The following is a 55,778-nucleotide window of genomic DNA, read 5'->3' as shown; positions in this document are numbered from 1 at the left end:
CAGCTGGTAGCCGTCCTCACCTCCGACTTCCGTGAATGTTGCGTAGACCGGAGCAGGGAGGCTCTGCTCGTCCAACTTGACCGAGAGATAGTCGCGTTCGGTCTACTCGGAGCGCTTCTGCCGGGCGACACCCGGTTCGACGGTGCCGGCCGAAATGCGTAACTGCGGGCCTTGGGCATCCATTGTTCCATCCATTTTCATCCGATTGCGGATATAGGGAGGGCTAAACGACAAGGACGGAGAAGGCCCCGCCCGGTGGGCGGAGCCTCGAGGTCTTAGTCGCGGTTCTGGCGGGACCAGATCAGCTGGTAGCCATCCTCACCTTCGACTTCGCTTAGAGTTGCGTAGATCGGAGCAGGGAAGCTCGGGTCGTCCAGCTTGACCGAGAGATAGTCGCGGTCGGTATGCTCGGAGCGTTTCTGCCAGGCGGCGCCCAGCTCGACGGACCCGGCGTAGATGCGGAACTGCGGGCCCTTGTCGGAGGGATTTTCGATGCGGGCGATGCGTGCCTTGACGTTGAGGGCGAGGGTGCGGATGGAGCCTGTGAAGCCGGTTTCGGTGGAGGTGAAAGTGCCGATGGTTGCCATTGTCGTTTTCCTTTTCTCAAGTTCGGGCCGCGCCCATCGCGGCCTCGATGGCTGTCAAAAGACCGGTGACGATCGGACCGCACCTGATAAGGCCGCAATGAAATGGAGGGCGGCAAGTCGCAGATTTGTTAGTGGGAGAGGAGGAGCCCGTGAGGGGTCCGGGGTAAGAAATCTGAGCCTTGTCGTTGCGGGAAAACGATCGAGGCGCAGCCGGTCTCCGGTCAGACATGCCTCATCGAGCTCGCAGATGGGTTGCCGGAAACTCCGACGTAAAGGGATATGGCAATGGTGTTCCACCGCACTTTCGTTAGGCAAGAATGGCATATTGCACCATGTCGAACTTGCACCGTCGTCTCTCCAGGCCTCAATTGGGGGGTAAGGAGACCCTCGCGAACGTTAGCCGACTTGCCCACAACGCCCTATGCGATATCGTTGCGCTCGCGAATCGCAGCCTGGAGGATCAATGCGTCAACAGACCAAGCCGTTCATCATCGAACGCAAACCGTCGCGCAAACCCAAACCCGACGCACAAAAACCGTCGATCTGGGGAGGGCTCGATGCTGACATCGCACAAGGTCTCAAGGACCAGCGTGATATGGATCACGCGGCCGCCACTGGACGTGACGACCGCGCCTGAAGGTCAGGCCGCAACTTTCGCATTCGCTTCCGGCTGCAGCGAATGCAGGAAGCTTACCGCGCGCTGCGCATGGGCCGCCGCCTGGAAGATCGCGCGCTTGTCATTGGCCAGCACCGATAGCCACGACTGCAGATAGGATGCATGATCCGGCCGCGGCTCGAGCTCCGGCGCGATGCCGAGATCGGCGCACAAAAAGCAACTGCCAAGCTCGGCAATGAGTTCTTCGCGCGCGCGCTCCGTCCGATCCTTGGCATAGCGTGAGAGATCGCGTCCGACGCGGTGTTCCGCTGCCGTCCAGTGTGTCGCCTCATGACTGAGGACGGCCGCGTACCCGCCAGCATCGCGAAACGCCTCGAAGGGCGGCATCTGGATATGGTCCATGACGGGCGAATAGTAGGCCTGGTTGCCGCCGTGCCGGATCACGGCGCCGGTATTACGGAAGAAGCGGTCGGCGTTTTCAATTCGCTCGACGGGATCCTGCAGCTTGGCCGGCGGGACACAATAGCTGTCGGGCAAGCCGTCGATCTGCTCGATGTTGAACACCGAATATGCCTTCAGGAATGGAATTTCTCGGTCGACATCATCCCCGTTTCCGTCGACCATCGACTTGGTGAAACGGCTGGCGAAGACGACCGTCGAGCCCGTTTCGCCCTTCCGCACGGCGCCGCCAAGTTCGAGAGCCTGCCTGAATGTCATCCACATCGAGGAGGAGAAGCCCCGCGATATCTGCTCCGGCCACAGGAGCAGCACATTCATGCCGGAATAGGGGAGGCCGTTGTGGCGTACTGGCCGGGTAATCCGGCCATCGGTGTTGGCGGCGCTCCATGGCTTCATCCAGGGACGCACGCCCTGTTCGAGATCCTCGATGATCCGACCGGTGATCTTTGTATAGATGTCGGCTCTGTCCGTTCCCATTTTCCTGGTCATGACTTGTCTCTCCTTATTCCGGGACCGCGCCTGTCGCGGCCCGTTACGGAGGTCCAAAGTCAGGAGCCGATGGTGTGGCCGTGCACCGAAGGCCGCAACAGCGTGGAGGACGGCAAAGCCGTTGCGTGGGCGCCCGGCTCCTGCAGGACCGCCGAGCGGGACGGGCCGCGTCAGATGCGTCGCCAGCCTTCATTTCGGCACGAAGAAAGCCGGCACGTCGGGGTCAGTCCAAGAAAAGGGAAGATGGCGGGGTGCGACCCCGCCGAGTATATCATCCGAAAGCGGCCATTTGAACTTCAGCGGCTTTACGGTCGAGGGATCCGCCCGGATTTTCGACCGGTCGGCCGAATGGCTTCCAGATCTCGCCGACAACCTGACCGTAGGCTGCCACCGCGCCCTCGGCTGCCATTCGCAGCGCATGGGACTGGATACCCATGTCGGCCGCGAATTCACGCTTGCGCTGGGCGGCACTGTCATAACCGACCGGACCGTCGAGATCCTCATCGCGCGCGTTGTTCGATGCCTTGGCGGTTGCGTCGCGCGCTTCGGTAACGGCGCGGGAGTAGAACTGCCCGGCACCATGCGCGGATCCGACAAAGGCTCCGACGATGCGCTGGAGGTGGATCTGCATGGCCTTCTCGCCCAGCCCTTCCGACAGGCTGTCGGCGGTTTCAACGATCAGCCGCTCGTGGAGGCTGCGGATGCCATCGCTGTCGACAACTATGGTGCCGAAGCTCTCGGCAATCTTGAGCGCCTGGGCGGCGTCGGGGCAGGAGAGGCGGACCATTTCGAGGGTTGTCCCTCGGCGAGGTTGCGACGATCTGGCATTAGAGCGGTCGGGGGTAGGGGACTTGGCCATGTCTGTGCCTTCCTTGGCTGCCGAAGCGGTTCCGGCCCGTGCCGGTCTGCCCTTCGATGCGGACGACCAGAACCGGCAAAGAACGGGCGGCTTCAGAGGTCCGATCCGGCTGAACCAGCAGGGCAGGTTTACGGGACAAGCAGGTCTTGATCTGCTTGGAACCGCGGGCCTGCCCTCGCGCAGAGAGGCTGGGTCGGCCGCCCCGCGGCGCGCAAGCGGCCTTGAAACGAACGGCCGCCGGTTCAGACCGCAGCGAACAAGAAGGGCAGTCCAGCACGGGTCCGATACCAATCCCAAGCAACGAGAAGGATCCATGGCCGAGCCCGCCATGCCGGTTACATCGAAGCCAGGCAAGTCCCGCAACAGCGCCTTCGTTTCCGTCCGCCTGTGTCGCCGAATGATGCACAGGCTCATGATCGCGACATTGGATATCATCGGCGACCCGCTCTTGCACCGCCAGCCTGCAGGCGATCATGTCGAGTTCGACCCAACGTTCGAAGGTGAGGCGGTAGATAAACTCCTCATATAAAGTACGCGGACCCGATCGGCGACGAGCCCGGCTTCTGACCATACTGTCGTTGCCTGCCTTGCCGCGCGCGCCGAAATCTGCCGGGTCAGACAATCGGATGCCGCTAGGTCTCCAGCCGGCCGTCGATTTAGCCAGTGGTTTCAAAACGAGCAGTTGGATCATGACCCATCCCTCCGCCAGCCGATGAATGAAGACGGCCCGTCATATTCAGCATGGCGCGCGAGATCGATGACAAAGCCGAGCCGGTCGCGACCGGCATATTCGTCGCTTTGCACCAGGAACCGACGTTCTTCGCCATCACGGCCCCTGCCGACCTTCGCCAGGACCTCGGTCATGCCGGGGTATTGATCCGACCGGGTCGCAGACGTAACGATGAAGTCGTTCCCATGGCGTTGATCGAACACCCTGCGGTCCTTGGCCCAGCTCTCACCCGCTGTAAGCACGCAGCAGTGGATCGTCTCCCAGGCGTCGGGCCAGGTATTGCGAAGGGTCTTCTCTGCCATGGACCGCTGATAGGCGGTGAACAGATCCGGGAAGGTGACCGCTACGATCGCCCATTCACAATCCTCTTCGTACCAAGGCGTGTCCTTCCGCAGCAGGGGGTGGACCTTGGCATTGCGGTTGGCCGAGAGATGGAAGCCGCCATGCCCTGCCGTCGCGTGGCAGACGACACCCTCGCCATAAGTAACCGCCATCTGCGATCCGCCCCACGGGGTACTCGCTGACGCGCGGGTCTGCACACGGTTGAGGCTGGCTAGCTCACACTTATGCTCAGCAGTCTCGGCGACGCGCGCGCGGAATTCGGCCTCATTGGCCACCCGACCATCATGCCCAATAAAGTCGGCGCGCGTCAGATCAACCAGCGGTCGACGGACAGCGATGGCGCTACCGAGATACGCAAAGCCGCCAGGTGATACGATCATGGCAAGGACAAGGTCACCGATGCGGGCGACGGTTAGGCCGTCCGCGCTGGTGGCAAACTCCACCCCCGAAAAATCGGGGGCGGGTGCTGCCATGTTCGACTGTGGGACGGCGGTCATGCTGCGACCCTCTGATCGACGTCGTCGTGCTCTTTGTTGTCAGACAAATCTGTATCCTGTAGATCGTCCGGATCCGAATCTTCGTCGATCTGCCCTTCCTGGTCCCCGGCGGGGTCGCCAGCATGACCGCCGTCGTCATCTTGCGAGGTCGCGCCGATGACATCCGTGGCAGAGTTCCCCCGGATCCAATCGAGCAACTCGTCGGCAGGCAGCGCGAAGCGGGCGGATTCATGGACGAAGTGATCGCTCGCAAAATGCTCGACGAGCGATGCGCGGGTCTCACGAACCTTCGGCCGCGGCTGCACGGATGCCTCGGCGCACGATGTTTCCAGCGCCTGGCGGGACAAGCACAAGAGGAACTCCTCCGAACCCATATTCGGCAGGTATTCGTCGGCACCGATAGCCTCGCCGGCGATGCGCGAGACCATGCCGCTGTTCGACATGCCGCGGCGGCATGAGAGAACATCGATCAGCACAGAACGAGCGGTTGGGCATGCTCATTCCGTTTCTCTCTGGCACCAGTACCGAGGGCAAGCGGGAATAGGAGCATGCCGTTAACAAAGCATGTAAGATGGGTACGGCTCGCAGGCTCTGGCATTACCATTCAGAAAACAACGCGAATGATATATAAACAGATCAATTGCTAGATAATGATCTGTAATTACGTCTTTTATATTGACCGCGCTCAAAATGTTTGAGATAGCTCGTCCTACTCACGGAGAATGGTTGGGTAGGTAGGATGGCACGATCTGAATCAGAACCCTTGCTGGAAATCGGGCAATTGCTGAAGGTTACTCGTAAAAGTCGGCAATTGACCCAGGAGCAGGTTGCCGACATAGCGGGCATATCGCGTCCTCGCTATCGTGAGATTGAAGCCGGAAGCAGTGCCGCCCGCACGACGACGCTGATCAACATCGCCCGCGCTCTCGGGCTTGAGCTAATGCTCGTACCGCAGGAGATCGTTCCGGCCGTCGACGCGCTACTGCGGCCGCATGAGGATCTCGACGATATCCCGGCATTCATTGCTCATCCAGACGGGGACGAGAATGTATGAGGCTTCTTCCGATCCGAGATCCATTTCGTCGCTTGAAGTCCTGCTGAACGATGTGAAGGTCGGTACGATCGTCCGGACGCCCGGCGATTTCAACGCCTTCAGTTTCGAGGACAGCTATCGCGCAACCGGCGGTTTTCCCGTGCTCAGCCTGTCTTTCCGCGCAGCCGCTGGCGGATTGCGCAAGGACCCGAAACCCGTTGCCAGAGCGTTGCCGGCTTTTTTTGCCAACTTGCTCCCCGAAGACAAGCTGCGCGAGGCGATGGAAAAGCACCACGCGGGGAATGTTCGCGCGGGAAACGATTTCGACCTACTCGTCGCGCTCGGGTCGGATCTGCCGGGCGCAGTCCGCGTCGAACCGAGTGACAGAACGGTTGCGTGTTTCGACAAGCTTGCTCCCAAGCCGAAAGCCCGATTTTCGCTCGCCGGCGTTCAGATGAAGCTCTCGGTCATCAAGAATACGGGAAAGGGCGGTGGACTGACGTTGCCGCTTGGCGACGACCAGGGATCCTACATTGCCAAGTTTCCGTCGACCTCGTTTCCTGGCGTGTCGGAAAACGAATATGCCAATCTCGCATTGGCTGAAGCGATCGGCATGGAGGTTCCGGAACGTGAACTTGTCGAGCAATCGGAGTTCGAAGGTATTCCAAAGGAGTTCGAGACGCTATCGGATGGAAAAGTCCTGCTCGTCAAACGCTTCGATCGTGGCGCAAACGGTGAGCGGATCCATATCGAAGATTTCGCACAGGTGTTCGGAATCTACCCTTCGAGGAAGTACGAAGGAGCCGCCTATCATGATATCGCTGCAGCCTTGAACGTTGCCGTTTCGTCCACCGCTGCGCTCGAGTTCGTCCGCCGACTGGCTCTGGCTGCTATAACCGGCAATGGCGACATGCACCTGAAGAACTGGTCATTGATCTATCGCGAGGCAGGCGACAAACCGCAGCTTGCGCCTGTCTACGACGTGCTCTCGACAATCCCTTACATCCCTGCGGATGCCATGGCGCTGTCGCTTGCCAGCGAGCGCCCCTTCAAGGCGTTGAATGCGCAGCGATGGAAAGCCTTCGCCAATCGTGCGCGTTTGCCGGAAGCGGCCGTGCTCAAATCGGTGATCGACACTGTCGAGCGCGTCAACAAAGTTTGGTGGTCGCTTCCGGATCGCAAAATCGTTCCGGAGAAAGTTCTCGAGCGGATCGATGCCCATGTGCGGATGATGACGCCGATCCTTGGCACATGTGCAGATTGAGGCCATCCGTCCGAGTGGTGACGAAGCTCTGTCCTAGCCCGCGCGCCAATTCTCCTGGCGCATCTTCACCCGTTGCCAAAGGACATCTTCAACAATTCTCAGCGACGGCACCTCCTGCACGACGTGGTGCTCGGCAGCATTCTCCCGTGAGACCCGACGTTCTGTTGTGGGATTTTTGCGATAAGCGAGGCGGTTGAAGACGATCCGTCCGATATAGGCCTGATTGTTCAGAATGCCGCTGCCGCGATTTCGATGCCCGCGAATTGCGGTCCCCTGCCAAGGTCGGCCGCGAGGACCGAATACACCGCGTGCATTGAGTTCCTCAGCGATCCTGACAGGGCTCATGCCGTCGGCGTACTGCTCAAAGATCCAGACGATGGTTGCCGCCTCATCTGTATCGATCGAACGCAGGCCGCGCACCGGCTCCCCGCTATCGTCGAACTCACGTCGCACTCTGTAGCCGCAACAGATACCGCCTGGCACCCGGCCATGCTTGGCGACAGTCTTCATGCCTTCGCGCGTTCGGTAGCGAACCTGTTCGAGCACCTCCTGATTTAGAACCGCCCTCAGTCCCAGTTCCATTGACGACACCGGCGCGGCGCCGTGAACCGTCCACAACTCGACGTCATGAAACTGCAGTATCTTGAGAATGCGAGCGCTGTGCTCAAGGTCGCGAGAAAGGCGATCGAGGGTGAGGCAGAGAAAGACGTCATATGCGCCGATGTTTGACTTCGCCAAAGCGGCCTGGAGGCCGGGCCGCGTCTCGAATGACGAGCCACTGATACCGGCATCGACGAAAGTGTCGGCCAAGTGCCAAGCTTGTCGCAGGACGAACTCCTTTCCGAGATCGAGCTGAGTTTCGATCGAGGCGGGGTTTTGTTGATCTGTTGAATAACGCGCGTAGAGCACGACGCACTTGGTGGCATGCATAATGACCGATCTCCCTGGTTTGAATCGCGGTCACCGTGGTAGAGATCGAGTATGGGATTCGGGATTTTCATTCACCGCACAGATTCGATCTATGACGACAGCCCGGCTTAGCGGTATCAGTTTCCGAGCCAGTATCTTGGCCGTGTCCAGGCCTGCATGGGAGACTGAAGCATCTATTACGAGCCGCGAAAGGTGGCGGCGACGCGCGGATATTTCGCGTTGGCCAAAGTCGCACAGGTGATTCCGGATCCCAAAGCGCCCGGAATGTATTTGGCTCTGATCGAGCCTGGCAGCTATCTTGATTTCGTCAACGCTGTTCCTTTCAGCGGGCCAGATGGCGTGATCGCGCGCGGAGTGCTCAACGAAGCGGACGGATTTCGGGAAGGGCGCAAGCAGCCGTGCGGCCGATCTCAACGGTGGACTTCAATCGTATTTTGTCGATTAGCCTAGCGGAGGATCAACCGGAACTGCCGCGGTCGGGCGAGGCGATAGATACGCCAACGGGCGCCGGATTCTCGGACGGCATTCAAGCTCCTTGCATGTTCGAACGAGGAAAGGGGGCGGATCACACGGCTTTCATCGCGTATCGTTAGCGATCGGCTGTTTCGCTGATTGATCTTGCAGGCCTACGACAAACGATGCGCGATAACAGGCTTGAAGCTGATCAATGGTGGCGGCCGCGCCGAGGTAGATGCCGCCCATATTCGCCCCGTTGAAGTGGTTGACCGGGCGAGCGGTAAAACTCCAGCCAGCTGATCCACTTTGGAGGGTCCAGATCAAACTCTCTAAGCTGGAGCCAGCCTCCTTTTGATTCCCCGGCATGTTTCGGCTTGCCTAGCGTTGGTTCACCTTCACGCTCGTTGCTTCGGCTTATCGAGAATCTCACGCGTCGCATGCTTCACTTTAATGCGGTCCGCTTTTTTGAGTGACGACATATCCAGCAATGCATCGAGGTTCTTAGACGGAACGTCGATGTGTCAATCGGCTCGGAATGTTGACCTGAATAGATGGAGTGGTTGCCGTCCTTCCCATCGAGTAGATTGAACGCAACAATCTTCAAACAAAATTGTCGCTTGGGCAGGGCGGCAACCACTCCATCTATTCACTTCGATTTTGCTCGACTGCAAAAATATGGGCCTCAAGTGGGCAATCCGATAGCCTTGGTTCATGACCAGTCCAACAAGCGCCATCCCGTCGACCGGTAAAACGGTATCTGACGCTAGCCCCGGTCTGCTCGGGGCATACTTTAACTTGTCTTAGGCCTGATCGCCGCCCTCGATGCCTGTGTGAGTAGGCCTGTATCGCTTGCAGTTGTCACGAGGCTGTAGCCTCGATCAAACATGTCGCCGAGATCAGAAGGGTCGATCGCGGCGCCGCCGAGCAACCGGCCGGATGCGAGAACGCGTTCCTCGATATGGGCAATCGCTTTTTTGAGTTCGCTCGAACCGAGATCGCCATAAGGCCCGAAGCCGGAGGTGAGATCGAGCGGGCCGATGAACAGCATATCGATGCCTTCGACCGCCGTAATGGCATCGATCGCTTCGGCTCCTTCGCGCGATTCGATCATGGCGACAACCAGTGTCCGGGATCGGGCCTGTTCCACATAGGTGATCCGGTCCAGGCCGTAACGTGCAGCGCGGGAAACCGTGAACTGGGCGCCACGTCGTCCGATAGGCGGATAATGGGCGGCTTCGACGAGTGCGCGCGCCTGTTCCGCGCAACGGACATCCGCCGCGACGATGCCGTCGAACCCGGCATCCAGCAGCGGTTTGATGTCCGCCGCCGAGGCGCCATGCACGCGCGCAAGCACTGGCACGGTGCTCACGGACCTTATTGCGCGCAACTCGTGCAGTGCGCCGGAAAGGCCAGCTGCCGCATGTTCCCTGTCTATGACGAGCGCGCCGTAACCCGCCAGGGCCATGATTTCCCCCACGTCGGGAGAGGCCAAAAACAGGAATGCGCCCTGCACCTTTGCGCCGGAGTGCAATTGCGCGCGGAGATCGGGGCGACCGGTTTCAGGCATGCTTGCGTCTCCAGAAGATTTCTGTCGAAAAGAGCGCGCGTTGGCGCGGGACGCAATCCTGTAATTCTTTGCAGGTAGGCAGCCCGTTTCAGCACTGGCATGCTGTGGGTATATTGAACTCACACGGATGACATATCGATGCAGCAGAGGCCTGAAGTCCTTGAGGGATATGCCCCTTTCCGGGAATACAAGACCTGGTTTCAGGTAACGGGAAACCTGAATTCCGATAAGGTGCCGCTGATCGTGGCCCATGGTGGTCCCGGCTGCACCCATGATTACGTGCTGTCTTTCGCAGATATTGCGCAGAGTGGCCGTTGCGTCATTCACTATGACCAGATCGGAAATGGCCGCTCGACTCACCTGCGCGATGCGCCGGAGGGTTTCTGGTCCGTCGATCTGTTTCTCGACGAGCTGGACAATCTGCTGCGCCATCTGGGGATAGGGCAGCGCTATGATCTGCTTGGGCAGTCATGGGGTGGAATGCTGGCAGCGGAACATGCGGTCCGGCGCCCGGAGGGGCTCAATGCCCTCGTCATTGCTTCCTCACCATCCTCCATGCCGGTCTGGGTGGCCGAGGCGCTGAGATTGCGCAAGGCCCTTCCGCTCGACGTGCAGGAGACGCTTGCACGCCACGAGGCGGACGGCACCTATGATCATCCGGACTATCAGGCGGCAAGCGATGTCTTCTATCGGCGTCATGTGTGCCGCCTCGATCCCTGGCCTGATGACGTGGTGCGAACCTTCCGGGCGCTCGCGGAAGACCCCACCGTCTATCATGCGATGAACGGACCGACGGAGTTCCACGTCATCGGAACACTGAAGAACTGGATCGTGGATAACCGGCTTCACCGTGTTGTCGTACCGACGCTCGTCATGTCCGGTTATCATGACGAAGCGACGCAGGCCTGCGTTGAGCCCTTCGTGCAACTCATCCCGAATGCGCAGCAGATCGTGATGCCGAACTCCGCGCATATGTGTCATCTGGAGGAGCGCGCCGATACCATGACTGCCGTTGAAGGATTTCTGAGCCAACACGACCTGAGGGTTTCCGCATGACAACCGCCACCCGTTTTGCCGCCGTTCAGATGTGCAGCACCGCCGATGTCGCATCGAATAATCGCGCCATTGAAGGGTTCGTCCGCGAGGCGGCCGGACTTGGGGCGACCGTTGTCAGTCTGCCGGAAGCCGCCAATATCCTGTTGAAGGATAATATGCAGTATGCCGGCATCTGCGTTGCCGAAGATGACGATACGACCCTGGCGCTTTGCCGCCGACTGGCCGCCGAACTGCGAATATGGCTGCACGATGGATCGCTTCTGATCAGAACCGAAGACGGTACGCGCATCTGGAACCGCACCCACGTCATTTCTCCCACGGGAGACATCGTTGCGCGTTACGACAAGCTGCACACTTTCGACGTGAAGCTCGGCGAGGGGCATGATTTCCGGGAATCGCGGGCCGTACAGCCGGGCGAGGGCCCGCCTGTCGTCGTTGATCTCGGCGCCTCAAATGTCAGGCTCGGATTGTCGATCTGCTATGATGTGCGGTTTGCCGCGCTCTTCCGCGTGTTGGCCAGCGCTGGTGCAAATGTGCTGATGATCCCGGCATCCTTCTCGCCTGTTACCGGGCCGGCGCATTGGGAAACCCTGCTGCGGGCGCGTGCGATCGAAACCGGAAGCTATGTCGTTGCTGCGGCCCAGTGCGGCACGCGGGATGGTGTGCAGACGCATGGTCATGCCATGATTGTCTCTCCGTTCGGAGAGGTCATTTCTTCACTGGGCGAAGAGCCCGGCGTCATTGTCGCGGATATCGATCCGGCCGAGGTGGAGGAAACCCGCCGCCGTTTGCCCGGCCTCACCCAGGGCCGGGATCTGCGGCCGACAATGACAGTGTTTGCCGGAAGTCGCTCATGACGGCGTCGCTTTATCAGGTCAACCCGCCCGCAGCGCCGCTTTCATCTGATCTTGTCGACCTGATGTCGCGGACTGAAACGGCAACCATCGGCCATATCCTGCATGATGGTTTCTGTGATCCGGCTCTGGCCCCGGTGGTTACCGGCAAGCGTGTGGCCGGCACGGCGTTCACGGTTCGCATTCCGGGCATGGACTCGGCGACATTGCATTATGCGCTGTCCATGGTTCGCCCCGGGGATATCCTCGTCATCGATCGCGCCGGCGATGATACGCATGCCTGCTGGGGCGGAGTGGTCGCCCTCGCGGCTACGCTGGCCGGCGTTGCCGCCGCCGTCATCGATGGGCGGGCGACCGATTTTGCCGAGATACGCAGTCACGATATGCCGGTCTGGTGTCGTGGAACCTCGTCGAAAACGACGAAATTCGTCGGCCTCGGTGGTGCCATCAACATCCCGGTCAGCGTCGGCGGAATATCGGTGATGCCAGGTGATGGCGTTCTCTGTGACGAAAATGGCGTCGTGGTGCTGAAACCGGAACAGATCATGCCGATCTGTTCGCGCGCAATTGCCATGCAGGAAAATGAGGCATCCGTTATTGCACGCCTGCGGCGCGGCGAGCGCCTCTGCGATATTTCCGGCGCAACCGTCATGGTCGAAGGTCACTAGAATATGAGCAACGGCACCTGGCTAATTTTTCGCGCGCACAATTGGCGCCAATTTTGTTTGCCTTATTGGTTTGAGAAGTTCAGATTGCTGGGGCCAACAGGAGCAAGAACGACGTGACGTTTCATTCGACGAGCCCGATCCATGCGTTTACTGACGGTGAGCCGCGTTTCGGCTTCCTGTTTTCTCCGGCAGGCGTGCCTGTTGAGGAGGGGGCCGATCCGAGCGCGGCCAAGGCACCTCTGATCATTGTCGCTCATGGTTCCGATCGCGATGCAGCCGGTATGCTCGAGGCCATGCGCCAAGGGCTTGGGGGAAGGGCAGTCTCCATTCTTGCACCTCTCTTTGCCTCCGAGATCGGCGGAGAGGATCATTCCGACGGTTATAAATTCCTGGTGTCGGCCGGTATCGATTATATTTCGGTGACGAAATCCATGATTGCCGCAGCCTCCAGGCTGAGCGGAGGTTTCGGCAGCGTCTATCTCTTCGGATTTTCGGGCGGTGCGCAGTTTGCCCATCGATATGCGCTGTTTTGTGCATCGGAACTGTCAGGGCTTGTTGTCGCCTCACCCGGAAATGTGACGTTGCTTGATGAAACGCTCGAATGGTGGCCGGGGCTTGGCGGCGCTGCCGCGGCGATTGGCCGTGCAACGGATATTACTTCGCTGCGCAAGCTTCCGGTCGGGATCATCATCGGATCGGAAGACAGGACAGGCGGCCTCGTTGCGCGGCCCGCCGGTGCCCCGCATGGATCCCTTTACGAGGGCGTGGCCGGGGCCAGTCGTCTGGAGCGTGCGCATAGCCTCAGCCTGAGCTTCCGGAGCCACGATATTCAGACCGTTTTCCATGAAATCGAGGGTGTGGGTCATGAACTCAGGCCCGTCACCTTGAAAGCCGTGGAGTTGATCGCGCGATGGATCGATGCCGGGGAATGCCAGACATCGCTGATAAAAAAAGGGGAATGAAGCCGTGAAATACAGATATCTTCTGACTGCCGCCGTCATACTCACCGCCGGTGCCGTCAAGGCGCAGGATGTGCCGGCGGGTTATCCTGCCAGCTATTCCAAACTCCTTGCGGAGGCGAAAGCCGAGGGCAGCCTGCGCATCTACACGAACCTCAGCGAAGACAATATCGCGCCGGTTATCAAGGCTTTCAACAAGGCCTATCCGGACATCAAGGTCGGGAGCCTGGAAATGGGACCTTCCGAAGCCTTTTCCCGCTATCGTGCCGAGGTGGGGAGCGGTGTTGAATCTGCCGATCTCCTGATCTCAAGCACGATCGTCGACTGGATGAGCGCGATCAAGGATGGCCTTTTAACCGACTACAACTCGCCGGAGCGGGAGAAGCTGCCGGAATGGAGCTATCCGCACGCCGGCCTTTATACATTCTCCGCTGACCCCATGGTGACCATCTACAACAAGCTGACGGTTCCGGCGGAACTTCAGGTCGACAGCATGGAGGCTTATTTCGCCAATATCTCCGCGCATCCGGACGTGTTTTCCGGCAAGGTCGGGACCTATGACGGCCGTTATGCCTTTGGCGGCGCGCTCAATTATGCTCTGGTGGAGCGATATGGCGACAAGGCCTGGGGCTGGTTCGAAAAGGCCGGTCCGTCCATCAAGCCCGGCGGCGGTGCGGGTAGCATGATCGAGCGCACGTTGAGCGGAGAACTTTCTTCGGCCTATTTCGTCTCTGGGCCGGTGGTGTTCAGCAAGATCACCGACGGGCTTGGTGACATCATTGGCTGGAATTTCCCGAAGGATGGCACCGTCATTTTTCCGCGCGGAATGGGCATAACGTCTAAGGCTGCGCACCCGGCCGCGGCCAAGGTTTTCCTTGATTTCCTTCTCTCCGAGGCAGGCCAAGCGGCGGTTGCCGCCGGAAAACTCACGCCATATCGCCCCGGCTTTGTCGCGGCGGGAGACCTGTCCTATTCGCTGGACGAGGTGGCCAAGGCCGTGGGCGGAAAACAGAACCTGCTGATGATTAGCTACGACCGAAAAATGATCGATGGCAATGCGGCCTTTTCGGCCCGCTGGGGCGCTGCTTTCAAAATGTGATTGACGGTCCGGCGTGATGTCGCGCCGGACCCTGACAAAAGGGTGGACAATCATGGGCCGCAGCCCTCGTATTTCTTCGGCGATCCCTCAAGGGGAGGCGCCGTCAACCTTGCCGGACTACTCACGGCTCATTCAACTGCTGATCTTCGTCGTGACGGCGATCCTCATGCTGGCGCCGGCAATTCCCATCGCCGTTCAGGTTTTTATCGATCGGCCGCTTTATTCCGAAGGTTGGGTCTTCACCTTCGCCAATTTCGGCAAGCTCGTTGGGTCTGAGCAGCTCGTTTCGGTTCTTGGCACAACGGCTGTCTTCGCCGTGATCACCGTCGTCATCGCGCAGGTCGGTGGCGTGGCGGCCGCCCTGCTGCTCGGGCGCACCGATCTTCCCGGCAGACAATGGATAGGCGGCGTCCTGATGTGGCCGCTTTACCTTTCCCACCTGATCTTTGGCATGGGATGGGTCATCATGTATGGACCGTCCGGATTTGTGACCCAGTGGCTCGCGCGTATGCTGGGTGGTGCCCCCTGGAATCTCTATTCCCTGACGGGTATGGGGATTGTCGCCGGCGTGTCGCAGATTCCGCTCGCCTATCTCTATTGTCTTTATGGCGCCGTTCGATCTGTCGACCCCGCGCTTGAACATGCGGCGCGAACGGTCGGTGCCCGTCCCCTGAGTGTCCTGGCGCGCGTAACTCTGCCGTTGATGATCCCTTCGATCATAACCTCCGCCGCACTCAACCTCATCATCGCGGTCGAAACGCTGTCCATCCCGCTTTTTCTTGGCGGACCTGCGCGGATCGAGACGCTGTCGACCTTCCTCTATCATCAGGGCATTGCGGCAAGCGATCCGGACCATGGTCTGATTGCGGCCTCCTCCCTGCTTCTCGTTGTGCTCGTGGCGGCGACACTGTTTGTCCAGCGGTTATTACTGCAGAACAGCCATCGCTACGAGACGGTGAAAGGCAAGGGCAGCCGTCCTGCCCTCCTGAAGCTCGGCAGCTTGAAATGGCCGCTTGTCGTTATCGTGGCACTATTGGCTTTCTTCCTCGTCATCGTGCCGGTCTTCGGCGTTGTCCTGCGTGCATTCACCACCTTCCTTTCGCCGCTCGTGGCGCCCTGGACCACTTTGACCTTGAAGAATTTCAATACGCTGCTGGCTTCGGAGGCTTTCGTCCGGGCGATCCGCAACACCTTCTTCGTGTCTTTCTTTTCCGCATCGGCGGGAACGATACTGGCAGTGATGGTGGCGTTGCTCATTCAGCGGTCGGACTTTCCGTTCAAGCTCACGCTGGAGACGCTCGCCTATTCGCCACGCGTCATCCCCGGCCTCATTACCGGACTGGGTATCTTCTACGCGACCGTCATCTTCGCACCGTTGGGCTGGCTGCGTGGCAGCCTGTGGATACTCGTCCTCGCTTACGTCATGGCGACGCTGCCGCTCGCGCTCGGCGCCATACAGCCGGCCGTCATCCAGATCAGCGCGGATCTCGACAAGGCGGCGCGCACGGTGGGGGCGAACTGGTTCAGTTCGATGCGCATCGTCATGGTGCCCCTTCTGCGATCGGCCATGCTGGGCAGCTTCGTGCTGTTATTCATCTTCCACCTCAAATCCTACATCATCGCCATTTTCCTCATCGTTCCCGGGCTGGAAGTGATGGGTGTGACGATGCTCAGCCTCTGGACAAATGGTGATGTCGGCGTAACCGCCGCCTTTGCAACGCTTCAGATGGTTCTCATTGCTCTCTTCCTCGTCGCGACGCGGCTCGTTTTCCGGGTAAAACTCTATGACTGATCTCGTCCTTTCCGATCTTACCCGCAGCTATGGTGCCATCAACGCCATAGACAACATTAACATCACGGTCGGCGCCGGAGAGTTTCTCACCCTGCTTGGTCCGTCAGGCTGCGGCAAATCCACGACGCTTGCGGCGATCGCCGGCCTCGATCAGCCGACTCATGGCCGCATCAGCTTTGCGGGCCGCACATTATTCGATGCCGCTACGGGAATTGCGCTTCCGCCCGAGGCACGGGGGTTTGGCGTCGTTTTCCAATCCTACGCGCTCTGGCCCCACATGACGGTGGAAGATAATGTCTGCCTCTCCCTCAAGCTGCGGAAGGTCGCGGCGCCCGAGCGAAACCGGCGGGTAGGGGAGGCACTCGAACTCGTCGGACTGACCGCCTATGCAAAACGTTATCCCGGCGAACTGTCTGGTGGGCAGCAGCAGCGTGTGGCCCTGGCACGCGCGGTGGTGTTCCGCCCGACACTGCTTCTGCTGGACGAGCCACTGTCCAATCTGGATGCCCAGCTTCGTCAGGAAGCACGCGTCTGGCTGAAGAACATTCAACGCGAGCTTGGCCTGACCGCGATCTATGTCACCCATGACCAGGAAGAGGCTCTATCGATGAGCGACCGGATTGTGGTGATGCGCGGAGGCCATATCATTCAGATGGGCACCCCGCAGGATATTTATGAACGGCCTGTACATCCCTTCTCGGCGAGTTTCATCGGCAGCGCCAATCTGATTGCGGGCGGGTCTTTTTCTGAAGTTTCCGAGAAAGAGGCGGTCATCACGTTCGGGGACGGGCAGGCCATTCGCGGAGTTGCGCCATTGCCGCTCCAGTCGGGCAGCCCGGCTGTCGTTGCGGTGCGGCCCCAGAATATCCGGCTGGCCGAGGTGCCAGATGCAAATCGCCTTCTCGTTCACTTCGGCCCCGCGAATTATCTCGGCGACCGGTTTGAGCAGGAAGCCTTTCTCGGAGAATGCCGCCTTCGTCTTCAGGCAATCCGGCCGGCGCCTGAAGGACAAGGTAATATCTGGATCGATCGGGCGAATGCGCTTATTTTCCCACCGGATGAACGCGCGAAAGACAAGACCTGATGAACAGCGGCAAGGACAGAGATTTGGATAGGCCGGAAACGGCGAGACCGGCCGAAGTGGTACGCCCGCTTACCGAACGTATCCGTTCGGACGTTTTGGTGGGCACCTATCGCCCCGGTGAGTGGTTGCGGCAGGTCGATCTGCAGGAGACTTACGGTGTAACCCGGGCGCAGATCCGCCGGTCGCTGGACGATCTGGTGCTGATGGGCATGGCGGAGCATGTGCCCAATCGCGGTATCCGCCTGATGATGCCAAGTACCGAGGCACGGTCGCAGATTTCTGAGATCCGCACCATTCTGGAACGGGAGGCGGCGCTCCTCATGGTCAAGGATATACGATCGAGTGATATCGAGAAGATAGCCGCGGCGGCGGCGGCTTTCGAACAGGCCATCGAAGTCGGATCGTATGTGGAATTACGACGCCTCAACCACGAATTTCACAGGACCATGAATGCCTCGCTTGCCAATACAATGATGGCGAACCTGCTCAATGATCTAAGGGAACGCGATCTGCCGGGTTCCTGGTCGGGTTGGCTCAGCACGAGCACTCTAAAAGCCTCGTCGGATGATCATTTCGACATGGTGGAGGCGTTGCGCAGGCGCGAAGGTCCGCAGCTCGCGGAAATCGTTTGCCGGCACATTAACCGCTGGCGTGCACATGCGGCCGAGACGTAGGAGAATGCGCTTCGGCCCGTCTGGCAATATCTACTGCAATATTCCGTAGTGGGCGGCGCGGGCAATCGCCTGCGCCCTGTTGCGTGCTCCGAGCTTTCGCATGGCTGACTGAAGATGCATCACGACGGTCGAGATGGAGCGGTCCAGCGCATATGCCACCTGCTTGTCCGACATGCCTTCCGCGCAAAGGCGGACACATTCCGCTTCGCGCGGGGTCAGCCGCACGGCAACCGTTGCCAAGTCTTCCTGACTGGCTTCTGCCAACAGCTTTCCATGCAGTTTGTGGGCAAACAACATGAACTCCGCCACGAACAGGCTTTCCAGAATCTGCCTGTCTGGCGGTCGCCGCCAGAACCCCGTTACCGTGGCGCAGCCTTTTGATGGGGTCTGAACCGGTACGGTCAATCCACGCGCCATTTGGGAGTCGCGGAGATAGTTCGCGACCGCCCCCTGGGCCGTGGGTGTCAGAACCGACGGTTCGTCGAAATGATAGGACCAATAGAGCGGCTGGATTGATCTGAGCGCCAGAATCTGGACCGGATCTGAAAGATAGAGCCCCCCATCAAACCACATGGATTCCATATCTTTGGGCATGTTGCGCATACCGACGATGGTCGGAGGCACTACTTGTCCATCGGGCGTGAACGGTACGGGCGTATAGTCGTAAATCAGGCCTTCAAGCCCGAATGCAGCAGCCTCCACCATCGCACTGTCGAAAAACCCATCCAGAGCCCGTGGCTGATTGCTTCGTCTTCTGCCTTGATCCTGAAACGCGTTTTTCATCCCGATTCCGCCGTTTGCTTAAATTCCACCCTCGGTGATTTTATGCTGAAACTTTGAACCGCCGCAATGAACTTTGGCAATTCTTGCAGATCGAGTTCGCGGGAATACTCGGACTTCCAGCAAGCGCCCTCGCGTAGGCATATCTTGTGTCCGACACCAAATGGTTAGGACATCCAGATTTCATTGGAATTGGTATGCCTGTTTCTTAGGGGGCGAGGTCAACATTGCCCCTTTTGGGCAGTCGGAGAAAATAAAGACTATGATCAATTGCGCCTTCGGTGACGAACGATATCGCCCGCAACATCCGTGAAATTTGCGAATTTACCGTGCATATCTGCGACAACGCGCTCGTGGACCAGATGGAGATCTGCGCGATCAAATTCGGTCCAGGCATCAACGAGATGGAGGAGGCGGGTCTCGAAACAGTACCGGGTGAGATGCTGTGTAGCCCACGCATTCTCGCGGCACCCGCGCTTGAGTGCCGTCGTCATACCTCACTGCAGGTGGGGCCTGCCCGTGAGATCATCCTCGGCGAAGTCGTCGGCGTCTTCGTTCGCAGCGATGCGGTCAATGCGTCCAATTTACATATCGACCAGCAGATGATGGACGCCGTCGGCCGCATGGGCGGACATACCTATGCCCGTACCCGCGATCATTTCGACGTCAAGACGTTGACGCCACAGGAATGGGAGAGTCGAAAGTTCTTTGGAACTGACGCGGCTGAGTAAAACCTTCGATCACCAGCGCCTTGTTCGGTTGGTAGCTCACATAGCTCAGAATCTGATCGTCGTCGGTTCGATTCCAATCAAGAGCAGGCGGCCGTCATTTGCACTGACGCCAACGCAACCTTGCGCTTTATATTATTCGTTAATGCTCCGATATTTTCAGCCCCTCAAAGCGGTCACTCTCCTCGAAGTCGAGGATGCTCCGACTGCCCACTATGCCAAGGTTGAGTGGTCAATCTCAGGTCAACTCGCTCAGTATACGCTTTTACGCGCTCGACTTGACGTGCGAAGTGTTGTCAATTGAGGATAAGTAAGAGCGAATGTGACGGAGGGCCGCATGAGACTCAGGAACCAGATCCTTGCATTGGCCATCGGCCCCCTTGTTCTTGCCATTATCATCATCACGGCGCTCATTACCTGGCAGTCAATGACGCTGGCGCGCACCAGCATCGACGCATTCGAGCGAAACATGCTTGCCGCAAAGGAGGCGGAACTCCTCAACCTCACCAATCTCGCCCTTTCCGCCATCCGTTCGGTTTATGACAAGGCCGGGCCGGACGACGAAGCCGCGAAGGAAGAGGTCAAGCGCATTCTGATGGACCTCGACTACGGCACGGACGGTTATTTCTTCGTCTATGACTATGATGGGTTGAACGTCGTTCATCCGCGGCAAAATTTCCGTCCGGGCAATAACTGGCTTGATCTCTATGACCCCGATGGCAACCGGGTTATCTACGACCTGATCCTCAAGGCAAAAGAAGGGGGAGGACTTGTCCAGTACAAGTGGGAGAAACCTTCAACCCGGAAGATGGCCGATAAGCTTTCGTTTGCGGCCGGCCTCGACAAGTGGCGCTGGATGATCGGGACAGGCGTCTATCTGGATGACGTTTTTGCGGCGACCGCGGCGGCCAAGGAAGAATTGCGCCACTCCATCACCTGGAATTTCCTGATCGTGGCGCTGTTTGCAGTCCCCGCCGTTCTCCTGGTGTTTGCCACCTGCATGCTGCTCAATCTGCGCCAGCAGAGGCTGGCGGACGGGCGGCTGAAGGAACTGATGCAGAGGGTCATCGATACCCAGGAAGAGGAACGCTTGCGCATTGCCCGGGAACTACATGACGGCATTTCTCAAAATCTCGTCGGCGTGCGTTTTGCAATTGATCTCGCGCGGCGCAAGGTGACGCCGGATAATGTCGGCGCGGTGGAGGCGATCGGCAAAGGCGCGTCGGCATTGACCGAGGCGATCAAGGAGGTCCGGCGTATCTCGCACGACCTGCGTCCCCGCGTTCTTGACGACCTGGGACTGACTGCAGCTTTGGAAGCGCTGATTTCCAGCTTTTCCGAACGCACCGGTATTGCGGCGACGCTGGAATCGGTGGCCTTCAAGCACATGCTTGTTCCGGAGGCCCGCGTCGCCCTTTATCGCGTTGCACAAGAGGCGCTCACCAATATCGAGCGTCATTCGGATGCAACGCGGGTCACCATCAGGTTCTCCAGCCGCGATGAGCGGGTGCAGATGGTTGTCAGCGACAATGGCCGTGGATTTCCGGCCACCCGTACAGAGAACGAAATGCCAGCCGACAAGGGTCTTGGTCTCAGAAACATGCAGGAACGCATGACCCATTTCGGCGGCAGGCTCGATGTGGAAAGCTCCGCCAGGGGAACCGTCCTGCGGGCGGTCCTGCCCATGACCGCCATGAAGGATCACGGCCCTCGGTTGCAGGAGGCTGCGGAGTGACCGTTCATCCGATCCGGGTTCTTCTTGTCGACAATCACCCTCTCGTCCTCGACGGGTTGAAGGCGGTGCTCGAGACTTACGACCATATTGCTGTGGTTGGAACCGCGGTGTCCGCAATGGCGGGCATTGACGCGGCTGTCGCCACAAAACCCCATGTGGTGCTGATGGATATCAACATGCCCCAGATCAATGGCATCGATGCCCTGGAGCTGTTCAAGGAAAGACAGCTTTCCGCCCGGGTACTGATGCTGTCGATGCATGACAGCCGGGAATATATCTCGACATCGGTGATGTATGGGGCGGCCGGTTACATTCTGAAGGATGTGGCCACGGAGGAAATAGTGGCGGCAATCGATACCGTTGCGAGCTTTCCGCCCGGGTACTGATGCTGTCGATGCATGACAGCCGGGAATATATCTCGACATCGGTGATGTATGGGGCGGCCGGTTACATTCTGAAGGATGTGGCCACGGAGGAAATAGTGGCGGCAATCGATACCGTTGCGGCCGGCGGCACCTATTTCTCCTCAGGCGTTCGGGAYGTGCTGATGGAGAGTTCCACCGGCAGGCTGAAGGAACTKACCACCCGCGAGCAGGACGTTCTGCTTTTGATTGCMAGGGGAAAAAGCAACCGCGATGCTGCTYTGGCSCTCGATATYGCCGAGCGTACSATGGAAACCCACCGCAAGAACATCAAGCGGAAACTGGATATTGCGACGACCGCCGGTCTCATTCGCTATGCGATAGACAACGGGCTCATCAAGGAATAGCGGGACCGGATCGAGGCCCCGCGAATGTCGCCATCCGGGGCCTCGGTAAAAGTCATGTCAGCTTATTTACCGGCTGTCTGCATCGCATAGCCGTAGCTATCATAGGTATATTCGGCGACGCGGAACCACTCATAACTCTCGTCGCGGAACTTCTTCCAGCCGGGATAGATCTTGGCCCATGCGGGGTGCTTTTGGGCGTACTCGTCATAGAGCTCGAAGGTTGCCTTGTAGGCGGCGTCGAGCACATCCCGGGGCAGCGGACGAAGCTGCGTGCCCTTGGAAACCAGCGAGCGGATCGCATCCTTGTTCTTGACGTCGTAGAGCGCCTGCATGTTGATGTTGGCGGCCTTGCAGGCGGTATCGAGTGCTGCCTTGTATTCGTCGGGCAGGGCCGCATATTGGTCCTTGTTGACGAAGAAGTGGATCGTCAGGCCACCCTCCCAGAAGGCCGGATAATAATAATAGGGCGCGATCTGGTAGAAGCCGAGCTTTTCGTCGTCATAGGGACCGACCCATTCCGCGGCGTCAATGGTGCCGCGTTCCAGTGCCGGATAAATGTCGCCGCCGGGAAGCTGCTGCGGCACGGCGCCAAGCTTGGCGAGCACCTGTCCCGCAACGCCGGCAATACGCATCTTGAGGCCCTTGATATCCTCGATGCTCTTGATTTCCTTGCGATACCAGCCGCCCATCTGGGCGCCCGTCGCACCGCCGGGAATGCCGATGACGCCGTAGTCGGACAGGAATTCATTATAGGCCTCGTTGCCGCCGCCATGGTAAAGCCATGCATTCTGCTGGCGGGCGTTCAGGCCGAAGGGGATGGTTGAGCCGATCGCGAATGTCGGGTCCTTGCCCGTGAAATAATATCCGCAGGTATGGGAAATTTCGACGGTATTGGCCTTTACGGCGTCGATGGCCTGGGTTCCGGGAACGATTTCTCCGGCCTGAAAGACCTGGATGTCGAACTTGCCACCCGTAATGGCCCTCAGGGCGTTGGCCATGACAACGGCGCCGCCGTAAATCGTATCCAGATTGTTCGGGAAACCTGATGTCAGACGCCAGCGAACGGTTGGCGATGACTGGGCTATGGCCGGTGTCGCAAGCGTCGAAGCAGCAGCTGCCGCCCCCGCAAGCACACCGCCCGACAAGAATTGTCTGCGGCCTGGATTGTCCTTCATGGGTTACCTCCTCCTGTTGAATATGAGCGACGTCCGATGCGTCGATGGTTTGCGGCGGGCGCTTGCGCGCCCGGCCGGTTGTCACGGTGTGCTTGGCTTGCCGAAGCTCGGCGCGGTGTTGCCGGGCGCAAGGAACGGATTGGCGAAAGGATCGGCGTCCGTCCCTGCACCGGGCATGGGTACGTTGATATGAACGGCGGAGGGATCGGCCTGTTTGGCGCCTGACTTGTAGTGCATCACGATGCCCGGGAAGGCGATGATGATGATGACCATGGCGAGCTGGATGAAGAGATAGGGAATGGCGCCGAGATAGATCTGGCTCGAGGTGACCGGCTGGATCGTCTGTCCGGTGATGCGATCCCTGTAGGCGCGTGTCGGCGCAACGGACCGCAGAAAGAACAGCGAAAAACCGAAGGGCGGATGCATGAAAGAGGTCTGCATGTTGACCGCCAGCATGACGCCGAACCAGATGAGATCAATGCCAAGGGCATCGGCGACCGGAGCCAGAAGCGGGATGATGATGAAGGCCAGCTCGAAATAATCGAGGAAGAAGGCCAGGAAGAACACCAGCAGGTTGGCGACGATCAGGAAGCCGATCTCGCCGCCCGGAACCGATGTCATCAGATGCTCGACCCAGACATGGCCATTCACGCCATAGAAGGTCAATGAGAAGACGCGCGCGCCGAGCAGGATGAGCAGTACGAAGGACGACAACTTCGCCGTGGCGTAAAGCGACTGCTGGACGAGGCCGAAATTGAGCTTGCGGTTGGCAAGCGCCAGGGCGAGAGCGCCCACCGCACCCATGGCGCCGCCTTCCGTGGGCGTGGCGATGCCGAGGAAGATCGTGCCGAGTACGAGGAATATCAATACCAGCGGCGGCACGAGCGAGGTGATGACCTTCAGCAGCAATTTGCTGCCGCGCAGGGTCCGGGCCTCCAATGGCAGGGCAGGCACCTTTGCCGGGCTGATGATCGAGGTCACGATGATGTAGAGCGTATAGGCTCCGACAAGCATGAGACCCGGAACGAGGGCGCCCTTGTACATGTCACCCACAGAGCGGCCGAGCTGGTCTGCCAGCACGATCAAGACGAGGCTTGGCGGTATGATCTGCGCCAGTGTGCCGGAGGCCGCAATCGTGCCGGCGGCGATTTTGCGGTCGTAACCATACCGCAGCATGATCGGCAGCGAGATGAGACCCATCGAAATGACCGAGGCGGCAACAACGCCTGTCGTGGCCGCCAGAATAGCGCCGACAAAAATCACCGCAAAGGCGATGCCGCCGCGCACCGGTCCAAACAGCTGGCCGATCGTATCGAGGAGGTCTTCCGCCATGCCGCTCTTTTCAAGGATCAGTCCCATGAAGGTGAAGAACGGTATGGCCAGGAGTGTTTCGTTCGACATCTGGCCGAATATGCGATCGGGGATGGCCTGGAACAGGGTTGCCGGCAAGAGGCCGAGTTCGATCCCGATGAAACCGAAGAAAAAGCCGACGAAGGCGAGAGCAAAGGCCACCGGATAGCCCAGCAGCAGCACGATGATGAGCGCCGCGAACATGATCGGGGCGAGATTTTCCGCAATGAATGCCATTGTTGTTTTCCTTCGATCAGAGCATTGCCGCTTCGGCATCCGCCGCTGCAACCGGATCAGGAATATCGCCGCGCAGGATGGCGACGCGCTTGATGAGTTCCGAAAGGCCCTGCAGGGCGAGCAGGCTGAAGCCGATCGGTATCAGCGCCCAGACCGGCCACTGGATGAGGCCGCCCGTATTGTTCGATACTTCACCGGAGGCAAATTTCTGCAGGAACACTGGCCAGGAGAGATAAACCGTGATGAGGCAGAAAGGCATGAGAAAGAAAATCGTCCCGAGAATGTCGACCCATAGCTGCCCTTTGCGCGGAAGATTGCCATAGACCAGATCGACCTTCACATGCTCGTTGTTCAGAAGCGTGTAGGCGGCAGCGATCAGAAAGACCGCAGAAAACAGATACCATTGCGACTCGAGCCAGGCGTTCGAGCTCATGGAAAACGCCTTGCGCATGATGGCATTGATGGCGCTGATGAAAATGGCTGCAAGAAGCAGCCAGGAAATGGCTTTGCCAATGGCTGAATTGGCAGCATCAATGGCGCGCGAAACGGCCAATAAAAACGTCATGATGTCCTCCCCGGAAGCGGCCGCGTACTCCTCAATACATATGCTGCCGCTATAGTTCGGGCACGATATCAATGGTGGCTTCGCGCTCAAGGGCCGCGGGAGACGGATTTCTCCAGGCATACCGGGAACTGGGTATGCGGGGTAACTTCAGGGGGGATGGCGCGGAATAACGAAATGAAAGAGCGGGTTTTGGGAGAAGAGAGTGCGGCAGCGAGCACGATCCGCGACATCGCAGGAGGGCACCCTGAGCGGCATCCAGTTCGAGCGTACCGAGGGCGGGGCTTGGCCGACGTCGCAGGGAGATGGGGGCGCGCATCATTGAACAGGCGCCCGCTCTGATGAAACCGGCAACTGATATCATCGAGAAGGCGAAAGCCGCGATACGAGACGCATTTACAGGCGTTACCTTGGGCGGCGGCGTGGGTCTTAACGAGACGCAGGCGCTCGACGACTACGCGAGCAACGAGGTTCATGCTGCATGCCGGGCCGCTGATGAAGAGAATGATTGGGTCGCAATCACGTTAGAGGCCCTGAACAATCACTCCGGTAGCCCGTCGTTTTTTGATGTCGAAGGAATGCGATTTCATCTGCCCGCATATCTGATTGCCTATCTCGATGATGACTATAAACATGAGTTTGCACAGCACTTGCTCGCGTCTCCAGAGAAGTTTCGCTTGCTGACGCCAGCTCAACGGAATGCTGTTGAACTCTATCTTCGTGCCGTTCGCGAGACGGAGAATATGGCGGCCTACCGCTACGATATAGAAAGAGCGCTGCAAGAGTGGGCGGGTTATAGGGCTTGAAGCAGGGCGTGGCTTCTACCGCACTGTAGGCGACAGGGAAGTACGGCGCGGCACTGAGGAGACTGAGTTTTTTGATCATCTATTCACCAACCATCCGGGGTAGCGGGGTAATTTCTCGGGCGTTCGCGAGCCCTGACGGCAGCATGCTTGCAATCGCAAGCACGCTGCCATTGCTTACAAACCCTCCTGGCCGGGCCACCTACGCGGGGCAGCGGATCCGTCAACGTCTGGCCCTTCACCACCGCGGCGAAGCAAGGCCCTTCGCCTTCTTTGACCTTTTGCGACTGCCCATCAATGACGTGAGCTTTCATCCTTTCGATCCGGTCCTTGCCGTGGCAGCTGGCAGCTATGACGGCGGCTACATGTTCGAGGGCGAATTATATTTCTGGGATTGGCAGACGGATCGATCCTGGCCGGCGGCTAGGAACTTGCCGGAAGTCGAGCGCTGCAGCTTCAATGGGGATGGAAACAGGCTCGATGTCCTGGTTAGGCCTTGGGATGAAGACTGGGGAGAGGGGGATGATCCGTTCGATCAGGTTTATCCACTCAGCCTGCCTTATGAACAGACCGGCGCAGCGCAGACACCGGACGTGGCGATCGACCCCGCCCATGGGATCGTCAGGCATAGTCTCGCGTTTGCTGAACCTCAGCACGAGATGTTGGAAAAAGAGCTGAAGGCATGGTTCGGGTGCGATGAACTTTCAAGCCGAGGCGCGATCTGGGATGTGGCCTGGCTTGATGACGCGAGGATAGCGGCGGTTCACAATGATTGCTTGCTCGAAATTTATGATGTAGCCAGTGGCAGCGTCACCAGCTTCAAGGAAGACGGACGATATGGGGCAGATATCCTCCGGACATCCCCTCCCGTCATCGCGGTATATGACGTTTCAGGCTGGCAGATACAGCATTCACGCCTATTGACCCTGTCCGACGACAGGCTCTTCGAAATTGCCGCTTTTGAAGGTTGCTATAATTTCGTTTCCTCAAAGGGCGGATTAGTGCTCGGTCGACTGGACAGACATCGGGCAGGAAGAGCAAAAGCCGATATCATCTTGGATATTAAGACAACCGACGTGCGCTTCGCCGATCTTGGCCATTATGACTGTTTCAACCACTTCTCGGGAATCGATGGAGCGCCAGATCTCTTCATCCTTCAAGGAAGACCTGAGACCTCGCATCAAAACAAGCGTCTCTGTCGTGTCGGTGCAAACGGCGCTGTCGAGCCGCTCTGGCCGCTCTTGAAAGCAGACGGAAGTCACGCCAGTCATGCAATGGAATGTCTGGGCTGTTACGTCGAAGATGAATTGGGGCCCGGCATAATCATGACGGGACGGCATTACAATCCGGATCCGAACAAGGGAAATAGAGGTTTTATATTCCGCAGACCGATCACGAACGACGATGCCATAGGCGGCGGCCTCCGTTCCAGATCGTTCAGACATGCCGGTGCGGATCGGGAGATTTGGCGCTTTGCCATCAATGCCAGCGCGAGTGCCATCGTACATGCTCGAAAAGAAGGATTGATCCTTGTGGCGTTTCTGGACGGTACACTCTCCACGCTGAGCGCAGCGGATGGTGCAGTGTTGATTACCGGGCAGGTGACGATCGAAGGTCTTCCAACGGTTATTTACTGCATGGATGCGACTGACGATTCTTTGGCCGTTGGCACTTTCGACGGTCGTATCGCCGTTGTTCCATTCGACCAGCTTCGCAATTGTGGGAATACAGGGCGTATAGAATTGGCATAGGCTGATGCGGGTCCCGCGATGGATGCCGCCACATTAACCGGTCAGGGGGCAATCGCGCGATTGTAACTACAATCGCGTAACAGTTTTCGCCGGGCGGACAACATTTCAAGCGCGACCCTCACCGAGCCTGAATAATGATCCTCTGGCTGCAAAAACACATCCGGTAATTGAGATTGAACGCCATGCATGGTTCCATGCCGGGCACGTAGCTGATTCCTCCCCTTCGATGCCAAACCGCGATCCGAGAGGCCCATGTCGATTTCAGATACGATTTTTCGCCCTTTCGAGAGGCTGATACGGCCGCTCGATATTCCCTTTCGGCCACTGCCGTCGAAAGGACCCGTGTCGGTTCTGCTGCATTTCGTTGCGATGTTTCGCGGCGTCCTCATCGCGCTCGCTTTGTCGTCCATGACGGTTGAAGCCATCAACCTGTCTATCATCTGGGGACTGTCCGTTATCGTCGATGGCGTGACGGCGCAGGGGGCGGAAGCTTTTCTGCGGAATGAATGGCGGCTGCTGACCGTCCTCGGACTGTTGATCTTTCCGGCCATGCCGATAGCGTCGTTTCTTCTCAACACGCTCAATTCGCACACCCTTGGTATCGCGATGCCGGCGGCGATCCAGTGGCAGGGCCATAAGGCCGTGGAGAGACAGGATCTGGCATTTTTTCATGAGCTTTATGCCGGGCAGGTCGCCTCGCGTCTTTCGCAGGTGTCGTCGGCGGTTCAGCAGCAGATCATCAACGCGTTTCAGATCGGACCACGTTTCCTACTGCAAATGATCGGCTCTCTCGCGCTCCTTGCCGCCTTGTCCTGGCAGCTGGCGCTGCCGGTGTTCATCTGGATCGTGCTGAATGTGGTTCTCGCCGTCAAACTGGCTCCTGTCTTCACGGAACGGTCACGGCGCTCGGCGAAACAAAAGAGCCTTGTTTCGGGGGCGATTACCGATCTCTATAGCAACATGCAGATGATCAAGCAATTTGCCGCCGAAGACAGTGAGGCGGGCGCTATTCGTCGCATCTTGACCAAGGCGGTGCAGACGCAGCACAGGGAGCAGCGTGTCTACCGCGCGTCGGAGCTGGTCGTGGTTGCGCTTAACATGGCGTTGTGGCTGGCAATTCTGTCGGTGGGGTTTTCCGGTCTGGTGAAGGGCTTCATCACGGTCGGGGAATTTGTCGGCGCCGTCTATATTCTGCAACGCCTGTCGGGGCATACATTCACCTTCCTGCAAATGGGCCAGCAGATATTCCAAGCGATTGGCACCATCAAGGATGCAATGCCTGTCATGACGACGCCGCCGACGATTACCGACAGAGCCGGTGCTACTGAACTGCGTGTTCCGCATGGGAACATCGATTTCGACCATATCCGCTTTGCTTACAAGTCAGGCAGGCCAGTAATCGATGATTTGTCACTGACGGTGCGTGCCGGGGAGAAGGTCGGACTTGTAGGTCTGTCAGGCGCGGGAAAAACGACGCTGGTCAATCTACTCCTGCGGTTCTACGACATTCAGGAGGGCGCCATTCGCATCGACGGTCAGGATATTCGCGAGGTCACACAGATGAGCCTGCGCCGCAATATCGGGGTGATTGCCCAGGACGTGGCCCTACTGCACCGGTCGGTCGGCGACAATATCCGCTACGGGAGACCAGAGGCGACGCAGGAGGAGGTGGCACAGGCGGCGAAAGTGGCGAAGGCCGATGCCTTCATTGCCGATCTTGCCGACAGCGAAGGGCGAAAAGGATATCAGGCTTTTGTCGGAGACCGCGGCATCAAGCTTTCCGGCGGGCAGCGCCAGCGGGTCGCCATTGCACGGGTACTCCTGAAAGACGCGCCCATCCTGATCCTCGACGAGGCGACGTCGGCACTCGACAGCGAATCCGAAGCTGCCATTCAGGAAAAGCTCAATCTGGTGATGGAGGGCAAAACGGTGATCGCGATCGCGCATCGCCTGGCCACTATCGCCAGAATGGACCGCATCATCGTGCTGGATCATGGCCGGATTATCGAAGAGGGGCGCCCGGGAGAGTTGGTCGAGCAGGATGGTTTGTTTGCGCGCCTGTGGAAACGCCAGATTGGTGGCTTCATTCCCGAAGACGAGTGGGTGGCGCCGTAAGCTACAAGAGCGTGGTGAGATCAACAGGAGTGAGGAGATATGAGAAAAGGAGCGTGCAAGATCCAGCTTCGGTACCTCAAGGTTGCGACAATCAGCAGCGGTTTAGCCGCATTTTTGAGTTTCGGGGAAGCCGCGGCCACGCCGGCGGATATGACGGTGGAGCGCCTTCTCACCATCTGTGAAGCGCCCACTGTGCAAGAAGCGATGGTAAACGGCGACGAACTCGATTGGAAGCGTTTAACCGATGCGGACATTGATGAGTGGCGTCGTAGCTTCGTCGGTTATAATAGCGGCTCTGTTGATGTCGTGGGGTGGCGACATGAGAGGGAAGGCGGCGTGGAGTTACTGTCGTTTTGGATTGCCGCTGGTCCTGATGGACACAGGGCGTGCGCCTTTACCACGCCAAGACCCTCCGGCTTGCTGGATGCGTTATCGGATCAGCTTGGGGCGCCAGACAATCTCGACAAGAATGACGTTATCGAAATTGTAACTGCGGCGTGGAAGCGGGGTGCGGTCGATTATTCCTTTGTTCAGGTAGGCTCGTCCGCCGTCATCAACATAAGCTCAAGTCGATGAGATGCACTATTCCCGAGGCACAATAACAAGCAGGTTGAAACCCTCATCAATATTGAATGTCTGCGGATTGAGCAGTTTGTCCCCATAGGTGGAACTGAACCAGCATGCGGTCTTCTCATCGTGAATTGCCGTTACGGTTTCCCGGACGCATCTGTTGATCGCGTCTATGATTTCGACACCTGTCTTGCCCCTTCTGTTTATATGCATGAGCTTTTTCCGCGCGGGGCTTTCTGCATCGGAAACTGCGATGGATACCCTGTCTGTTGAATAGCTTTTTACCCGAACCCGCAGTCGCTTCGGGCGAGACGCATCAAACTGGTCGTTAATTTCTTTGATACGCGCCTCAATGTCAGTATCGGCCAGACGCACCTCCGGCAAAACATCATCCGCCGGCGTAAGCTCGTCGCCAAATTGCGTTCGCGCAACCTCGGCAGCGTGATGGGCATAGGCAAGATGTGTCACAGGCAGTGCCCTCAGCCATTTACGCCGTTGTGTAATCGCCATCGACTTTGCCGCCTCTTCGCCCAGTTTGGCGACGGAGAAGTTTTCTCTTTTCTGTCCCTCACTGGTCATCAGGGTAGCCTGCCACACATCGCCGTCGGTCGTCTCAACACGCCTGACGCCGGAAATGCCGCTTCGGTTGTTCTTGCGCACAAGTACGGCCTGCTCGAGGTTGGTGGCGGGCGGGATGGCAAGGATAATGGCGTCGCGGTAGGCGCGTGCCTGACGGTAGGCTTCCTCGCCGGAACCATAGATACTGTCCTTGAACAGCCTGACAATCCTGTGGCCACGTCGCCTGATACTGACCCACCAGCCGGCGCCGTGGCGAACCCCGGCGGCTTCTTCGCGGCGCAAACCGTAACGGTCGGCGTCGTGTTTTGTTTGCCTCGAAATTTTCTCGATCGTCACTCCGTGCCCCGGCCTGTCAGATTTCATCGATGGATATTTGGCGTATCCAGGTTGTAGAATTCATGGTGAATCCTTGGTTTCGCCACAATGTTTGATTGCATTCTGTCGAGATTTTGACGGCTAATTGATTTTTTTGAGCTCTGCTATCGAGGTTCGCCATGAATGACCAGCCTTCGGTTTCTGATTTCGTTCAGGCGAGCCGTGTTCTGAAAGTGTCTTCGCCCTTGGGCGAGGACCAGCTTTTGCCGGAGCGCCTGACGGTCGAGGAGGGCGTGTCGCAGCTCTTCGACATCCGCCTGACGGTGCGGGCCAAGAAGGAAGCGGTGAAGCCCGAGGAACTGATCGGGCGGCTGGTCGATGTCTCGATCGAGATAAGCCAGGGCGATGGTGATGGCGGCGGTGTTCGCCGTCCCTTCAACGGCCTGGTGACGGAATTGCATGAAGGGCCGCCGATTACCCGCGGCCTGCGCTCCTATGCGCTGACCCTCCGGCCACAGATGTGGCTGCTGTCGCGCCGGTCCGATTGCCGCATCTGGATGGACAAGACGGCGGTCGAGATCGTCGAGACGCTGTTTTCCGAACATGGCATTCCCGCCCCCGATACGTCGGGCATCATCTCGCCGCCGCCTGCGCAGCACTACAGCGTCCAATGGAACGAAGATGACCTCTCCTATCTCCTGCGCCGTTTTGAGGAGGACGGTCTTTTTTACTGGTTCAGCCATGAGGATGGTTCCCACAAGCTGCATGTGGCCGATAGCGCCAGCGGCTGGCTCGGACCATCACCGGCCGCGCAGGGCGAGGGAACGGTGCGGCTGGCACAGGGCTCGTCGGACCGTAACCACATCAATGACTGGGCGCGGCGGTTCTCCTATGTCTCCGGCCAGCGGGCGGGTGCGGACTGGAATTTCGAGACACCGGGCATGGTGCCGGGCACGATGACGCCATCGCTGGTGCAGATGCCGGATGCGACCAAACGCGAGCTTTACGAATATCCGGCCCGCATCAAGACCGTGGAAGAGGCGGAGCGGGCGCAGAAACTCAGAACCCAGTCCATCGAGGCCGATCATGACCGGGTGTTCGGCTCATCGACCACGCGCATTCTGGAGGCGGGCCGTCGTTTCACGCCTTTCGAGGTTGCCCATCCCGACCATGCCTATGAGGAGCATGTGATCGTGAGGGCGAGCCACAGCATCGTCGATCTCTCCTATGAAACGAATAGCAACGAACCGGAATATCGCAATCACTTCGAGGCGATCCCGGCCCGTGTGCCGCTAACGCCCCATCGGTCAACAAAACGCCCGCGCATCGAAGGCACGCAGGTGGCGATCGTCGCCGGCCCCGAAGGCGAGGAAATCCATCCGGATCAATATGGCCGCATCAAGCTGTGGTTCCCGTGGGACCGCAAGGCGAAGAAGGATGGCACGGATACATGCTGGGTTCGTGTTGCGCAAAACTGGGCCGGTTCCACCTGGGGCGGCCAGATCATCCCGCGCATCGGCATGGAGGTGATGGTCGCCTTCGTCGATGGCGATCCGGACCGGCCGCTGGTGACTGGGGTGGTGCCGAATGCCCGCCAGACCGTGCCTTATGAGCTGCCCGCTAACAAGACGAAGAGTACGTTCCGCACGAATACCCACAAGGGTGAAGGTTTCAATGAACTTTCGTTCGAAGATGAAAATGGGCTCGAAGAGATATTCCTGCATGCCCAAAAAGACCTGACATTGAAGGTTCTCAATCATGCGACTGAAAGAGTTGATGCAAACAAGATTACGTCGGTCGGTGGTGCGCTGCTGACCGAAGTTCAGTCCAGTCAGATGACGCATATCGGCCAGAATGCCACGTTGAACATTGGTACGGGAATTGGCGGCGGCGTCGTTCGGGGACCTCTCGCTGAGAGTTCTTTTGGTGTTCGGGATGCGGGCTATTTTCTCGCCAAAACCATGTCTGCTATGAGTGGCAGCGGTAATTACACGGTGAATGCTTCCGGCGCTGTTTCCATAAACGCGATAGGTGTATCGACCTTGACGGTCGGGGGAGCGAATATAGTCACCGTTGGTGGTATCCATACCGTGAATGTCGGCGGAGCCATCTATGAAAGCGCCGTGGCAGCCTCAAGCGAAGTTGTAGGTGGGACGAAAACCATCGATGCCCATGAGGAAATTGTCTTCCGTTGCGGAAAGTCCGAGCTTCGCATGCTTCCTGATGGAACTGTCAAACTCAAGGGGACGAATTTCATCGTTGAGGAAGAAAACTCGGTAAAAATGACGGCAGCGCGTATAGATTTGAATTAAGTAGCTGTTGGTAAGGAGGGGCATTTTGAGGAAGATCGTCGGTTTAACCATCTTGTTTGCTTTGACTTTACCATCGGCATTTAGCCAAGCGAAGGAGCCAGAGTTGTCGACCCGTTTAATTATATCTGTTGATGAGCCGCTCTATAAAGAAGGCGGGGCGGTAATCATATCTGGGCGCCAGGTTTCCGATGATGAATGGCGCGCCATAGCAGCAGATGCGGGACCAAAGGACGCTCATGAAAAGGAGTTCCATATCCGCGTGTCGTCGCCTGCATCCATCGTGGATTTTGTTTATCCTGAGAGCGGAACCTATAGCTTCAAGCTTCAATCCCCTTCCGGCAGTGACGCCAAACCCCTTAAAACCCGGCAGATTTTGATTGGCAGTGCTGAAGTAACCGACCCGGAAACCAAAAAGCAGGTGAGCTGGCCCTCGATGAGCGTCATTCATGTCGAAGGAACGACCTATAATGATGGATGGGCGCGGATACTCTCTTCGACTTTCGATCTGGCTTTTACAAGCGAGGATAAGGCGGCCGTTTCCATTCAGCGTTTCCCTGCGGGCCGTGTTTTGTCGTTATCCCAGAGCGCGATTGAAACCTTTGTGAGGGATTCCGAATGAGCCAGCTGCTTCTGGTAACGCGGTCATTTCACCCCGATAGGAATTTTGGTCTGGGTGGTCTTGGCTTCCACGGCGATTCAAGAGGATTCTCGTCAAGTTTGAGCGTAACCTCGCGAATCACCCATGAAGTTACAATCGACCTGAAAGCAGCTCAGTTCACACGTGAGCGCTGCTTTTCCGACCCGTCGTCCAACGAAGTCATACCGCGTGTACTTGAAGGACGCGGCAGTCGTGCCGCGGAGGTGATGGCGAGAGATGAGTTGGGCGACAGGGGTATCGACCTTCCTCAGTCCGAATGGACCAAGCGGGGCGATATCCTGCCCAAGATGGAAAACGATTATTCTCAACCGAGGAAACATCCGCGTAAAAACACCTCCGGCAATATTTCGCCGTATCGAGAAGACGGTGATCAGAGCGTCAATGGTCGTTTGTCTTACGCCGGCAAGAATTTTGCCTTCTATGGCGCCGACACGGATCCGGGCCATTGGATTCTAGGCGGTGATATTTCGGATGGAGGGTCCGATACGCGTGGAGGAAGCCTGAAGGTGTGGGAGCGTTGGGGCGGAATGGTGCCGGATCTCGATGTCACCCATGAATTCAGTCTCAGGTTTAACAGGGCCGACAAAAAGATACATGTGTCTTCGGCGATTTCGGGTGATGGTTTCCCGAACTGCGAGAGTTTTCTCCTCGATGCGTCAAGAAATGTGCTGTTTTTGGGGTCTCACATCCGCATGGGTACGGCCGCGACGCAACTACCCGGAGGACGTGCCTTGCCCATGACCAGAACGCTCCTCACCGTCGACTGGTTGCCGGGAGACCTGTTCGGCGCGAATGTCAGCCTCGATCTCGCGAATGACTATACTGGAAATGGCTCGCCGCAGCAGGTTGTTGGCGCTGGAAATATGGGACGGAGTGCGTGGAATGCGGCGCATACAAAACGCGACGCAAGTGGCGACTGGATCAGAAGTATTGAGGACCACGTTCCGTTGCCGCGTCAATCCTTGCGAAAGCTGGGTGAACAGATCCGCCGAGCATTCTAGCCGGGCGGTTGTCGCCGAGGTGCCTGTGCGTCGCCTTGTCAGCCGCTCATGTTTTTCTAGCACAGGGTAATCGGTCCTATGTCCAAAGCTCATCGCCGCGCCGATATCGGCTCCGCCCATTCCTGCCATTTTCCGCCCACACCGGCCACGGGCGGTAGTGACAATGTCTATGTGAACGGTCGGCCGCTGATGCGTGTCGGGGATGCCTACGTGCCGCACGGCTGCCCCTCCTGCCCGAAGCCGTCGCATTCGCGGGCTCTGGCGGTGGGAGCATACACAGTCTTCATCAATGGCAAGCCGGCCGGCCGTGTCGGAGATGCGATCGACTGCGGCGGCAATGCGCAAACCGGTTCGCCCGACGTCTATATCGGTGACAACGAACCCAATGGCGGTAGCGACGGCACCCCGTGCCAGGCCAACATGGCCGGCGGGTCCGTTCCGACGGTTCGGGGATAGGCATGCAGGATCAGCTTGATGGCAGGGCGGAGCTGTCTGCGGTCAGTCAGGCTTATCTGACCCGCCTTTCGCAGATTGCAGACAGCGGCGAAAGGCGCATTTATGCCGTGCTGGACGGAGCCCTTTTCGGTAACCTGACAGGGGATCTTTCGGCGGCGGGCCTGTGCCACAGGCCGCTCTATCGGCAGGCGGGGCCGGATGCCGCAATCATGCTCGGCGGACCGTGGCTGGTTTCCCTCAGCCTTTCACCGGCGGTCCCACCTGCGCCGGATGGTTTGATCGAGACGGCGGAGCCGAGCGATGAAGAACTTCAGGCGCTGGCGGCGAAACTGTCGGACGCCATGGCGGATGCCGTCGCCAGGGGTGATGAAAGTGGCGGCGGCGTGCTGCCGGCTGACGAGATCGATCTGCCGAGGCAGGTAAAGAGCAGAATAGAGGCCCTGCTCAAGCTTGTCGCAGACAAGCCTGCTGTAGTGTTCTGGGTCGGCGATCGCTCCCTGTCCGAGGAAACAATCCACAGGCACCTTCGTGGTATTAACCGTATCATTCTGCCGCTCGAGCGAGACGCGCTCGCGGGATTGAGCGGTTCGGTTTCCGGAGAAGCCGGAGATATCTCCTTGGCAGCCGACGATGCGCAAGAAGAGGCGTCGTTTGCCCTTGATCTTGAAGAGGGGCGGGGTCGTAGCGAAATTGTTATTTTCCGCCATGCCGACCCGAATGTCATGATGCAGGTGTTGCCGGCGCTTTCGCCGGAACAGGTGGTGCGCCTTATAGGCCCGGCCGAAGAAATCTACTTCGCTCCGGCCGAGGTATGGGGTGGGAGCATCAAGCGCGCTCATCGACCAGTTGATGTCGTAGCGCAAGGCGGCATGTTGCGCCTGACTCCTGAAAATATCGAGGTCATCAGTGCATCTCGAATGCTCGCTGCGCGTCGTCGCCGAGTGGGGGCGTTTCAAAGGTCCGCGCCGCATTTGCTACAAGGCATGGAGGAGCGCGAAGCGCTCATATTCATGGAACGATATGAAACACAGGCACGAATTTACGGATTGAAAACCGAGCGCGGATTCTTTCAGTGGACCTACCTTATGAGCGCAAGCAACGGGCGCTTCATCGAAGCACCTGATATTCGCCAGAACCTCAAAGGCAGCAATCCTGACGCTCGGTTGGATGAAATGATGCGGCTGATGGCGAATGCGGCGAAAGAACGGGGGCGCGCATGACTGCCGTGGCTGCTGCTGGCGGGGAGGTTCTGCTTGGCCGTGCGGCTGCAGGCGTAGCGACGAGGCTCGGTGCCCGCGCCGCGCTCGGTTTTCTTGGGCCAGTTGGCGCAGCAATCGGCCTCGCCATGCTGGCCTATGAAGGCTACGAACTCTACAAGATGTACAATGAGAGCCATTCTGAACCCGCCGATGGCGAGGCGGGAAGCTGCACGGGGAACTGCGGTTCGGCAAAGGCGGAAGAACAGAAGAAGCGCCAAGAGGAACTGGAGAATGAAGCGGGCGTCAGTCAACAGACAAAGGGCAAGACAAAACACGGCGAAAAGGACGGCGGTATGGCGGAAGCAGAACGCGACTTCGAGTCCTTGAAACCGGGCAAGGAGAAAGGTATCGAAACACAATACGGGCCGGGCCGCACGGGGGAACTGGAAGACGGCAGCAAGGTTACCGTCCGTCCGGGAAGCTCTGACGGTCGTCCGACGTTGCAGATACGCAGGCCGAACGGTCGTCAGACCGAGATACGCTATAATGACGGACCTGGGGTTTGATTATGGACTTTATTGGAAAAAATTGCACTCTGGATCATCGGGCCATCCGAAACAGGAATTTCGCGGCGAGGATTTATCCTGAGTTCCCAAGCGAGGAGGAAGTCGCTCTTGTTGCTGCGCGTATCGGTAGTGACGAGATTGATTTTGCTGCTTACGAGTTCGGTCAGCCTCCGCGCCATTTTGCACGGCAACCGGTCGGGTTGGTGCTTGATGCACTGTTTGAAAATTCGCCTTATGGCCTTCTGATCCATTTTTCAGGTCATGATCTCTGGATCTGGGCGCCGGAGGATCACGAATACCTCGTTGTCTTTGGCGATACCAATCTGGTCCAGGCGATAGAACGAAGTGACATATTCTCATACAGCTTTGCTGAGTATCTGGGCAGTGGTGTTTTGTCGCAAGCGACGGTCACACATCTTCGCGGCGTAGCATCGAACTATACGATCGGGTAATAGCGGGCGAGCCCAACTTTGGGCTGATCACCGATGTGCTAGAGCGGTTCGGGAATATATTCGCTGGCCGGCACCAAGGTTATCTACACCAAGAGCGGAACGACCGCGATCGCGAAGGTCAACGATTTGGACCTCGAGTTCAGCGTTTGGGCGCATCTTGCAGATTTGCGGAGCCAGAAGAAGCATTTGTTTCCGCTTAACGGCGAGTTGGCTTTGAATAGCCCGCATGACTACGCGCAATCGCAGCGCTATATGCAGGAACGTCGAATTTCAACTTCAGCCTAAACCGAATGACTAAGATCACTATTCCCCTCCCAGCGCTCGCCGAACAAAATCGCATGTCTTGGCACTGGTGAGGCGCTGCAGGTCCCTTGCCGAAACCAGTCTGGTCGGCGAGCGATACCAAGGGTAACATAAGCACAACATTTTCAGGATGGCACCGAACTATACGATCGGATAATGTCTGGAACCAGATTTTGATATGTTGGACCGGCGTGGTCTGTTCTGAATGAAGCAACTCCTTCGGAGAAGAAAACTTTTTCGCCATTCAGCTGACATAAAAGCCCGGCGCTTCAGTTAAAGCAGAGAGACTGTCATCATAGCCCAAACAAAGACGAGCATCGCGATGCAGGCCGGGCGGAAGAGATAAAATCGCTGCCAGTTCGTGAGGCGGAGGTCGTTGTAGTGCATGGATCTGTCGAGCCTGACGTGATCCATTTCGCTGTCGACAGAAAAATCGCCACCGTTTTTCTTGTAGAAGTTATACTCCCGAACCTGCGCGACAATCTGTTGTACAGCCAGAAGGCTCACCGCGATCAGAGCCGCAGAAAAAATGACGATCTCAAGTATCAGCAAGCGTTTCTCCTGTGCGGTCGGTTTGAACGGCGACTTATCCGGGTTTGAATTGAATCGTGGGAGACGAAGTGCCAAATCGCTTCAATGGATGCAGTTGTTGTTTAAAACTACGCAATGTCGATTTTTTCGTCCAGTATCTGACAATGATGTGGCGTGGCATTTCATCAGCTTTTGAAGCATGTTCCATGGGCTGTCTTCGATAGACTTGTGGAGGAGCACCGGTCAGACCACCGGATGCGCCGCCTGTCCACGAAGGATCAGTTCATCGCCTTGCTTTATGCGCAATTCTCAGGCGCCACCAGCCTGCGTGAGATTGTCGGTAACTTTTCCAGCCACAGCGCTCGTCTCTATCATCTCGGCAGCCGCCCGGTGTCCCGCTCCACTTTGGCCGACGCCAATACAGGCAGATCCAGCGCAGTGTTTTCCGGTCTGTTCGCCCACCTCGCCGCCAACGCCTGTCGCGGCCTGCGCCAGAAGGCGGCTGAAGCCGTGCATCTCATCGATTCCACCGGGATCAGGCTGTCGGGCATGGGGGCCGACTGGGCTCATTTCTCCCATAATGCCTGTGGCGCCAAGGCCCATATCATTTATGACGCACAGGCCAATTATCGTGCTGGATCATGGCCGGATTGTCGAAGAGGGGCGACCGGACGAACTGGTCGAGCAGGACGGATGTTTGCACGGCTCTGGAGACGCCAGATTGGTGGGTTCATTGCCGAAGATGAGTGGATGACGTCGTAACCGGCAGTCGACCATCTCGCGGAAACCTGTGCTTCGTCGCTGCTACGAGATGGCGATCGAATAGTCCGGCGTGCCTTGCCAGCTCAGATCCCAGGACGCGCCGGGCCGGACGTTCTGGACAGCCCCCGGATCGAAACAAACCAGGCAGTTTCCGACGGGCGCACGGACGGAGGGATAGATGAGGCCGCGGCTTCCATCTCTTCGCAACCGGGCGGCCAGTTCCTGTCCCTCGAGATAGCCAACCTCCGGGTCCGGGTTGAGCGCGGCGTGTTCGGGTTCATCGGTCAGGTCGTCGAATTCTCCGATGAAGTCGGAGATCAGTTCGACATAACGGGCGCTGTCATGGAACGATCCGGTGAAACGGAGCTCGCGGGTTCTGTGCCATGCGACCTCCGCAACCGATACCATCACGTCCCAGGCGCAATACCAGGCACCGCGATCTTCGGAGTTGAAGCGGTTGCCACCTGTCCGCGTATAGGTGAAGGCGGCATTGACGTGCGTGTCGCCGTAGATCCTGAGATCACGGTTGCGCCGCCGCCAGGCGAGCTCTCGCGGATCGAGATGCGGATTGCGGCCGCGTTCGGCGAGCAACCGGGCGCTGGTCAACCCCTCGATCTCGGCCAGAACCTCCAGTTCCTCGTCGCTGTCGACTAGACCGCGAAGCGCCGGCGGCTTGTGGTAGGTCGCGGGCAGCAGGCGGACCAGTCCCCGAACCGACAGTTCGGTTTTCCTCATGCGCCGCCCCGCAGAGCGTCGAGATAGGTTCGGATCGCCAGAATTTGCGGGAGGCCGCCATCGATGGCGGTGTCGACCGGCCGCGCACCGCTGAAGAGCGGGCCCGTGTTCGGGCGCGTGAACCAGCTTCTGGAGAGTTGCTCAGAGAAGTAAAGTTCGAGCGACTTGTAGATCCCGATCACGGCACTGAGGCGCAGCAACTGGTCCTTCGTCAATTCGCCGGTAAACCCCGGTTTGCGCGCGCGCTTCCATGTGCTCTCCGACATGTCGGCGAGGCCCGCTGCTTCCCTGAGGCTCAGCGACCATGCATCGGCGACCTTGGCATAGGCCTTGAGTGCGACGGCATTGAGTTCCGCGGGTTTGTGGGGCTTGACGGCGATTTGCATAGTGGCCTCCTGATAGGCTCAATATAGGCCATATGATCCGAAAGTAAAGATCATATGGCCTGATATGGCGCATGGCGAGGACAGGATGTGCTTCTCTCGTTGGCCCCTGCTTTTACGCGTGCGGGCGTGACGGTTCTCACAACCGCAACCCGCGCCGCTGCGTCAGGCCGAGGCTAAGATTCTGCTTTTCGACGAGTTCGGCGTGGTGTGTCCGCTCGACCAGTCCGGCCACCTGCCTGATCCGTTCGACAGAGACATCTGCGTCTGCCGTGACCCGAAGCTTGTTCAGACCCTCGTTGCGCAGGTCTGTCGTACCGAACCGCCTCGTCAGTGCTTGCGTTATTGTTTTGACCTCCTGCAATGCCTGGAGGCCGTCGCTTGTGTTTTCCATCTGTCGGAGGAATTCTGGCTTTTCGTCATGGGGCAGGCCGTCGAGGTGTTTGAGGATTTCCTCGCTGCGCCGCGTGAGGGTGGGGACTTCGACGATATCCCGCTTCTCACGCTGCCATGTTTCCGAGCGGTGTTCGCTTTCCAGATGCCGTTGCCAGCTTGTGGCGGTATTCTCGACAAGCGATGCGACTGATCGGGCGTAGTGCCGGACCTCTTTTCTTTCCCTGTTGTCACCAAGGATGCCCGATTTGCCGCGCAAGGCACCGAACTGGTCTGGCCGCTCCCTGATGGCTCTTGCCAGAATGGCAGGATCGGTGTCGGGATCGAGGACATGTTGTTTGATGGCTTCACAGGCAGCGAAGGTATCGTGATAGACACGAATGGCGACACTGCGCACCTCTTCCATGCTTCTTTCCAGTTCTGGTCTCGCCTTCTCAAGGGCGATCTGGTCGACGGATTTTTCGTAGCGGGTAATGGCGGGAACGAGCGGTGCAGCGACCTCAAGTGTTTGATGGTGAAGATGCAGACCAAGGTCTACGACGCGGTCAGCGTCTGTGCCCTGTCGTTGCCTCTGTCTTTCTGCCGTTTGCTGCAAGGACGATTGCCTTGGCACCCGCTGCTGCTGGATCGCGTCCCCCTTTTGCTCCTTCAGCCCGCGCCGTTCGGCAAAGGTGTCGGTATAGTCGAGCGTGGTTTCTTTCAGCCCCGAGCGGCTGAGACTGGCGGTGAGCGCCTTCATATCCCTGAGCTCATCCCGTCCGGCATAAAGCATTGCCTGATGGCGATGACGGGTCATGGCGACATAGGTCAGATGCCGGTCCATGGTGGCGGATGCCATGACAAAGGCCCGGTCGACGGTTGCCCCTTGCGCCTTGTGAATGGTGGTGGCGTAACCATGATCAAAGGATTGGTAATCTTTGGGGTGGATAGTCAGCCTGCGGCCGGTTTTCTGTCCGCCCGAACTTCCGTCGAGCCGCAAATGTAGTGCGTCCGGCTCGACGGCTTCCACCGTTCCCAGCATGCCGTTTTTGACGCCGAGCCCGCGATCGTTCCGCAGCAGAACGATGCGGTCGCCGGCGGCAAAAGCACGGCTGCCGTTGACGGTCCGATAGACGATCTCGCCATCTGTTTGCCCGGCCCTGTCCCTGACGCCATATGCTGCGTTCGCGGTGACGGACTGAACGTTGCCTTTTGCCAAAACACCCTCGGACTGAAGACCTTTCCGGATGGCGTCATTGATGGCGCGGATATCGATGCGACGATGGGCAAGGGCAATGCGGGAGTGATCGGGATTTTGCGCTCTGTCGGCGAGATAGTCACGCACGAGGTCTGCACATGCCTGTGCGCGGTCGTTAGCAAAGCGGATGGCATTCTGCCTGGCGTAATCGGCCAGAGCTTCATGTGTGCGACGGGTGGCAAAGGCGATCGAGGCCTGTTGTTGCCAGCCCTGTTTCTGGCGACGGATTTCTGTCAGTTCGATGGCGCCGATCTGTTCGGTGATCGCCCGGAAAGGCGAGCCCGCACCGATCGCCTGCAACTGCTCGTGATCGCCGACCAGCACCAGTTTGGCACCACGCGCCTCGACTTGCCTGACGAAGCGGCAGAGCTGGTGGCTGCCGATCATGCCGGCCTCGTCGATGACAAAAATGTCCTTTGGGCCGAGGATGGATTTTCCGTTCTCCCAGCCAGGCTCCCAGGAGGCAAGGGTACGCGAGGCAATGCCTGACGATACGGACAATCCTTCTGCCGCCTTGCCGGCAAGGGCCGCACCATGAACACGATAACCGTCCGCTTCCCATGCCCGCCTTGCTGCCGCCAGCATCGTCGACTTGCCGGCCCCGGCAAAGCCGATCACCGCCGATATTTGTTCGGGTCCGGTGACATGCAACACGGCTTTCTTCTGCTCGTCACTGAGACCTGACCCTGCCAGTTCCTCGCTCTGTCTGATGATTGCATTTGTGACCTTTGTTGTTTCGACATGATGGCTCGATCGCGCCGCCATCCTGATGGCACTTTTTACCATCTGCTGTTCGAGTTCGATCATTTCCCGGGTGGAATAACGGGCCGGTTCCTGTCTCTGCTCCTGCTGCAAAAGGACGAGTTGCGGGGACGCCATGACGGCGGCAAGGGCATTGTGGAAGGCGGCCGCATCGGTGATGTAGCGGCTGAGGGTTTTGGCGATATCGTGACGGGTAAAGACGCTTTGAGCTGATGTGATGAGAGCAAGTACCTGTTCGGGACGGCGGCGGATCAGCTCGGCGTTTCGTCGTGCTGCGTCATCCTCGATGCGGCACCGGGACACATCGACACCACGCTCTTTCATCTGCGAGGCATGCACACCCATATGGCCGGTCGGTTCTATGGCAAGACCACGGGAAAGATGCGAGCGGTGGTCGACGCGGCGGTCGAGACCGGCGCGCAGGAGATGCCGGTTGACGAGATCGGCAAAGGCCTCGCGCACCGCCTTCATCTGCATCTGCGAGGTCGGCAGGCCATTATCGATCAGCCATCTGTTCTCGCGCTCGATCAGCGTCTTTTGTGCGAAACCTGAGGGCGTAATCACCCGTGTGGTCATCACCACATGGGCATGAATATTGCGGTCGTCGCTTTTGCCTTGCGGCATATGAATGGCGAAGTCGACGGCGGTGCCAAAGCGACTGGCGAGATCGGTGGCAAAAGTACGGGTGAGCGACAGTCGTTCGCTATCGGACAGCTCATGCGGGAGGGCGATCTCGAACTCGCGGGCGACACGGGCATCGCGGCGACGTTCGGCGAATTCTGCGGCATTCCACAACCCTGACCGATCCAGCGCCCAGGGCGCTTCGACGCCATCGGGCAGAATGATTTCCGCATGAACCACACCCTGCTTGGCGGTGAAGTCATGGATGAGACCGTCGCGTTCATTGATAATTCGGCTGGCGGTGCGATAGGCGATGGCGGCGACGGCGCTTTTGCCGGCGCTGCGTCCGATCGGTTTTACACTGCAATGGTAGATCGCCATGCCTGTCTCCCGAAAAAGCCACGCCGGCAGAAGGCTGGAAGATCAGGGTCGAGACAGCTGCGTCCGGCCTGTCATCCGACTTCCCGCAAGGGGCGGTTTTCCCGTCAATCCGGCGCCAACTCGTAAGTGCGCCCTTGTTGCTTTCATCGACGCATGGCTAGCAGCAGGGGTGGTCGCAATTCCACTGACACAAGTGTCAGTAGCCGAAGCGCCGGATGCAGCTTTGAATGACTTGATGCCATCAAGCGGGAAAAGGAGACCGGCGATGCGAAAGCCGATAGCCCGGCGCATTCGGGAACTGGAAGAACAGGAGCGGGCCCTGCAATCGCGACTGGACAAACAGGAACGGGCAAAGGCAACCCGGCGCAAGATTTTGCTTGGCGCATTTGTGCTGGAGCAACTGGAGCGAAACAACGGAGCTGTCGAAACGCCTGGTCAAAATGATCTGAAGACATGGCTTGAACGGGAGTTTTCGGTCTGCCTCGGCCGGGACGCTGATCGGGCCCTGTTTGCCGATCTGCTCGACCTGAGCGAAAGGACCGGCGGGTAGTGTCCGGGCATCGACGATAACCGTAGCAATGGATATGCGGACGGAAATTTCCGTTGCCCCTGAAGAGATGGTTTGAAGGGATGGTTTCGGGGGCGTTGGGCCGGAGGGCGGGCACGCGGACGAGGGCGGGACCAGGATGCCGGGCGTGTGGGTCCAGTCGATGGCCTGGCACGGTGTTTTCGCAGGCGCTCAGAGGGTCTCGTGAAGGATAAAAACGGGGAGCGGGACCCAGGGCAACATGGCAGTCACCGCTCGACGTCTGGCGAGCTGGTCCTGTCCTTGTGGGATTGTGAAACGTGACGCATTAATCAATCGTGCAATATCAGGTTGCAACCAGAGCCCTGGTGCGTTTACCGTCGGGCTATCTGGGGATTGATATGTTTTCTGGCTCTCGTTTTTTCATTGCCGCCGGTCTTGCCGCGGTCATTGCGTCGCACTCTTTTGCCGATGAGGTTCTGTCTTCAGGGACGGGATTTGCGGTGACCGCCGATGGCTGGATCCTGACGAACGCGCATGTCGTGCAGGATTGTGGCAAGATCGAAATAAAGGGAAAAGGCGATGCCTCTGATCCCCGCATCGATGAGATCAACGATCTGGCGGTTGTGAAGATTGCAGTCGCCGAACCATTAAAGCCGATAGCCTTTCGAAAATCGCCAACGAGGCTTGGTGAGGATATCGTCGCAGTCGGCTTCCCGCTCGCCACGCTTCTGGCGGATTCCGTGAAGGTCACCACAGGCAATGTGAACGCGCTTGCAGGGATCAGAAACGATACCAGATATATTCAGATCTCTACGCCGATCCAGCCTGGAAACTCCGGTGGACCGGTGATCGATCGCAACGGATATCTCCTCGGTATCACCAGCGCGACGCTCTCCAAAAAGACGGCCGATGAGATCGGCATTACGGCCCAGAACGTCAACTTTGCCATCCGTGCTTCCGTTGCTGAACTGTTCATGCAGTCCCAGAGCCTGGTCAACCAGACTGCTGATGCGACCGAAAGCGGTGGCGCTCTTTCCACAGCCGATCTGGCCGATCGTGTCACACCATCGGTGGTCCAGATTCTGTGCCACTCCAAAGCCGGGGTGAGGGTCGCGACAGTCCCCGACAGCCCGCCTGTCCAGCCTCGCCCGAGCGCAGCCAGCCTGCCGGCAGACAGCGCTGCGAGGGACGCGCCGTCGCTGGAAATCCCGCTCGCAGAAAGCGGCTTCGTCCGTCACCCCAAAGGAGTGGCGCCGGTCAAACTGGCACCTGAGGGTGATGCCAGAACGATTGGACAGGTTGCCAATGGAAGTTCCGTTTCGATCCTGCAGGTTTCCGGTGATTGGTATCGTGTGAACACGGCAGGATCCAGCGGCTATATGCATTACTCCTGGGTGCGGGTGAGCCAGTTCGAAGAGCCGGATGGCGAAGGACGGTTCGTGCAGGTGAAGTCTTTCAGGACGCTTGATGATGCCCGTTCCTTTATCAAAGGCTCGTCCGTGCCTTTGGCGGCTCACCTAGCCGCGAACGGCTGGATCGCCGTCACGTTGCCTGACGTCTACGGCGAGCAGGAAGCGAAGGAACTCTCGAATGCTCTCAAGGGGCACGGCCTCATTGCGAAAGATTCCCTCGTAACCTTTGGCAACACCTACGTCCGCAAGGTCTGCTGCAACTGAGAGCATTGAGAGGAAGGCCATGATCCTGAAACTTTCGATCTGCCTGGCAGCCGCCGTTGTCTTTGCCGGTGTCCAGTCTGCGTTCGCTACAGATGACCATTCGATCTATTACGGGTCGCGGGCAGGCATGCACCTGACGACGATTTCGAAGAAGGGGATAGGGACGGCGAATGCAGTGATCAGGGTCAGGCACACGCCAAATGATGCCAGGGCGTATTGTGTCGAATATGTGCTGGATCATTCCAGCGCCTGCGTGAGACGCACTCTTGCCGAGGTTAGGGTGGCAGACCGCGTGACGGGGAATTGTCGCAAAGGCACATGGACTGACGTGTATGGTCGTTCATATGCGTTTGAAGGGGTAACAGGTCCGGCCGACGGGCCTGCTCAATACGCTGTCCGTGACCTGAGGTCCGGAGAGATTCTCGACGGGTCGTCTGCGTCCGGATATGACGTTGCACTCACGATTTTCCAGCAGCTTTGCCCCGGTCTCGCGAAATGAGACACGGACGGAGCCTGACGGTAACCGCTGTTCCAATCCCACATTGTCCTCGCCCACCTGATCTGTGATCGCCTATCCATGGAAGAGCAACGGGAGTTTCTCCATGGAGACTACATTGGAGTTTCTCACGGCCAGGAAGTCTGGGCGTGAGCCACAGCGGCACTGGCCGGACGAGGTGAAGGCCCAGATCGTTTCGGAGAGCCTTCGGCCCGGAGTGTTGGTGAATGAAGTTGCAGAACGCCACGGCCTGAAGCCAAACCACCTCTCGACTTGGCGAACGATGGCACGGCAGGGCAAGCTGGTTCTGCCAGCACCCGAGGGGGCGGTGGAGTTCGCGGCGGTTGTCGTCGATCCCGCCATTGCGGAGCCGCCCGTCAAGAAAGCCAGCCGTCCCGAGATCATCGTCGGCGCTGTCACGATCCGGTTGGAAGAAGGCGCGTCCGCCTCCCGGATCGCCGCTGTCGCGCGTGCCTGCGCGGTTCCGGTATGATCTTTCCCTCGAACCGGGTTCGGATCATGGTGGCGACCAAGCCTGTTGATTTCCGCAAGGGTCACGGTGGATTGGCAGCGCTGGTAAAAAACGAACTGCACAAGGACCCGTTCACGGGAACGGTCTTCGTATTCCGATCACGCACGGCGGACCGATTGAAGCTGATCTACTGGGATGGCAGCGGCTTGGTGATGGCCTACAAACGGCTGGAGGAGCACACGTTCACTTGGCCAGACATTCGGGACGGCCTGATGACCTTGGGCCATGCCCAGTTCGAGGCGCTATTTGCGGGGCTCGACTGGCGGCGGGTCCGCTCCGTAGAGACAAGAGCGCCGAGAGCAATCGAGTAGGTGCGGCACGATGACTCGGTTCGCAAATTCCGGCAGCGAGATGACGGCCAATTTGATAGACTTCCAGAATGTTGGATGTGGTCGATCTTCCAGACGATATTGCTGCCCTGAAGGCGATGCTGGTCGCGTCGCAGCTTCGTGAAGTCCGCAAGGATGATCGGATCGAGCGGCTGGAGAAGCTGGTCGCCGCTTTCAAACAAGCCGCCTTTGGCCGCAAATCCGAGAAGTCCGATCCCGAGCAATTCGATCTCGCACTGGAAGACCTGGAAACAGCCATGGCGGCCGTGCATGCCGAGGACGAGGCGGACATCGCTCCGGGTAAACCGCAGCCCAAATCACGGGCAGCCAATCGTGGCTCTCTTCCCGCTCACCTTCCTCGTGTCGAAGTGATCGTCGAACCGGAAAGCCTGATCTGCAACTGTGGCTGCGGCTTGCATTGCATCGGAGAGGAAGTGTCCGAACGACTCGATATCATCCCGTCGCAGTTCCGCGTCATCGTCACTCGTCGTCCCAAATATGCCTGCCGTGCCTGCACCGATGGAGTTTCCCAGGCTCCAGCGCCTGCACGATTGATCCACGCTGGATTGCCGACCGAGGCGACCATCGCGCATGTGTTGGTGTCCAAATATGCCGATCACCTGCCGCTCTATCGGCAGGCTCAGATCATGAGCCGACAGGGCATCGATCTTGATCGATCCACTCTTGCCGACTGGGTTGGCCGGGGAGCATTCGAACTCCGCCCGGTCTTCGACGCTCTCATCGCCGACCTGAAGCGGTCAACGAAGCTGTTCATGGACGAGACTCGTGCGCCAGTCCTCGATCCTGGCTCCCGCAAGACCAAGACCGGATACTTTTGGGCCTTGGCCCGCGATGAGCGACCGTGGGGTGGCGGTGCGCCGCCAGGGGTAGCCTTTACCTATGCACCAGGTCGCGGGGGCCTACATGCAGAGCGGATATTGCAAGGGTTCACAGGCATCCTACAGGTGGATGGCTACGCCGGATATAATCGCCTGATCGCACCGGATCGTGTCGGTCCCGACATCCAGCTTGCCTACTGCTGGGCCCATGCCCGGCGCAAGCTGGTCGAGATCACGCGCAGCGGCGCTGCACCAATAGCCGAGGATGGCGTCAAACGGATCGGTGAACTTTATAGGATAGAGGCGGAGCTGCGTGGTCTTCCCGCCGATGCTCGATTGGCTGGGCGGCGGGAACGATCAGCGCCATTGATTGCGGACATACGAACTTGGCTGACGCATCATCGCGCCCACGTCGCTGGCAAATCGCCGCTCGGCGAAGCTCTGGCCTATATCGCCAAATACTGGGATGGCCTTTGTTTCTTCCTGACCGATGGCCGCATCGAGATCGACAACAATACCGTTGAGCGAACCATCAGGCCAATAGCGCTAAACCGAAAGAACGCTCTCTTCGCCGGTCATGATTCTGGAGCGGAGAATTGGGCGGCCATCGCATCGCTCGTCGAGACCTGCAAGCTCAACGCCGTCGATCCATTTGGCTATCTGAGAAGCACGCTAACGGCCCTCGTTAATGGCCATAAGCAGAGCCAAATCGCGCATCTCCTGCCTTGGAACTACCGGGTGGGTTAGACGGTCGGCCCAAGGTTGTTTTCCGTTGGCGAGGTAAAGCTTGTCTGCGTTTTACTTTTTTCCAGAGTGCGTCCGAGACAATGCGAAGCGTCGGAACCTCCTGAATGATATGTAGCTCCGGCGAGTTGAGCCGAGACACCCGGCGTTCGCTCACTGGGTTCTTTCGGTATACGAGTCTGTTGAACACCAAGCGACCGATGTACATCTGATTATTTAGAATTCCGCTACCTCTTCGCCGGTGTCCCCGGATCGCCGTTCCTCTCCAAGCCTGCCCGCGAGGGCCTGGTATACCCTGCTCATTGAGGATTTCTGCGATGGCGTCAGGACTTAGGCCTTTTACGTATTGCTTAAATATCCACACAATCACGGCCGCTTTGGCGGCAATGATATCCCTCAGGCCACGGATCGGTTCGCCGTCCGCTCCAATCATCTTTTTAATCGAATAGCCGTAACAAATGCCGCCGGGAACTCGGCCCGTCTTCGCAACAGTCTTCATGCCTTCCCTGGTTCGATATCGAACCTGCTCTAGCATCTCGCTATTCAGGACCGCCCTCAGGCCAAGTTCCATAGCTGACACTTGAGAACCACCGTGCACCGTCCAAAGTTCAATGTCGTGGAACTGGAGCAGCTTCAACACTTTTGCACTGTGTTCTAGGTCTCGCGACAGCCGATCAAGTGTAAGGCAAAGTAGGACATCGTAGGCACCCACTCGCGCCCCACTCAGCGCAGCCTGAAGGCCCGGCCGTGTTTCGAAACTAGCGCCGCTAACGCCAGCATCAACATATGTCCCGCTCAGCTTCCAACCGCGCTCCGCAACAAATGAAGCCCCCAGATCAAGCTGGGTTTCGATTGAAGCTGGGTTCTGTTGATCTGTTGAATACCGCGCGTAAATGACCACTCTCTTGCACATATTGGCCTCCCGATAACAATGGCAGGTCAAGCTAACACGACGCCGATGTGCTCAAGTATTTGTCGACCTCTGCAGTTTTCCAAAAATTCGGTCAAGGTGTGAACAGGGCTGCGCTTACGCCTGACGCTGCCCGATGGCACGCGCATGGCGTTTCTTGCTGTTGCAATCGTCCTGTTTGGCGTTTCCGTGGTGCATGCCACCAACACTCCCTGCAGCGGCGGTAAGGGTGTTCGGTAACAACGACTGTATGATGCTCCATTCGAAATTAGTCAGGTCGAACTGGTGACGGGGCATGCGAGGCCTCCAAATCAAAGCCTCAGGAATCAAAAACATGCCCTTATCGTAACCCAACTTCTGAGGAAGGACTTCAAATTATCAGTTTTCCTGTAGCCCAGAATTCGTGGACCTTAGTCCACCATTCCAACGTTTCCGGCCGCAGCCATGGAAGAAAATCGTCAGGGCGAGTTTTGTGATGCAAATCTCCATTCTGCAAATCTTCGAGAAGACCTACTGTAGCCGCTTCTTTAACATACGGGTCGCCGGTGATGTGCCAGCGTTCGACAACATCAAAGACCGCATCAAATCGATGCGTGTTACCTGTCGCCAAATCCTGAATCAGATGACGAGCAAGCTCTGACAATGCCAAGTAATGCGGCAACTCCTCCTCGGATCGATACTCCTCCTGGAATATCTCCCACTTTCCACGAAACGACGGGTCAGCCTGCAAAAGCGGCTCAAACATATTCGAGCGATCGAACTCGAACGAAAGCGCGTTGACGTTGTTCTCGGACATAACCCTTTTTGCATCTTCTGATGCCCGTGTAGCTAGGCTTGATCTGACAAGCTGATTAATGAGTTTACGCTCTAGACCGTTCGGCCGGCTGATCAGCTCTTTCTTTCCAACTGCGTTGGCAAAGTGGTCACTTCCCTTCTTGGGACTTTTCTGGTTTCGATCTAATTTTCTCACGACGATCAAGCTCGTGTTCTATCGCCTCGCGGATGAACGCCGAGATCCTATAGTTACCGACCAACGCCTGAATCCTAGCCCTCATTTCCGATGAGATACGAATCTTTGTTTCCTGAAATTTAAGTGGCGGACGTCCCATTCGACTGCAGCACTAGCCCCCTTTAATAACCGAAAGTAAAACCCTCGACATAAACGTCCCTGTTTATTGACAGGGTAAACGGGGACGTTTATTGTGTGACCTGAAAGTAGCTGGAAGGCGTGTTTGCCCATGCCCTCCAGCCTGACCACAATCTAGCTAGTTGGAGCTTGGATCATGGCTGATTCTGAGAGTAGCAGAACTTTATCTAAAATTTCATGCGTCAGTGAATTTCCGGACGAAGACCGGGCCGAGATTCCACCGGAGGTGATTAACAGGCGCAATCTTCTTCCGGCGGCGGCCCGTATCCTGCCGATGTTGCTTGACGAAGTTCCGTCACGGACGGTCGCCGGACCGTTCCATATCAAGGAGCTCTGGCCGCGCTGGTTTGACCGTTATCAGCATCGTCTTGTCGCCGAGCGTGAAAGCCGTGATCTTGAAGCGAGACTGCTGAAAGAAACCGGCGGTCGCCCTTGCGTCGTCATCGAAACTGACAGTGATGCATCATCGTCTCGCACTGTCTCCTCATTCAAGGAGATCAGGGAGCTGGCGCCGCGTATCGGCGCCGAGGTTGCTGCCAGCGCGCGCATCGAGTTGCGCAGGCAAAGGCAGGCCTGGAATGCGGCTGATCTCCGAATAGGATACAGCGCGAGCCTTTCGAAGGCGCAGGAGATTGCCCAGTTTGAGGGAATTGCCGGGCGTATCCTGATTTCGCTTCAGCCCCATCACATCCACGACATTGCCGCCAAGCTCCATTACATGTTGGTGAATTACGATCCGGACCTGCGCAAGGCGGAAGCCCCCTGGCCATATCTGCGCTGCATGCTGCGCGAGCTTATTGAGCCGCAGTGGTCTGTCATTGATCCGCAGTCACGTATTCGCTGGTTGCAGCCCAGGAAGCGGTAGAGGCGGTAAAATGCGGGCAGGGCTTGGCAGTGATGTTGGTCTTCTTACGATCGTGATATCGCACGCAAATGGCAGAGAAACCTTTGGATCGCGAAAAGGCTTGAAAGCGGAAAGTGGCGACCGGTCAGTTGGATCATCGCTGCCGAGGGGCATGTCCCCACCTTCCGCGACACATTAGTTATGATCTATAATGTTAGATGACAAGAATAAGAACCGCGTCGCACAGGTATCTCCATTCATTCTTGCAGTTTGGATGTTCCGCTTGACTAACTTGAAGCCTCTCGTATGCGCTGACCGCATCGAAAGCGATTATGAAACGGGCTTGTACGGGCACATCCAGGCCAGTGTGAGACGCAAGAGGGCGCTGGCTTCTCGGCGTCGAGGCACTCGCCATCCCGTGACGATCAGCCAGCGCAACATACCGATCGATGATAGTAGTCTTGAAGAATGCGGACGCAGCAGCTTTGGTTAGGTTCGGGGAAGCCCGGGATCTCTGCATAGCGGCATCGGCTATGAATGGCCGTGCATTGCGGATCTCGTAATATTTGTAGGATATATTGCGCTTCTTGTGCCTTGCCTTTTGGGGACTGAACTGAGTGAGGACGACTCTACTTCTCTGTGCCGCCGCGATGACACTGGCTGGCTGCCAACCTCCGACGCCACAATCTGTCTTGGATTCGCAGCGTCCTCCGGTCAGATCGATTAAACGCGAATATGTGGGCGCTGTGCGCGGGACCATCCAAGCTGGGGATTTCACGAAAGCCGGGATTTCGAGCGTAGTGTTGCTCGATCCTGAAAAGCAGATCTACGCTTATTGCACGCGGACGGCGGAACGTGCCAACCCGAATTGGTCCTATATCGGCGTTGCCTTAAAACAGAACAAGATGGTGAGCCTCTCAAAAAATGACTACCGCTGCCGCGACAAGCGGCTGCGGTACTACGATTTTCCTGAGTTGCTCAACATGAAGTCGTGATAGAGGTGTGCAACAAGCCTCGTCTGGTCCTTCGTAATATTAAAGATTAGGAACGCTTGATGCGGCAGTCTGATCTACGTACGGTTGGCACTATTGATAATATGTCTGACGCTTTGCTGGACGAATTTGAGGCGGCAGTCGACGCTTATGCGGAAACTGAAGAGATGGTTCGGTGAGCGGTTTCGATAAGATCGAGACCGCAGCGGTCATTCGCTTCAGGCGACTGCATTGTCCAACCTGGGACCGCCGTCGTGTCGATGAGGGGTGAGGTTCCAAGGAGATCCCCTCGCGCCTGGTCCTGCCGTTCGATGCGGAAGGATTAGGCGAGCGGATGCTTTGTCATAGCGTGTTTCTGCCGCACATATGCGGACCACCGTATTATTGCGCGGAATGGGTCTTGGCGGTCACATCAACACCGAGTGCTCTCATAACGGCCAACGTCGTTTTGAGCGTTGGGTTACCGCGCTCGCTGAACGATCGATAAAGCTGTTCGCGAGACAGGCCTGTTTTGCGCGAGATTTCGGTCATCCCTTTAGCACGCGCGACGACGCCGAGCGCCTTTGCAACATAGGCAGCATCGCCGGTTTCGAAGGCGTCGGCCATGAACGCGGCGATTTCTTCATCGTCGACCAAAGCGGCAGCAGGATCATAGGTGGTCAGTTTTTCAGTCATCTTTTTCGCTCCATTCCTTGGCGAGTTTATGCGCGGCGGCAATATCACGGGCTTGCGATCCTTTGTCGCCACCGCATAAAAGCACGATGAGAACATTGCCCCGTCTCTGAAAGTAGACGCGATAGCCGGGGCCATAGTGTATTCGCAATTCACTGACGCCTTCCCCAACCGGCTCGACGTCTCCCGGCAAGCCTTCAGCCAGCCGCATCAATCGCGCCGCAATGATAGTCCTCGCTCGTTTGTCCCTTAGACGGGTTTCCCATTTGGCGAAAACCGCCGTCTGCTTTAGCTCGATCATGGGATATACCGTAGTCTATAAACTACACTATAGCAAGGTTGGGGGAGAATTGATGACCTTAAAAAAAGCGTAGCTGGCCATGCTTGTCCGCCTCGAACGTAGCAGGCAGGTGCTTATGCGGAAACGGAAGAGATGGTCCGGTGAGCGGTTTCGATGAGATCGAGACCGCATTTTTAATCCGCTACCCTTACCTGTGGAGCCGGGAGGCTTCCCGCGATGGACCGAAGGTCGTAAGGGGATTGGTGAGTCGTCCCAGATCAGGCTGCCGCTCTGAGGTCGAAATTCGCGTGGATGACGTCGTAGGGTACGTGAACCTTTCCGTCTTCGGTTTGTTCGAATATACCCCAGTCCGACAATGCGGACACGTCCTCGTGGACACGCTTGACGTCACGTTCGACGGATCGGGCAAGTCCGCGTATGCTCGATGGACCGATCTTCTGAAGATGTTCAATCAATTCCCACCTTTTGGGGGTGATGACAGAAAAAAGCTGTGCGGGCGACGAAAAGGTGAAGACTGCCACGGGTTCTGAGGGATTACCTGAACGCATCGCGTTCGTTGCCCTGTCAAAAGCCTCATCGAGGGCAGCTTCGCTGTCTGCTCTGATTTGAATCAAGGCTTCTCTCATGGCTTCTTCCTCCTCTTGATTATCTCCTTCCGAAAGTCGGACAGGAGGGCATCGGTCGTTGTGAACATGTAAGGATGCTCGTCGCCGTCAAGATGACAATGATCGCCTTTGCCGCGTTCATTGTCGAAACCGACGATACGCCGACCGTCCTTGCCAAAAAACAGTCGATACTTGAACAGGTGCGTGCTACCGGGAACGGGTTCTGGCACCTTCCACACGACGATCTCGACAATCGCACCATCAGGCAAAACAGTTTTCGAACGTTCGACAAGTATCGCGGCGATCATGTTGTCGTTTATGCCATCACAACATTCTGTTGTCAAGGATGCCAACGCAGCTTTGAGGGTTGATTTGGCGGTAGGTTACAGGGATGTTTATGCTTGGAATATTTTACCGATTTATCCGCTTTAAATACATATATTATTATTTTTATACTTAGTATGCGGAATAAATTACCGGCATTGACTTAAGTGAATGATCGCGGCGCGCTATTGGCTTGAGGCAGGGGAGTGCGTTGCTCGTAAACATATAATTTATGTAAGAATGGTGCTGAAACATATAAATTATGTAAGTAGACCATTGCCGCGTGGAAAGCAGGTTTGATTGGCGGATTTTGCTTGTTATACGGGCAGGCAATTTAAACCGCCTGAAATCAAGTGGTTTATATAGGTTTTGCATGAAGGATAAATTATTTATTGGTGAAGCAGAGAGGGAGTCTGATTATGAAGTGGACCGAAAAGGGCGATGAAAATTGATGGCGACCGATCATAATAACAATATCATGATATTGTTATTATGATCGGTCGCCATCAATTTTCATCAAGGGCGATGAAAATTGATGGCGACCGATCATAATAACAATATCATGATATTGTTATTATGATCGGTCGCCATCAATTTTCATC

55 protein-coding genes and 6 pseudogenes (1 of these 61 running past the window's edge) are annotated in these 55,778 nt (G+C 57.8%); 36 read left to right on the top strand and 25 right to left on the bottom strand.

Translation table 11 applies throughout. The features are described 5' to 3' along the window. Together O8B93_RS25855 and O8B93_RS25850 are read right to left on the bottom strand one after the other, a co-directional pair. Positions 1 to 174 (bottom strand): annotated as a pseudogene (locus O8B93_RS25855) (DUF736 family protein) (its annotated part extends 27 nt beyond the left edge of the window); the annotation flags it as partial. Between the two features lie 101 nt (positions 175 to 275). After that, positions 276 to 587: a DUF736 domain-containing protein gene (locus O8B93_RS25850; protein ID WP_269712733.1), complete on the bottom strand. Its 312-nt coding sequence runs from the start codon at positions 585 to 587 to the stop codon at positions 276 to 278. Between the two features lie 463 nt (positions 588 to 1,050). Between O8B93_RS25850 and O8B93_RS25845 the strand changes: the two genes are divergently transcribed. Continuing rightward, complete coding sequence (locus O8B93_RS25845; protein ID WP_269712731.1) at positions 1,051 to 1,224, top strand: hypothetical protein; 174 nt, start codon at positions 1,051 to 1,053, stop codon at positions 1,222 to 1,224. 3 nt (positions 1,225 to 1,227) lie between these two features. Here O8B93_RS25845 and O8B93_RS25840 read toward each other — a convergent pair whose 3' ends face one another. From O8B93_RS25840 to O8B93_RS25820, 5 genes are all read right to left on the bottom strand, one after another. Continuing rightward, positions 1,228 to 2,151, bottom strand: a complete 924-nt coding sequence (locus O8B93_RS25840) for an ArdC family protein (RefSeq protein ID WP_269712730.1) — start codon at positions 2,149 to 2,151, stop codon at positions 1,228 to 1,230. Between the two features lie 271 nt (positions 2,152 to 2,422). Next, positions 2,423 to 3,010, bottom strand: coding sequence for a hypothetical protein (locus O8B93_RS25835; protein ID WP_269712728.1), 588 nt, complete (start codon positions 3,008 to 3,010; stop codon positions 2,423 to 2,425). After that, the gene (locus O8B93_RS25830) at positions 2,979 to 3,701 is read right to left on the bottom strand and encodes a hypothetical protein (RefSeq protein ID WP_269712727.1); all 723 of its coding nucleotides are present in this window, start codon (positions 3,699 to 3,701) and stop codon (positions 2,979 to 2,981) included. The genes O8B93_RS25835 and O8B93_RS25830 overlap by 32 nt, the downstream gene beginning before the upstream one ends. Further along, positions 3,698 to 4,579, bottom strand: coding sequence for a DUF7007 domain-containing protein (locus tag O8B93_RS25825; RefSeq protein WP_269712726.1), 882 nt, complete (start codon positions 4,577 to 4,579; stop codon positions 3,698 to 3,700). The genes O8B93_RS25830 and O8B93_RS25825 overlap by 4 nt, the downstream gene beginning before the upstream one ends. Beyond that, positions 4,576 to 5,007 (bottom strand): plasmid partitioning protein, encoded by a 432-nt coding sequence (locus tag O8B93_RS25820; RefSeq protein ID WP_405049095.1) that lies wholly within the window; start codon positions 5,005 to 5,007, stop codon positions 4,576 to 4,578. Before O8B93_RS25820 ends, O8B93_RS25825 begins: the two co-directional genes overlap by 4 nt. A 311-nt stretch (positions 5,008 to 5,318) precedes the next feature. On the opposite strand from O8B93_RS25820, the gene O8B93_RS25815 reads away from it, so the two are divergent. Together O8B93_RS25815 and O8B93_RS25810 are read left to right on the top strand one after the other, a co-directional pair. Beyond that, entirely contained in the window at positions 5,319 to 5,633 is a 315-nt protein-coding gene (locus O8B93_RS25815) for a helix-turn-helix domain-containing protein (RefSeq protein WP_269712725.1), read from the top strand. After that, positions 5,626 to 6,876, top strand: a complete 1,251-nt coding sequence (locus O8B93_RS25810) for a type II toxin-antitoxin system HipA family toxin (protein WP_269712723.1) — start codon at positions 5,626 to 5,628, stop codon at positions 6,874 to 6,876. Before O8B93_RS25815 ends, O8B93_RS25810 begins: the two co-directional genes overlap by 8 nt. 33 nt (positions 6,877 to 6,909) lie before the next feature. Here O8B93_RS25810 and O8B93_RS25805 read toward each other — a convergent pair whose 3' ends face one another. Then, positions 6,910 to 7,806 carry a recombinase family protein gene (locus O8B93_RS25805; RefSeq protein ID WP_269712722.1) on the bottom strand — a complete coding sequence of 299 codons (897 nt, stop codon included), beginning with the start codon at positions 7,804 to 7,806 and terminating at the stop codon, positions 6,910 to 6,912. 156 nt (positions 7,807 to 7,962) lie between these two features. On the opposite strand from O8B93_RS25805, the pseudogene O8B93_RS25800 reads away from it, so the two are divergent. Continuing rightward, positions 7,963 to 8,523: pseudogene (locus tag O8B93_RS25800) on the top strand (HNH endonuclease); the annotation flags it as partial. 529 nt (positions 8,524 to 9,052) lie between these two features. On the opposite strand, the gene O8B93_RS25795 reads toward O8B93_RS25800, so the two are convergent. Beyond that, positions 9,053 to 9,829 carry an HpcH/HpaI aldolase family protein gene (locus O8B93_RS25795; RefSeq protein ID WP_269712721.1) on the bottom strand — a complete coding sequence of 259 codons (777 nt, stop codon included), beginning with the start codon at positions 9,827 to 9,829 and terminating at the stop codon, positions 9,053 to 9,055. Between the two features lie 138 nt (positions 9,830 to 9,967). Between O8B93_RS25795 and O8B93_RS25790 the strand changes: the two genes are divergently transcribed. From O8B93_RS25790 to O8B93_RS25755, 8 genes are all read left to right on the top strand, one after another. Beyond that, the gene (locus O8B93_RS25790) at positions 9,968 to 10,885 is read left to right on the top strand and encodes a proline iminopeptidase-family hydrolase (protein ID WP_269712720.1); all 918 of its coding nucleotides are present in this window, start codon (positions 9,968 to 9,970) and stop codon (positions 10,883 to 10,885) included. After that, complete coding sequence (locus O8B93_RS25785; RefSeq protein ID WP_269712719.1) at positions 10,882 to 11,742, top strand: carbon-nitrogen hydrolase family protein; 861 nt, start codon at positions 10,882 to 10,884, stop codon at positions 11,740 to 11,742. The genes O8B93_RS25790 and O8B93_RS25785 overlap by 4 nt, the downstream gene beginning before the upstream one ends. Then, a complete protein-coding gene (locus tag O8B93_RS25780) occupies positions 11,739 to 12,407 on the top strand; it encodes an RraA family protein (protein ID WP_269712718.1) in 669 nt (222 codons plus the stop codon). Before O8B93_RS25785 ends, O8B93_RS25780 begins: the two co-directional genes overlap by 4 nt. Before the next feature lie 113 nt (positions 12,408 to 12,520). After that, positions 12,521 to 13,369 carry an alpha/beta hydrolase gene (locus O8B93_RS25775; RefSeq protein ID WP_269712716.1) on the top strand — a complete coding sequence of 283 codons (849 nt, stop codon included), beginning with the start codon at positions 12,521 to 12,523 and terminating at the stop codon, positions 13,367 to 13,369. Positions 13,370 to 13,373: 4 nt separating this feature from the next. Then, positions 13,374 to 14,465: an ABC transporter substrate-binding protein gene (locus O8B93_RS25770; protein WP_269712714.1), complete on the top strand. Its 1,092-nt coding sequence runs from the start codon at positions 13,374 to 13,376 to the stop codon at positions 14,463 to 14,465. 109 nt (positions 14,466 to 14,574) lie between these two features. After that, complete coding sequence (locus O8B93_RS25765; protein ID WP_269712713.1) at positions 14,575 to 16,257, top strand: ABC transporter permease; 1,683 nt, start codon at positions 14,575 to 14,577, stop codon at positions 16,255 to 16,257. Then, a complete protein-coding gene (locus tag O8B93_RS25760; RefSeq protein ID WP_269712711.1) occupies positions 16,250 to 17,341 on the top strand; it encodes an ABC transporter ATP-binding protein in 1,092 nt (363 codons plus the stop codon). The genes O8B93_RS25765 and O8B93_RS25760 overlap by 8 nt, the downstream gene beginning before the upstream one ends. A gap of 23 nt (positions 17,342 to 17,364) precedes the next feature. Then, complete coding sequence (locus O8B93_RS25755; protein WP_269712709.1) at positions 17,365 to 18,015, top strand: GntR family transcriptional regulator; 651 nt, start codon at positions 17,365 to 17,367, stop codon at positions 18,013 to 18,015. 30 nt (positions 18,016 to 18,045) lie between these two features. Here the strand turns inward: O8B93_RS25755 and O8B93_RS25750 are convergent, their stop codons facing one another. Next, positions 18,046 to 18,798 carry a helix-turn-helix transcriptional regulator gene (locus O8B93_RS25750; RefSeq protein WP_269712708.1) on the bottom strand — a complete coding sequence of 251 codons (753 nt, stop codon included), beginning with the start codon at positions 18,796 to 18,798 and terminating at the stop codon, positions 18,046 to 18,048. 287 nt (positions 18,799 to 19,085) lie between these two features. On the opposite strand from O8B93_RS25750, the pseudogene O8B93_RS25745 reads away from it, so the two are divergent. The 4 genes and pseudogenes from O8B93_RS25745 to O8B93_RS28020 all read left to right on the top strand — a co-directional run. Continuing rightward, a pseudogene (locus O8B93_RS25745) lies at positions 19,086 to 19,526 on the top strand (flavin reductase family protein); the annotation flags it as partial. A gap of 334 nt (positions 19,527 to 19,860) precedes the next feature. Next, on the top strand, positions 19,861 to 21,258 hold the full coding sequence (gene mctS / locus O8B93_RS25740) for a two-component system sensor histidine kinase MctS (RefSeq protein ID WP_269712707.1): 1,398 nt from the start codon (positions 19,861 to 19,863) through the stop codon (positions 21,256 to 21,258). Continuing rightward, positions 21,255 to 21,626, top strand: a pseudogene (locus tag O8B93_RS28025) (response regulator); the annotation flags it as partial. The gene mctS and the pseudogene O8B93_RS28025, both read left to right, overlap by 4 nt. Next, positions 21,623 to 22,027: pseudogene (locus tag O8B93_RS28020) on the top strand (LuxR C-terminal-related transcriptional regulator); the annotation flags it as partial. The pseudogenes O8B93_RS28025 and O8B93_RS28020, both read left to right, overlap by 4 nt. 62 nt (positions 22,028 to 22,089) lie before the next feature. Here O8B93_RS28020 and O8B93_RS25725 read toward each other — a convergent pair. The 3 genes from O8B93_RS25725 to O8B93_RS25715 form a co-directional block, all read right to left on the bottom strand. Next, positions 22,090 to 23,202 (bottom strand): TRAP transporter substrate-binding protein, encoded by a 1,113-nt coding sequence (locus O8B93_RS25725; protein ID WP_269712705.1) that lies wholly within the window; start codon positions 23,200 to 23,202, stop codon positions 22,090 to 22,092. Between the two features lie 81 nt (positions 23,203 to 23,283). Continuing rightward, entirely contained in the window at positions 23,284 to 24,789 is a 1,506-nt protein-coding gene (locus tag O8B93_RS25720) for a TRAP transporter large permease (protein ID WP_269712703.1), read from the bottom strand. Positions 24,790 to 24,805: 16 nt separating this feature from the next. Beyond that, on the bottom strand, positions 24,806 to 25,354 hold the full coding sequence (locus tag O8B93_RS25715) for a TRAP transporter small permease subunit (RefSeq protein ID WP_269712702.1): 549 nt from the start codon (positions 25,352 to 25,354) through the stop codon (positions 24,806 to 24,808). Between the two features lie 338 nt (positions 25,355 to 25,692). On the opposite strand from O8B93_RS25715, the gene O8B93_RS25710 reads away from it, so the two are divergent. The 4 genes from O8B93_RS25710 (at position 25,693) to O8B93_RS25695 (ending at position 30,596) form a co-directional block, all read left to right on the top strand. Beyond that, positions 25,693 to 26,157: a DUF6714 family protein gene (locus tag O8B93_RS25710; RefSeq protein WP_269712700.1), complete on the top strand. Its 465-nt coding sequence runs from the start codon at positions 25,693 to 25,695 to the stop codon at positions 26,155 to 26,157. 71 nt (positions 26,158 to 26,228) lie between these two features. Beyond that, positions 26,229 to 27,905 (top strand): hypothetical protein, encoded by a 1,677-nt coding sequence (locus tag O8B93_RS25705; RefSeq protein WP_269712698.1) that lies wholly within the window; start codon positions 26,229 to 26,231, stop codon positions 27,903 to 27,905. 252 nt (positions 27,906 to 28,157) lie between these two features. Then, positions 28,158 to 30,020 (top strand): ABC transporter ATP-binding protein, encoded by a 1,863-nt coding sequence (locus O8B93_RS25700; RefSeq protein ID WP_269712696.1) that lies wholly within the window; start codon positions 28,158 to 28,160, stop codon positions 30,018 to 30,020. A 39-nt stretch (positions 30,021 to 30,059) separates the two neighbouring features. Further along, positions 30,060 to 30,596 carry a hypothetical protein gene (locus O8B93_RS25695; protein ID WP_269712694.1) on the top strand — a complete coding sequence of 179 codons (537 nt, stop codon included), beginning with the start codon at positions 30,060 to 30,062 and terminating at the stop codon, positions 30,594 to 30,596. Positions 30,597 to 30,602: 6 nt separating this feature from the next. On the opposite strand, the gene O8B93_RS25690 is transcribed toward O8B93_RS25695, so the two are convergent. After that, complete coding sequence (locus O8B93_RS25690; RefSeq protein ID WP_269712693.1) at positions 30,603 to 31,505, bottom strand: hypothetical protein; 903 nt, start codon at positions 31,503 to 31,505, stop codon at positions 30,603 to 30,605. A gap of 158 nt (positions 31,506 to 31,663) precedes the next feature. On the opposite strand from O8B93_RS25690, the gene tssI reads away from it, so the two are divergent. The 7 genes from tssI (at position 31,664) to O8B93_RS25655 (ending at position 38,128) form a co-directional block, all read left to right on the top strand. Beyond that, positions 31,664 to 33,796 carry a type VI secretion system tip protein TssI/VgrG gene (gene tssI / locus O8B93_RS25685; protein ID WP_269712691.1) on the top strand — a complete coding sequence of 711 codons (2,133 nt, stop codon included), beginning with the start codon at positions 31,664 to 31,666 and terminating at the stop codon, positions 33,794 to 33,796. A 25-nt stretch (positions 33,797 to 33,821) separates the two neighbouring features. Then, entirely contained in the window at positions 33,822 to 34,415 is a 594-nt protein-coding gene (locus O8B93_RS25680) for a hypothetical protein (protein ID WP_269712690.1), read from the top strand. Continuing rightward, entirely contained in the window at positions 34,412 to 35,455 is a 1,044-nt protein-coding gene (locus tag O8B93_RS25675; protein ID WP_269712689.1) for a hypothetical protein, read from the top strand. Before O8B93_RS25680 ends, O8B93_RS25675 begins: the two co-directional genes overlap by 4 nt. Positions 35,456 to 35,533: 78 nt before the next feature. Then, complete coding sequence (locus O8B93_RS25670; RefSeq protein ID WP_269712688.1) at positions 35,534 to 35,911, top strand: PAAR domain-containing protein; 378 nt, start codon at positions 35,534 to 35,536, stop codon at positions 35,909 to 35,911. 2 nt (positions 35,912 to 35,913) lie between these two features. Continuing rightward, positions 35,914 to 37,131, top strand: a complete 1,218-nt coding sequence (locus tag O8B93_RS25665) for a hypothetical protein (RefSeq protein WP_269712687.1) — start codon at positions 35,914 to 35,916, stop codon at positions 37,129 to 37,131. Further along, the gene (locus O8B93_RS25660; RefSeq protein ID WP_269712686.1) at positions 37,128 to 37,676 is read left to right on the top strand and encodes a hypothetical protein; all 549 of its coding nucleotides are present in this window, start codon (positions 37,128 to 37,130) and stop codon (positions 37,674 to 37,676) included. Before O8B93_RS25665 ends, O8B93_RS25660 begins: the two co-directional genes overlap by 4 nt. Positions 37,677 to 37,678: 2 nt before the next feature. After that, positions 37,679 to 38,128: a hypothetical protein gene (locus O8B93_RS25655; RefSeq protein ID WP_269712684.1), complete on the top strand. Its 450-nt coding sequence runs from the start codon at positions 37,679 to 37,681 to the stop codon at positions 38,126 to 38,128. 576 nt (positions 38,129 to 38,704) lie between these two features. On the opposite strand, the gene O8B93_RS25650 is transcribed toward O8B93_RS25655, so the two are convergent. After that, positions 38,705 to 38,983: a hypothetical protein gene (locus O8B93_RS25650; RefSeq protein ID WP_269712682.1), complete on the bottom strand. Its 279-nt coding sequence runs from the start codon at positions 38,981 to 38,983 to the stop codon at positions 38,705 to 38,707. A gap of 153 nt (positions 38,984 to 39,136) precedes the next feature. Here O8B93_RS25650 and O8B93_RS25645 point away from each other — a divergent pair. Continuing rightward, positions 39,137 to 39,586, top strand: a pseudogene (locus O8B93_RS25645) (DUF4372 domain-containing protein); the annotation flags it as partial. Positions 39,587 to 39,766: 180 nt separating this feature from the next. Here the strand turns inward: O8B93_RS25645 and O8B93_RS25640 are convergent. The 3 genes from O8B93_RS25640 to traA form a co-directional block, all read right to left on the bottom strand. Further along, positions 39,767 to 40,459 carry an RES family NAD+ phosphorylase gene (locus O8B93_RS25640; RefSeq protein ID WP_269712680.1) on the bottom strand — a complete coding sequence of 231 codons (693 nt, stop codon included), beginning with the start codon at positions 40,457 to 40,459 and terminating at the stop codon, positions 39,767 to 39,769. After that, a complete protein-coding gene (locus O8B93_RS25635) occupies positions 40,456 to 40,845 on the bottom strand; it encodes an antitoxin Xre-like helix-turn-helix domain-containing protein (protein ID WP_060724498.1) in 390 nt (129 codons plus the stop codon). Before O8B93_RS25635 ends, O8B93_RS25640 begins: the two co-directional genes overlap by 4 nt. Positions 40,846 to 40,981: 136 nt before the next feature. Then, positions 40,982 to 44,236 (bottom strand): Ti-type conjugative transfer relaxase TraA, encoded by a 3,255-nt coding sequence (gene traA, locus O8B93_RS25630; protein ID WP_269712676.1) that lies wholly within the window; start codon positions 44,234 to 44,236, stop codon positions 40,982 to 40,984. 265 nt (positions 44,237 to 44,501) lie between these two features. On the opposite strand from traA, the gene O8B93_RS25625 reads away from it, so the two are divergent. The 6 genes from O8B93_RS25625 (at position 44,502) to tnpC (ending at position 49,384) form a co-directional block, all read left to right on the top strand. After that, complete coding sequence (locus O8B93_RS25625; protein ID WP_269712673.1) at positions 44,502 to 44,786, top strand: mobilization protein; 285 nt, start codon at positions 44,502 to 44,504, stop codon at positions 44,784 to 44,786. Between the two features lie 377 nt (positions 44,787 to 45,163). After that, positions 45,164 to 46,441 carry a trypsin-like peptidase domain-containing protein gene (locus O8B93_RS25620; protein ID WP_269712770.1) on the top strand — a complete coding sequence of 426 codons (1,278 nt, stop codon included), beginning with the start codon at positions 45,164 to 45,166 and terminating at the stop codon, positions 46,439 to 46,441. A gap of 19 nt (positions 46,442 to 46,460) precedes the next feature. Continuing rightward, on the top strand, positions 46,461 to 46,940 hold the full coding sequence (locus tag O8B93_RS25615; RefSeq protein WP_269712671.1) for a hypothetical protein: 480 nt from the start codon (positions 46,461 to 46,463) through the stop codon (positions 46,938 to 46,940). 103 nt (positions 46,941 to 47,043) lie between these two features. Continuing rightward, positions 47,044 to 47,430 (top strand): IS66-like element accessory protein TnpA, encoded by a 387-nt coding sequence (gene tnpA, locus O8B93_RS25610; protein WP_269712669.1) that lies wholly within the window; start codon positions 47,044 to 47,046, stop codon positions 47,428 to 47,430. Then, a complete protein-coding gene (tnpB, locus tag O8B93_RS25605; RefSeq protein WP_269712668.1) occupies positions 47,427 to 47,780 on the top strand; it encodes an IS66 family insertion sequence element accessory protein TnpB in 354 nt (117 codons plus the stop codon). Before tnpA ends, tnpB begins: the two co-directional genes overlap by 4 nt. A gap of 68 nt (positions 47,781 to 47,848) precedes the next feature. Continuing rightward, positions 47,849 to 49,384: an IS66 family transposase gene (gene tnpC / locus O8B93_RS25600; RefSeq protein ID WP_269712666.1), complete on the top strand. Its 1,536-nt coding sequence runs from the start codon at positions 47,849 to 47,851 to the stop codon at positions 49,382 to 49,384. On the opposite strand, the gene O8B93_RS25595 is transcribed toward tnpC, so the two are convergent. The 3 genes from O8B93_RS25595 to O8B93_RS25585 form a co-directional block, all read right to left on the bottom strand. Next, positions 49,323 to 50,294, bottom strand: a complete 972-nt coding sequence (locus O8B93_RS25595; RefSeq protein WP_269712665.1) for a recombinase family protein — start codon at positions 50,292 to 50,294, stop codon at positions 49,323 to 49,325. The two genes, tnpC and O8B93_RS25595, sit on opposite strands and share 62 nt — an antisense overlap. A gap of 114 nt (positions 50,295 to 50,408) precedes the next feature. Then, complete coding sequence (locus O8B93_RS25590) at positions 50,409 to 50,588, bottom strand: hypothetical protein (protein WP_269712664.1); 180 nt, start codon at positions 50,586 to 50,588, stop codon at positions 50,409 to 50,411. Positions 50,589 to 50,661: 73 nt separating this feature from the next. After that, positions 50,662 to 51,261, bottom strand: a complete 600-nt coding sequence (locus O8B93_RS25585) for a DUF7674 family protein (protein ID WP_473774534.1) — start codon at positions 51,259 to 51,261, stop codon at positions 50,662 to 50,664. Positions 51,262 to 51,574: 313 nt separating this feature from the next. On the opposite strand from O8B93_RS25585, the gene O8B93_RS25580 reads away from it, so the two are divergent. Together O8B93_RS25580 and O8B93_RS25575 are read left to right on the top strand one after the other, a co-directional pair. Further along, positions 51,575 to 52,303, top strand: a complete 729-nt coding sequence (locus O8B93_RS25580; RefSeq protein ID WP_269712662.1) for a hypothetical protein — start codon at positions 51,575 to 51,577, stop codon at positions 52,301 to 52,303. Between the two features lie 596 nt (positions 52,304 to 52,899). Beyond that, positions 52,900 to 53,277, top strand: coding sequence for a hypothetical protein (locus O8B93_RS25575; protein WP_405049094.1), 378 nt, complete (start codon positions 52,900 to 52,902; stop codon positions 53,275 to 53,277). A 378-nt stretch (positions 53,278 to 53,655) separates the two neighbouring features. On the opposite strand, the gene O8B93_RS25565 is transcribed toward O8B93_RS25575, so the two are convergent. The 4 genes from O8B93_RS25565 to O8B93_RS25550 all read right to left on the bottom strand — a co-directional run bounded on the left by O8B93_RS25565 (position 53,656) and on the right by O8B93_RS25550 (position 55,160). Beyond that, positions 53,656 to 53,949, bottom strand: a complete 294-nt coding sequence (locus O8B93_RS25565; protein WP_269712659.1) for an addiction module antidote protein — start codon at positions 53,947 to 53,949, stop codon at positions 53,656 to 53,658. Beyond that, positions 53,942 to 54,247 carry a type II toxin-antitoxin system RelE/ParE family toxin gene (locus O8B93_RS25560; protein ID WP_003518908.1) on the bottom strand — a complete coding sequence of 102 codons (306 nt, stop codon included), beginning with the start codon at positions 54,245 to 54,247 and terminating at the stop codon, positions 53,942 to 53,944. The genes O8B93_RS25565 and O8B93_RS25560 overlap by 8 nt, the downstream gene beginning before the upstream one ends. A 257-nt stretch (positions 54,248 to 54,504) precedes the next feature. Then, a complete protein-coding gene (locus O8B93_RS25555; protein ID WP_269712656.1) occupies positions 54,505 to 54,873 on the bottom strand; it encodes an HVO_A0114 family putative DNA-binding protein in 369 nt (122 codons plus the stop codon). Continuing rightward, complete coding sequence (locus O8B93_RS25550) at positions 54,870 to 55,160, bottom strand: toxin-antitoxin system TumE family protein (protein ID WP_269712654.1); 291 nt, start codon at positions 55,158 to 55,160, stop codon at positions 54,870 to 54,872. Before O8B93_RS25550 ends, O8B93_RS25555 begins: the two co-directional genes overlap by 4 nt. Between the last annotated feature and the right edge of the window lie 618 nt (positions 55,161 to 55,778).

This window comes from Martinezella rhizogenes, assembly GCF_027460065.1.
In the GTDB taxonomy this organism is placed as follows: domain Bacteria; phylum Pseudomonadota; class Alphaproteobacteria; order Rhizobiales; family Rhizobiaceae; genus Agrobacterium; species Agrobacterium rhizogenes_C.
Note: the sequence above shows the minus strand (reverse complement) of the source record. Positions and strands in the feature narration are given on the sequence as shown.

Bases quoted from the DNA above. Each gene is read 5' to 3' on its own strand.
- O8B93_RS25850 (WP_269712733.1), bottom strand. From the start codon at position 587: ATGGCAACCATCGGCACTTTCACCTCCACCGAAACCGGCTTCACAGGC.
- O8B93_RS25845 (WP_269712731.1), top strand. From the start codon at position 1,051: ATGCGTCAACAGACCAAGCCGTTCATCATCGAACGCAAACCGTCGCGC.
- O8B93_RS25840 (WP_269712730.1), bottom strand. From the start codon at position 2,151: ATGACCAGGAAAATGGGAACGGACAGAGCCGACATCTATACAAAGATC.
- O8B93_RS25835 (WP_269712728.1), bottom strand. From the start codon at position 3,010: ATGGCCAAGTCCCCTACCCCCGACCGCTCTAATGCCAGATCGTCGCAA.
- O8B93_RS25830 (WP_269712727.1), bottom strand. From the start codon at position 3,701: ATGATCCAACTGCTCGTTTTGAAACCACTGGCTAAATCGACGGCCGGC.
- O8B93_RS25825 (WP_269712726.1), bottom strand. From the start codon at position 4,579: ATGACCGCCGTCCCACAGTCGAACATGGCAGCACCCGCCCCCGATTTT.
- O8B93_RS25820 (WP_405049095.1), bottom strand. From the start codon at position 5,007: ATGGTCTCGCGCATCGCCGGCGAGGCTATCGGTGCCGACGAATACCTG.
- O8B93_RS25815 (WP_269712725.1), top strand. From the start codon at position 5,319: ATGGCACGATCTGAATCAGAACCCTTGCTGGAAATCGGGCAATTGCTG.
- O8B93_RS25810 (WP_269712723.1), top strand. From the start codon at position 5,626: ATGTATGAGGCTTCTTCCGATCCGAGATCCATTTCGTCGCTTGAAGTC.
- O8B93_RS25805 (WP_269712722.1), bottom strand. From the start codon at position 7,806: ATGCATGCCACCAAGTGCGTCGTGCTCTACGCGCGTTATTCAACAGAT.
- O8B93_RS25795 (WP_269712721.1), bottom strand. From the start codon at position 9,829: ATGCCTGAAACCGGTCGCCCCGATCTCCGCGCGCAATTGCACTCCGGC.
- O8B93_RS25790 (WP_269712720.1), top strand. From the start codon at position 9,968: ATGCAGCAGAGGCCTGAAGTCCTTGAGGGATATGCCCCTTTCCGGGAA.
- O8B93_RS25785 (WP_269712719.1), top strand. From the start codon at position 10,882: ATGACAACCGCCACCCGTTTTGCCGCCGTTCAGATGTGCAGCACCGCC.
- O8B93_RS25780 (WP_269712718.1), top strand. From the start codon at position 11,739: ATGACGGCGTCGCTTTATCAGGTCAACCCGCCCGCAGCGCCGCTTTCA.
- O8B93_RS25760 (WP_269712711.1), top strand. From the start codon at position 16,250: ATGACTGATCTCGTCCTTTCCGATCTTACCCGCAGCTATGGTGCCATC.
- O8B93_RS25750 (WP_269712708.1), bottom strand. From the start codon at position 18,798: ATGAAAAACGCGTTTCAGGATCAAGGCAGAAGACGAAGCAATCAGCCA.
- mctS (WP_269712707.1), top strand. From the start codon at position 19,861: ATGAGACTCAGGAACCAGATCCTTGCATTGGCCATCGGCCCCCTTGTT.
- O8B93_RS25725 (WP_269712705.1), bottom strand. From the start codon at position 23,202: ATGAAGGACAATCCAGGCCGCAGACAATTCTTGTCGGGCGGTGTGCTT.
- O8B93_RS25720 (WP_269712703.1), bottom strand. From the start codon at position 24,789: ATGGCATTCATTGCGGAAAATCTCGCCCCGATCATGTTCGCGGCGCTC.
- O8B93_RS25715 (WP_269712702.1), bottom strand. From the start codon at position 25,354: ATGACGTTTTTATTGGCCGTTTCGCGCGCCATTGATGCTGCCAATTCA.
- O8B93_RS25710 (WP_269712700.1), top strand. From the start codon at position 25,693: ATGAAACCGGCAACTGATATCATCGAGAAGGCGAAAGCCGCGATACGA.
- O8B93_RS25700 (WP_269712696.1), top strand. From the start codon at position 28,158: ATGTCGATTTCAGATACGATTTTTCGCCCTTTCGAGAGGCTGATACGG.
- O8B93_RS25695 (WP_269712694.1), top strand. From the start codon at position 30,060: ATGAGAAAAGGAGCGTGCAAGATCCAGCTTCGGTACCTCAAGGTTGCG.
- tssI (WP_269712691.1), top strand. From the start codon at position 31,664: ATGAATGACCAGCCTTCGGTTTCTGATTTCGTTCAGGCGAGCCGTGTT.
- O8B93_RS25675 (WP_269712689.1), top strand. From the start codon at position 34,412: ATGAGCCAGCTGCTTCTGGTAACGCGGTCATTTCACCCCGATAGGAAT.
- O8B93_RS25670 (WP_269712688.1), top strand. From the start codon at position 35,534: ATGTCCAAAGCTCATCGCCGCGCCGATATCGGCTCCGCCCATTCCTGC.
- O8B93_RS25665 (WP_269712687.1), top strand. From the start codon at position 35,914: ATGCAGGATCAGCTTGATGGCAGGGCGGAGCTGTCTGCGGTCAGTCAG.
- O8B93_RS25660 (WP_269712686.1), top strand. From the start codon at position 37,128: ATGACTGCCGTGGCTGCTGCTGGCGGGGAGGTTCTGCTTGGCCGTGCG.
- O8B93_RS25655 (WP_269712684.1), top strand. From the start codon at position 37,679: ATGGACTTTATTGGAAAAAATTGCACTCTGGATCATCGGGCCATCCGA.
- O8B93_RS25640 (WP_269712680.1), bottom strand. From the start codon at position 40,459: ATGAGGAAAACCGAACTGTCGGTTCGGGGACTGGTCCGCCTGCTGCCC.
- O8B93_RS25635 (WP_060724498.1), bottom strand. From the start codon at position 40,845: ATGCAAATCGCCGTCAAGCCCCACAAACCCGCGGAACTCAATGCCGTC.
- traA (WP_269712676.1), bottom strand. From the start codon at position 44,236: ATGGCGATCTACCATTGCAGTGTAAAACCGATCGGACGCAGCGCCGGC.
- O8B93_RS25625 (WP_269712673.1), top strand. From the start codon at position 44,502: ATGCGAAAGCCGATAGCCCGGCGCATTCGGGAACTGGAAGAACAGGAG.
- O8B93_RS25620 (WP_269712770.1), top strand. From the start codon at position 45,164: ATGTTTTCTGGCTCTCGTTTTTTCATTGCCGCCGGTCTTGCCGCGGTC.
- O8B93_RS25615 (WP_269712671.1), top strand. From the start codon at position 46,461: ATGATCCTGAAACTTTCGATCTGCCTGGCAGCCGCCGTTGTCTTTGCC.
- tnpA (WP_269712669.1), top strand. From the start codon at position 47,044: ATGGAGACTACATTGGAGTTTCTCACGGCCAGGAAGTCTGGGCGTGAG.
- tnpB (WP_269712668.1), top strand. From the start codon at position 47,427: ATGATCTTTCCCTCGAACCGGGTTCGGATCATGGTGGCGACCAAGCCT.
- tnpC (WP_269712666.1), top strand. From the start codon at position 47,849: ATGTTGGATGTGGTCGATCTTCCAGACGATATTGCTGCCCTGAAGGCG.
- O8B93_RS25595 (WP_269712665.1), bottom strand. From the start codon at position 50,294: ATGTGCAAGAGAGTGGTCATTTACGCGCGGTATTCAACAGATCAACAG.
- O8B93_RS25590 (WP_269712664.1), bottom strand. From the start codon at position 50,588: ATGCCCCGTCACCAGTTCGACCTGACTAATTTCGAATGGAGCATCATA.
- O8B93_RS25580 (WP_269712662.1), top strand. From the start codon at position 51,575: ATGGCTGATTCTGAGAGTAGCAGAACTTTATCTAAAATTTCATGCGTC.
- O8B93_RS25565 (WP_269712659.1), bottom strand. From the start codon at position 53,949: ATGACTGAAAAACTGACCACCTATGATCCTGCTGCCGCTTTGGTCGAC.
- O8B93_RS25560 (WP_003518908.1), bottom strand. From the start codon at position 54,247: ATGATCGAGCTAAAGCAGACGGCGGTTTTCGCCAAATGGGAAACCCGT.
- O8B93_RS25555 (WP_269712656.1), bottom strand. From the start codon at position 54,873: ATGAGAGAAGCCTTGATTCAAATCAGAGCAGACAGCGAAGCTGCCCTC.
- O8B93_RS25550 (WP_269712654.1), bottom strand. From the start codon at position 55,160: ATGATCGCCGCGATACTTGTCGAACGTTCGAAAACTGTTTTGCCTGAT.